The sequence below is a fragment of the Methylophaga sp. F-2 genome, from assembly GCF_056859315.1.
Map to the genome: position 1 here is coordinate 805133 of NZ_JBSXOF010000019.1, position 57671 is coordinate 862803.

Sequence of the window (57671 nt, forward strand, 5' to 3'; positions counted from 1 at the left end):
ATGAATCCAGCTATAACCTGATTTTTCCAGTTCTTTTGCCAGTTCTTTATCACCTGATTTAACGATACGTCCTTCAGATAACACATGAACAAAATCAGGAACAATATGATCTAATAAGCGTTGGTAGTGAGTAATCATCACGATAGAACGATCTTCAGCACGAAGCGCATTCACGCCTTCTGAAACGGTGCGTAATGCATCAATATCCAGTCCTGAATCGGTTTCATCAAGAATCGCTAATGCCGGCTCTAATACCGCCATTTGCAGAATTTCATTACGCTTTTTCTCACCACCAGAAAAACCTTCGTTAACGTTACGGTGAAGGAATTCTTCATTCATCTTAACCAGTTTCATTTTTTCACGAACCAGAGTTAAGAAATCCATCGCGTCGACTTCTTCCAGGCCCTGATATTTACGCACGGCATTCAAAGCCGCTTTCAGCAAATAAACATTGCTGACACCAGGAATTTCTACTGGATATTGGAATGCCAGGAAAACACCACGTTGTGCACGTTCTTCAGGCTCAAGATCTAATAAGTTTTCACCTTTATAGATGACTTCACCTTGGGTAATTTCGTAACCATCACGTCCGGCAAGAACATTCGACAGCGTACTTTTACCAGCACCATTAGGGCCCATGATCGCATGGATTTCACCAGGGTTCACTGTCAGGTCAATACCGCGAAGAATTTCTTTGCCATCAACGCTGGCGTGTAAATTTTTAATTGTTAACATCTTCACTCTCTAAAATTTCTGAATATTGTTTGGCAGTTCTCTTATGGTTTAACCCACGGAACCTTCTAATGACAAACCGAGTAGATTTTGTGCTTCTACCGCGAATTCCATTGGTAATTCACGTATGACTTGTTTACAAAAACCATTCACGATCATCGACACAGCATCTTCTGCATCTAATCCACGCTGTTTACAGTAAAACAGTTGGTCTTCACTGATTTTCGATGTGGATGCCTCATGTTCAACTTTTGCAGTCGGATTTTTCACTTCGATATAAGGGAAAGTATGCGCACCACAGGTATCACTCATTAATAAAGAGTCACACTCGGTATAGTTGCGAGCGTTTTCCGCGTTAGGTCCAATTCGTACCAGACCTCGATAAGCATTTTGTGAACGACCAGCCGAGATACCTTTGGAAATGATCGTTGAACTGGTGTTTTTACCCAGATGAATCATCTTGGTACCCGTATCGGCTTGCTGCATATTATTGGTGACGGCAACTGAATAGAATTCACCTACTGAATTATCACCTTGTAAAACAACGCTCGGATATTTCCAGGTAATAGCAGAACCGGTTTCTACCTGTGTCCAGGAGACTTTTGATGACTCGCCACGGCATGCAGCACGTTTTGTCACAAAGTTATAGATACCACCTTTGCCATTTTCATCACCGGGGTACCAGTTTTGAACTGTCGAATACTTGATTTCAGCACGGTCCATTGCCACCAATTCCACCACCGCTGCATGGAGCTGATTTTCATCACGCATTGGTGCGGTACAGCCTTCCAGATAACTGACATAAGCATCATCATCAGCAATGATTAATGTACGTTCAAATTGTCCAGTATTGGCGGCGTTGATACGGAAGTAGGTTGATAATTCCATTGGGCAACGCACACCTTTAGGAATATAAACAAACGAGCCATCAGTGAATACCGCCGAGTTCAGTGCGGCATAAAAGTTATCTTTATGTGGAACGACGCTACCAATATATTTTTTCACTAATTCAGGATGTTCCTGAATCGCTTCTGAAATAGGCATAAACAAGATGCCTTCTTCAGCTAATTTATCTTTGAATGTATTGGAAACAGAGACACTATCAAAAACGGCATCAACAGCCACACCAGCCAGACGCGCTCTCTCATCTAATGGGACACCGAGTTTTTCATAGGTTTTTAACAGTTCAGGATCGACTTCATCCAGACTTTTAGGACCATCAGTTTTTTTCTTTGGTGCAGAGTAATAACTGATTTCCTGATAGTTGATAGCCGGATAATGGACATGAGCCCACTCTGGCGTTTCCATAGTTAACCAGTGACGATACGCTTCTAAACGCCACTCGAGCATCCAGTCAGGTTCATTTTTGATGAGTGATATTTGTTTGATCACATCCTCATTCAAACCAGGCGGCAGGCTGTCTACTTCAATATCAGTGACAAACCCTGCTTTGTATTCTTTTTGTGTAATCGCTTCAAGTTGTTGACTTTGTTCAGTCATGGAACTCACCATCCTGTAAAGTTGTTTTATTCACCTCGTTATAAGATGAATAGAATCTGATCGGACTGATACCCAGTGAAGTCTGTGGTGTCAGCATATCCGATAGTTTTACTTCGTCTAATGCCTGAAAAACGGCATCATTAATTTTGGTCCAATTAGTCTGTACGGCACAGTGCGTTTCCTGATCACAGTGACTGTCACTGCTCACACACTCGGTCAAAGCAATCGGTCCTTCTATCGCTGTGATAATTTCTGCAATGGTAATCTCATCAGCTTGGCGACTCAGACTATAGCCGCCCATTACGCCGCGTTCAGACTTTAACAGCCCTGAATGAGACAATAACTTTAAAACTTTTCTTACCGTTGGCAGTGGTACTTTTACTGCTTCAGCAATAGCATGTGCACTATGTTGAAGTTGAAGATTTGAGGCAAAATAGCTCATCAGCACAATGCCATAATCTGTCAATTTTCCCATTCGCAACATTGGTGCACCTCCTAATTGGTACTATTATAGTATCAATTAAATCAATAACCAAGTGTTTTTCTCAGTTATTAGCTCATTGTAGTCGTGAAAATATTGTGGATTTAGCGTATGGTATTGAACTTTTAGCCTATGCTAATGAACTTTTAAGGCAGAGCATTGTACTAAATCGGGCACACACCTTATCTATACATTGAGAGCATTATATGAAATTAAAAACACTCGCGATTTTACCTTTACTATTATTTGGAGCAAACGTAATGGCAGCTGACAACGCCACAACATTAGATACAGATAAACAAAAAATTAGTTACATCTTTGGTATTCAAGTTGGTCAGAATATGATGCAAGAAGGTGTGGATCTTGATATTGAAGCATTTAAAGCGGGTGTAGCAGATATGCTGGCTGGCCAAAAACCACAACTTGATCAAACGACAGCAGAACAAGTTGTGCAAGCTTACCAAGCACAAAAAGCACAAGAATTAGCAAAAGTCATGAATGAAAAACAAGCTGAAGCTAAAGCTTACATGGAAAAAAATGCTAAGAAAGAAGGTGTTGTAACGACTGACAGTGGTCTGCAATATGAAATTCTGAAAGAAGGTGATGGCGCCACTCCGACAGAAAATGACAAAGTTATTGCTAACTACAAAGGTACTTTAATCGATGGTACCGTTTTCGATAGCTCATATGATCGTGGCGAACCAGCTACCTTCCCTGTTAATGGCGTTATTCAAGGCTGGCAGGAAGCATTAAAAATGATGAAAGAAGGTTCAAAATGGCGCATCGTTGTTCCTGCTAACCTGGCCTATGGTCCACGTGGCGCCGGTAACCTGATTGGTCCAAACGAAACCTTAATTTTTGAAATTGAGCTGATTGCAATCACTAAGTAATTGCCTGCTTCGATTCTTAAAAAAGCCGCCTTTAAGGCGGCTTTTTTATTTCTCTCTTTTTAGCATGGTTGTTAATTTTTGCCAGTCAAAATAAGGGCCAGGATCGGTTTTCCGTCCTGGAGCAATATGCTCATGTCCGGTTATTTTCTCGTATGTCAGCTTTGGATAGGCGTGGCATAATGCTTTTATTACTTGCACAAGTTCAGTGTATTGAACTTCAGCAAACGGTTTGTCGTCACACCCTTCCAGCTCTATTCCGATAGTAAAGTCATTACACTTTTCCCTTCCTTGCCACTGCGATACGCCTGCGTGCCAGGCTCGTTGATGAAATGGTACAAACTGGACAACTTCACCATTACGTCTAATCAAAATATGCGATGAGACTTTTAAGCCATCTAACTGCTCGAAGTAAGGATGAGCGGAGCAATCCAGCTTATTCAGAAACAGATCATCAATAAATGTGTCGCCAAACTCACCAGGTGGCAAGCTGATATTGTGTATCACAATACCGCTAAGATCATGTTGGTCAGGCCGCTTATCATAATTAGGTGACAGCGTAATTATTGCGTTTTCGATCAGACCCGATTGTTTATTTATTTTCACTAAGACGTCTCATTATGTAGATTAATCATGCCGCACACGTTAACCTGTTTTGATTTGCCATTACCTTATCGATATGACCATAGAAAATCCACTCCCCGACGCATTTATAGATTCACAAGTTAAACTTGCTTTGCTTGAAGACATTGGTCAGGCAGATCTGACCGCTAATCTGATTCCGATTGATGCAGTATCAAACGCCACATTAATCACACGTGAGGATGCAACAATTTGTGGCATGCAATGGTTTGAACGCGTTTTTAAACAACTTGATGCATCAATAAGCCTTAGCTGGAAAGCCCAAGATGGTGATCGAGTGAAGGCCAATACGGTTATTTGTGAGTTACACGGACCAGCCAGAGCCTTATTAACAGGTGAGCGTACGGCAATGAATTTTTTACAGACATTATCCGGCACCGCAACAATCTCTTCGATTTACAGCGATGCTGTAGCAGGGTTGCCTGTTAAAGTATTGGACACGCGTAAAACACTACCAGGCTGGCGTGTTGCTCAAAAATTCGCAGTAAAATGTGGTGGCTGCTTTAATCACAGAGTCGGTCTATATGACGGTATTCTTATTAAAGAAAATCATATTATGGCAGCGGGTTCCATCAGCAATGCTATAAATCAGGCGAAAGCCCTATCTGCTGGCGTACCAATAGAAGTTGAAGTTGAAAATTTCTCAGAACTCGAACAGGCGCTTGAGAGCGGAGTCGATATTATTATGTTAGATAATTTTGGTATTGATGATTTAAAACAGGCCGTTGCTATCAACCAAGGTCGAGCAGAACTTGAAGCTTCAGGTAATATTACTTTGAATAATATTCGTCTTGTTGCAGAAACAGGCGTAGATAGAATCTCAGTAGGCGCATTAACAAAAGATATTAAAGCCGTTGATCTTTCTTTGCGTTTTTCATAGATAAAAAAAACCGCAGTGCACTTAGCTAAAATATGCACTGCGGTTGAGAGTAAAACGAGAAAATTTATTCTAAACCGACTTGCCAGAGCTCAAGGTTTTTCTCAATAATCTTCCCAGAACTCGCATCGACCTCCACTTTCATTTCTTTTCCATCTTTTGTGGCAATATCAAATTCATAGGTGGCTTTACCACCTTCTTCAATTTCATATTCCACTTCAACCACTTCGCCAGGATAGAGCGTTAAGGCAATTTGTCTTGCCTCTAACTCGCTAATTTTGGCGTGTGCTTTAAATTTCGGATGGTTCGGATGATCGACTTCTTGTTCCACTTCTATAATTTCGCCCGTTTTTACTAAGCACTCAAGGTCCCAGTCAGCACCGTCAATACCACGGATATCAAATTCATAAACATCACGCTCGTCTTCGACTTTACGTTCAACCTTAATAACATGACCTGGTTTCAAGGTTTTAGCCGCTGTTAAACAACGCTCGAAATACTGAGGTGTTTCCTCAGCCCATAGCAAACAGGGAAATAATAATGTGAAACAAAGAAATAGAACTTTCATTTCTGTACCTTACAAATGAAAAGGGGCTGATTTCAGCCCCTTTCCGATGATGACTACATTGTTAACTTAAAGCCAACCCAGCCAGCTCTAGGTGCATTTGTACCGACGAAATGTTGATCTTCATATTGTTCAAGACCAGCCTCGCCAGGTTCACCATATAAACCGAAGGTGTTGTATTGACTATCGAATAAGTTATCGACTTTCGCGAAGAACTGCAGATGCTCATTTACTTTGTAACGGCTGTGTAGGTTCACAACACGATAACCCGCAATTTTCTTATCGTCATTCGCTTCATCACCACGGTAGTACTGACTTGAGTGATATGACGCGGTTAAACCAGCAGAAAATTGTTGCGTGAACGCATAGTCTAGACCAACTTTGACGTTATGTGCTGGAATACCCGGTAAGCGGTCACCTTTACTAACATTAAAGGTTGTCGCATTACCATCTACGTCTCTTGCATAAGAAAAATCATCTTCAAAAGTTGCTCTAACATAAGAATAATTAGCAAACCATTGTAGTTTATTAACTTCACCGAAGGCACCTAATTCAAGACCGGTACGAGCTGTTTTACTGATGTTATCAAAGATACCAACATTCAGGCGTGGATCGGCCGGATCGTCTTCTGTAGATGAGAAAAAGAATAAATCATCTTTTAGTTCAGTATAGAAGACACTAGCATTCCAATTTACAGGGCCATTTTTACCTCTAAGACCTGTCTCTATCGTCTTAGCAACGACATCGTCTAAAGGAGGATCTGCTAAAAATGAGTTTGGCAGAGCACATGGATTACCTTTGTCAGCACAAGTCAGCTCTGATGGAGATGGTGCACGATTAGATTCGTTATAACTGACATAAGTTGTCATATCATCTGTCAGTTTATACGTTAAGCCCAATGAAGGATTTAAACGTTTAAATGTATGAGAGTTGCCTGACTCATTCAGATCTTGCTCACCACCTTCACTGGTACCTGAAATATCCACTTCAATCCAGTTATAACGAGCACCTACTGTCATCGCTAAACGCTCAGTAAGTGAATGTGTATTGGTGAAAAAGAGGCTGTATGTGTTGGTATCGATGTTTCCATCTACTTGTGCATCCAATAAATTAATACCAGTACCATCAGTACCTCTAGAGTCAGTCAAATAAGCGATTTCTGAACTGGCACTATAATCAACTATTGAACGATCAAACGATGCACCTACAGTCAGTTGATTGTCTCGACCAAAAAGCTGTTTGAATGATGTTGTTTGAACACCAAAGCCCCAGCTATCTTGTTCCGTTTTACTGCGATTATTCAAGCCAAGTCCTTCGACCTCATCACCATCTACCTCCACGTCATAGCGCGGGTCAGCAAAGTCTGCGACGTTAATGGTGCCAGCGCTTGTGCGAATATCACCATCATCATCAACAAAATTACCACCACCATCTACCTCGAACTCACCACCATCACCGTTAAATGACTTACGATCACTCTTACGGTAATAAGTATTTGCCGCCAACATGGTTGTATCATTGAGCCAATGCGTACCGTTTAAAGTAAACATACGCAGTTTATTTTGCGTATTATCTGGATGGGTGAATACTGCTTCACGATCCGCAGCAACTAATTCAATAGGTGACGCACCGTTACCATTTAAGTCACTATCAACCGCAGTGATACCAAAATCTAATGTGGTGTCTTCATCAGCATAACTTAAGTTTGTGAAAAACTGCTCTACACGCGATGGAGAGTAATCACGCCAGCCATCTTCTTTGGTGATCGAACCTGTGACAAAGTAAGCCAAGTTACCATCACTACCACCACTTTCAATGGTGCCTGAGTCGCGACCAAATGAGCCTGTGTAAGCTTCTAAGCTATGTCCAGGATTTGTGAAACCTGTTTTGGTTTTAATCGATAAAGCACCACCCAGTGTATTCAAACCAAATAACGGATTTGAACCTGGAATCAGGTTCATGCTGGCAATCGCAGACTCTGGAATTAATTCAAAGTTAACCACGTCACCAAACGGCTCATTAACACGAATGCCATCAACATAGACAGACAAACCTTGAGAGTTACCGACTAAAGGTGAAGCCGTAAAGCCACGGAATTGCAGATCAGGCTGGAATGGGTTGTTTTGTGCCTGATTCAGACTGACACTACCCAATGTTTTATTCATGAAATCAGAAATATCTAACGCCTGAACACGTTCGATATCTTCATCAGTTGCTGTCTGCACATTCGCAGCAACTTGGTCCTTAGGTAAGCCTACTCCATGTAGAGGGGTTGTTCCCACGACTTCAATGTCACTTAATTTAACATCATCGTCAGCAGCAAAACTCGCACTGGAAAACAGCGCGGAAGCTAGCATGACGCAAATCAGCTTTCTCTTTTGCGGAAATTGCATTACCTATACTCTCCTGAGTTATTTTTATGGTTGTAAAACTCAGATAAGAGTGCACATATAGTGCCAACTTGCTTAGTGCTTTTTTTACAAACACTTACAAATCTTTAAGTGCGTTTGCACAAGATAAAACGGCTGTTATAAACCAAGTCAACTGGCTGATATCAACCAGATTTAAACCAGGCCAATTTGTCATGTAAACGGGTGACTTCACCAATGATAAGTAAAGTCGGTGCTATCGGTTTTTCACGTTCAGCAAGTGCGGGCAGTTCCGCTATCGAACTTAACCAGACTTTTTGATTTTCTGTAGTGCCTTGCTGGACCAATGCAGCAGGCATATCAGCTGGCATTCCATGCGCTTGTAACTTTTGACTTAGTTGAGCCAGACCGGCTAAGCCCATGTATACAACCACTGTTTGTCTGGGTTTGACTAATACTGACCAATTTAAATCTAATTCACCTTCTTTTAATTGGCCGGTTACGAAGACGCAGCTTTGTGCATAGTCTCTATGTGTCAGGGGAATACCGGCATAAGATGCGCAGCCTGATGCTGCTGTGATGCCCGGTACAACCTGAAACGGAATAGCATTTTCAGCCAGTGTATCGATCTCCTCACCACCACGGCCAAATATAAAGGGATCGCCCCCTTTTAAGCGTAATACCCGCTTACCCTGCTTCGCGTGTTCCAGTAATAAATTATTGATTTCTTCCTGTCTGACGGCATGCCATGCCCGCTGTTTACCAACATAGACTAATTCAGCTTCTTTACGAACCAGCGCTAGAATTTCTTTACTCACCAGACGATCATAAAAAACAATGTCGGCCTGTTGCATGAGTCTTAGTGCTTTAAATGTCAGTAATTCCGGATCACCAGGTCCAGCACCCACCAAAAAGACTTCGCCGGTTTCAACAGTTTTGATTTCATCAGCCAGTTGCTGCTGTAATATCTGTTCGGCAATCCCTTCCCGCCCAGCCATCACGTGATCAGCAATAGGACCAGACAAAACGCTATCCCAGAACTGTCTTCTCTGACGGAGTTCACCAAATTTTTGTTTGACTGTCTCGCGGTACTTACCCATTAATTCACCCAGCTTACTATACGCAGGCGGAATTAATGTTTCTAAACGGGCACGTAAGTTTCTGGCCAAAACTGGTGATTCACCACCACTGGATACCGCTACAATAATCGGCGATCGATCTAATACAGAAGCAAAAATAAAGTCGCTGTCATCAGGATTGTCTGTCAGATTAGTTAATATATGTTTTTGCTTAGCAATATCATGTACCAGATGATTAACTTGTTCATTATCTGTTGCCGCAATAATCAGGCGTTGATCCGTAATATGCTCAGCTTTAAATATCGATTGCACCCAGCGAAGCTGGCCTTGTTTAACCAGCGTCCCAAGTGCATCACTGATTTCAGGTGACACCACGCTGACCTCGGCCTGTGCTTTCAGTAATAACTTCACTTTTCGTGTAGCAACGCTACCACCACCGACAACCAGACAGTCTTGCTGTTTTAAATCTAAAAATATTGGTAAATAATCCATCTATCTATCTTTTAAAGGTAAGGCCAGCCCTTGTAAGACATAACCATTTTCCATATTTTGAACAATTGCCACTAATGACATATCAGCTAATTTCCACGACTTTTCGAGAGCAACTTCAGTCGTCATATCCGCTTTACCGTTGGCATCTAACTTAAACGGCCCTAACCACTTTCTCACGAGATGTTGATGATTAAATGTGGCGCCGGCGTTATCGCCCCCTCTCACCTCACTAATCACATTATTTTCAGTCAAAGCGAGATAAAACTGGCTATATTGCTTATTTTCATCGCCTTCAACGCTTACCCGACTATGAACAGAAAGGCTGTTTTTATGTTGCTTTGCCTTAAGGCTGATATCGGCTTCAGGCTTAAACTCACTGACAAAATTTATGGCCTCAAGCCCATGAGCCCGCCAATCATGTAACACTTCGCCACTAATAAAGAACTCGGGCGTATACACCGTTTGGAATAAATTTAATCTGGCCAGTTGCTTTTGTCTGTCAGTAAAAACCGGACTGGCAAATTTATCAACCCAGCCCTTCTTCTGATCAAGATAATCGACATGGAAATTTAATATCACCACATCTTTATCTGTAAGCCCTTTCTGAGGCAATTGTCTAACCCAGCGTTCTGCCGCCGGACATAAGCCACAGCCTTCAGCAGTAAATAGCTCTATTACCACGAGGTGCTTGTCAGTCGTCTTTGCCTGCCAATCAACGGCATAGGCTAGAGAGCTTATAAGCATGCTAGAGAAGGCAAATAGTAGACATGATCGTTTCAACATAGCGCCCTCCTGCTTCTTGTCATTACTTTACTGACTCTCTGCCAGTCTGAATAATTCTCTCACTGCTATCCTCAACAACAGCCAGTTCCCTCAACACGGCTGTCGCGAAACAGCCCGAAGGTAAAAAGAATGTGAGTTGTAAACGTGAGTTATGCCACTGCCAGTTAAATTCTGTCGGGACCAGACGTAAAGCCCGTCGCTCCTGTTTCAGGCCCTGCCTTGATAATCCCTGAACCCAAGAGTGCCATGCATTAAGCACTACTGTTTCCAACTGCTTGCATTCATCATGACTCTGAAGTTCTCCCTGCCCTGCAAGTGCCCCTGTCGGGTGAATATCAAAGGTTTTCAGGCGCTCAAATAACTGAGTATCATCTTTTTCTGATTGAAAACAACTGTGGCTGCCATGTAACTGCATCACATCACCCGGAATAAATTGATTCCAGTTTTGTGCTTTTACTCGCTCGCTGACAATAAGATTAAACAACCATGACCGTGCAGCAGAAAGATACAGACTTTTTTTATTACGGCTTTTAGGTTTTCTACCCTGCTCAAACCACTGCTCAACACCATGTAAATTGCCCATCTGATAACCAAAGCGCTGTTCACCGAAATAATTGGGTACGCCTTGCTCTTGTATCTGACTGAGTGCCGATTCCCAGCTATCTCTGTCGCCATCAATCACTTCCAGATTTAGCGTAAAGCTATTACCAGACAGAGCGCCTCGTTTTAACTTCTTGTTATGACGTGTAATAAGCTTAATTTTTATCAGATCCGACTCAAAGGCGGACCAATCAGGTTCAGCCACACCTTCGGTATTCACACTAAACCACTGTGTCGTCACCGCATGGCGATCTTTTAGTCCTGCATAACCTATGGCCACCTCTTCGACCCCAGCAAATTGTGCCAGCTGTTTCGCCAGCCAATCAGTATTGGTCTCCGTTTTGGTGATCTGTAACATCACATGTGGCCCAGACCCTGTCGGTTCGAAAGGCAGTTTTTCTTCCACCTTAAAATCTTCAGGCGTTTGGCGAATACGGCAACGGTGACTCAAGACGGCCGAATTGACTCGGGCTAATGACTCAAAATCAAATGCTGACAATGTCATTAGTCCGCTTGTCTAATCAAGGCAACAGCATGCGTGGCAATACCTTCTTTTCGACCAGCAAACCCTAATTTTTCGGTCGTGGTTGCTTTGATATTAATCGCCGTTACATCTACTTCCATGTCTGCAGCTAGTAACGCTCGCATTTGTGGAATAAAAGGTGCCATCTTAGGCGCCTGAGCAATAATCGTGGCATCGACATTACCAACACACCAACCGCGTTCTGATAGATCGTTGATAACACGTCGCAACAAAATACGACTATCTATTCCTTTAAACGCCTGATCATTGTCAGGGAAATGATGACCAATATCCCACAATCCAGCAGCACCTAATAAGGCATCACAGATCGCATGAATAAGCACATCACCATCTGAATGCGCTTCAAGACCATGTGTATGTGGAATGGTGACCCCACCGATGATTAATGGTGCATCCTCAATAAAGCGATGAACATCATAGCCATGCCCTATACGCATTAATGGCCTCCAGCCTGTTGACGTAAATAAAGTGCTGCAAGCGCTAAGTCCTGCGGTACGGTGATTTTGATATTGTCGCTGTGCCCTTCCACCATGCGCGGCTGATAACCAGCTAACTCTATCGCGCTGGCTTCATCCGTCACAGCTAATGACTTTTCTGCCGCTGAGATTAATGCCTCAGAAAGCGGCGCTAAGCGAAACATCTGCGGTGTGGCAGCTCGCCATAAACCTTGGCGGCAAACGGTTTCCTGGATAATGTTATTGGCATCCACACGTTTAACGGTATCGGAGACGGGGATCCCGAGAATTCCCCCTACAGCATCATCCGCAAGTGTATCTAACATGGCATCAATATCAGCATGTCGCAGACAGGGTCTGGCTGCATCATGCACTAATACCCATGGGTTATGCTCAACGTGCTGCTGTAATAGTCTTAAAGCATTAGACACCGAATCTGAGCGATCTTTACCGCCTGTAGCAATTAATAATTCACAGGATAAAGACAGTGATAAAGACGGCCACCATTGATCATTTTCTGCTAATGCAATCACAATCCCTTCAATGGCTGGGTGTGAAGCCAATCTCTCAAGCGTTAACTGTAAAACAGGCTTATCATCGATCAATAAATATTGTTTTGGGATCTCAGCCTGCATTCGACTACCAATACCGGCAGCAGGCACTACAGCCCAAACAGCCTGTTTACTGCTCATCTGGTTTATCAATAATTTGGAAAAAGGTTTCGCCAGGTTTCACCATACCGAGTTCGCTACGCGCTCTCTCTTCCAAGGCATCAAGACCACTTTTCAGATCTTGCACCTCAGCAGCTAACACTTGATTACGTTCTTTTAACTCAGTGTTATCAAGACGTTGCTTTTCTACAGCTTGGTGAAGGCGTAATAAAGAAGGAAGCCCGTCATGACTGAGCCACAATCGGTATTGAAGTAATACCAAAATTGCGGCTAACAAAATCATGACGGGTTTAGACATAAGACCTAGGCTTGTTGGACGTTAAACGCCTTCATCCCAGGGTAACTGGCGGCATCACCTAATTCAGCTTCGATGCGAATTAGTTGATTATATTTTGCTACACGGTCAGAGCGTGATAATGAGCCAGTTTTGATTTGGCCAGCATTTGTCGCTACCGCTAAGTCAGCAATCGTCGTGTCTTCAGTTTCACCACTACGATGAGAAACAACAGCCGTGTAACCATTGGCTTTCGCTAAGTTAATCGCATCCAGTGTTTCAGATAAAGTACCAATTTGATTTACTTTGATAAGAATCGAGTTAGCAACGCCTTTATCAATACCTTGTTGCAGGATTTTCGGGTTAGTCACAAACAAGTCATCACCGACCAACTGTACTTTGTCACCGATTTTATCAGTCAACAATTTCCAGCCTTCCCAATCGTTTTCATCCATACCATCTTCGATGCTGATGATAGGGTATTTATTTGCCCAATCAGCCAGTAAGTCAGCAAACTCTGCGGATGTTAATGAGCGGTTTTCAGAAGCCAGCACATACATGCCACCTTTGTAGAATTCTGAACTCGCAGCATCCAGTGCTAGCATAATGTCTTTACCAGCTTCATAACCGGCATTTTTGATCGCTTCCAGAATGACTTCGATCGCTGACTCATTAGACGGTAGATCCGGTGCAAAACCACCTTCATCACCCACCGCTGTATTCAGACCACGGCTATGCAGCACTTTTTTCAATTCATGGAAGACTTCAGCACCATAACGCACGGCTTCTGTCAGGCTTGATGCACCGACAGGCATAATCATAAATTCTTGTAAATCAACGCTGTTATCCGCATGTGAACCACCGTTGATGATATTCATCATCGGTACTGGCATCACCGCTTTTTCTTCAGTTGACAGATATTTGTACAGCGTTTTCTTTGAATCAGCAGCGGCTGCTCGCGCTGTCGCCATAGAAATAGCTAATAACGCATTGGCACCTAAACGGCTCTTGTTTTCCGTACCGTCAGTTGCAATCAATTTATTGTCTAAAGCACGTTGGTCATGAGCATCCATCCCCAACACCGCTTCTCTTAATTCGCCGTTAACCGCTTCAACCGCTTTAAGAACGCCTTTACCCAAGTAACGGCCTTTATCACCATCACGCAATTCAACTGCTTCACGCTCACCAGTTGAGGCACCTGATGGCACCGCTGCACGTCCAAATGCACCGCTTTCCAGAATAACGTCAGCTTCGACCGTTGGGTTACCACGTGAATCGATGATTTCTCTTGCTTTTACATCAATGATTTTGCTCAATGCTCTGCTCCCGTAATGTTTTTTTTGATATCGACTGTTATCGACCAGCTAACAGCTCATCTTCGATAAAGTCTTGTTGTTTTACTGTTGCATCTATTGCTTGCAGCATTTCTAACAATGCTGTCATTTTATGTAATGGCCAGGAATTAGGCCCATCACTTAAGGCTTTTTCAGGTTCTGGATGCGTTTCCATAAACACACCAGCAATACCCGTGGCTACCGCAGCACGCGCCAATACGGGTACAAATTCACGTTGACCACCTGAAGCACCACCTTGTCCACCGGGCTGCTGAACAGAATGTGTCGCATCATAAACCACCGGACAATCCATATTTCGCATGGTAGGTAGACCACGCATATCAGAAATTAAGGTGTTATAACCAAAGGATGTACCACGTTCACACAACATAATTTGTTGGTTACCGGTCGACTTGGCTTTGTCAGCGACGTGTTGCATATCCCAGGGCGCTAAAAACTGACCTTTTTTGATATTGACCGGCAAGCCCTGACTGGCCACATTGACGATGAAGTTCGTCTGACGGCATAAGAACGCTGGCGTCTGTAACACATCCACGACACTGGCGACTTCAGCTAACGGCGTGTCTTCATGCACATCCGTCAACACTGGCAGATTAAATTCTTTTTTTACTTTTTCCAGAATCGCTAAGCCTGCTTCCAGACCCGGTCCACGATAACTCTTTGTCGAGGTACGATTGGCTTTATCGAAAGACGATTTATAAATGAACGGAATGCCCAGCTTGTCAGTGATTTCTTTCAACTGACCTGCCACATCCATGGTCATTTGTTCACTTTCAATGACGCAGGTGCCCGCGATTAAAAATAAAGGCTGTCTACCGCCCACTTCATGACCACATAACTGCATGGTGTTACCCTCTATTTTTTTTGTTAGCTTTGGCCGCATTAATAAACCCTTCAAATAAAGGGTGGCCATGGCGCGGTGTCGATGTAAATTCTGGATGGAACTGGCAGGCAACAAACCATTGATGTTCTGGGATCTCAATCATTTCAGCCAGCGTTTCATCTTTCGACATGCCAGAGAAAACTAAACCTGCTTGCTCAAGTTTCTCTTTATAGTTGCTGTTGAACTCGTAGCGGTGACGATGACGTTCGACAATTTCTTGCTCACCATAAATTTTCTGGGCCAGACTGCCTGGTTTCAATACACAGGGATAACCACCTAAACGCATGGTGCCGCCAAGATCAGAATCGTGATCGCGCTGTTCTACACTGCCGTCTTCTTTTTGCCATTCCGTAATCAGGCCGATAACAGGATCAACGGTATTTAAGTCAAACTCTGTACTGTAGGCTTCTGGCATACCGGCTTTATGACGAGCGTACTCAATCACAGCAACCTGCATACCTAAACAAATGCCCAGATACGGAACATTATTTTCGCGGGCAAACTGGGCAGTTTGGATCATGCCTTCAACGCCACGTTCACCGAAGCCACCTGGCACCAGAATCGCATCCATATCTTTGATACAGTCTGGTCCTTGCTGTTCAATCAGCTCAGAATCAACATAATGCACATTGACTTTGGTTCTGGTGTGAATGCCCGCATGTATCAATGATTCAGACAGTGATTTATAAGCTTCTGTCAGTTCCATATACTTACCGACCATAGCAATATTGACTTCACCTTCCGGCTTCGTCAGGTTGTTATAAACCTGTTGCCATTGGCTTAAGTCAGCCGGTTTGGCATCTAAGCCTAATTGCTTGACGACGATGTCATCTAAGCCCTGGCGGTGTAATTCCATTGGAATTTTATAGATGCTGTCGACATCGACACATGACACAACATTATTAACAGTCACGTTGGTGAATAAAGCGATTTTCTTACGTTCAGATTCTGGCAGAGGGCGATCCATACGACATACCAGCACATCAGGCTGAATACCAATGGTTCTGAGCTCTTTAACAGAATGCTGGGTAGGTTTGGTTTTGATTTCACCCGCAGACGCGATATACGGCACCAGCGTTAAATGTAAGAACAGGGCACGTTCACGGCCTAACTCAGATCCCATCTGACGAATGGTTTCAAGGAACGGCAAGGATTCAATATCACCGACCGTACCACCAATTTCAATCAAGGCGACATCGGCATCACCAGCACCTTCAAAAATACAGCGTTTAATTTCATCTGTAATGTGCGGGATAACCTGAACGGTATTACCTAAATACTCACCACGACGTTCTTTACGAATCACGTTCTCATAAATCTGTCCGGTCGTGTAGTTATTGCTACGGGTCATATCCGCATCAATAAAACGCTCATAGTGACCGAGATCAAGATCAGTTTCTGCACCGTCTTCTGTGACAAAAACCTCACCGTGCTGAAGCGGGCTCATCGTGCCGGGATCAACGTTGATGTATGGGTCAAGTTTTACCAACGTGACTTTCAGTCCACGAGCTTCAAGAATAGCAGCCAGTGACGCCGCGGCAATCCCCTTACCCAGGGAAGACACAACACCACCAGTGACGAAAATAAATTTAGTCATAATATGGAGAGTTCAATAAAAAACGACGCGGCCAGAATGGCTGCGCTCAAAATAGCGTATAAATTATCAGAATTGCCCTTCTCGCTCAATCTAAATCTGGTCGAAAATCACCTGCCAGATAAGGCAGCCAGCCTTTTTCGCCACTCTCGGCTGCATAATGTTCGGCATAACCATAGCCAACGACAGCGACTAACTCGGTTCCAACAAAAAACAGCGGAATAATTGACCGCTTCCAAGGAGGAACAGACCACTCCTGAAAAAGTTGTTTTAATGATTTATGTTGCGAATGCCCCCTGAGTCGGATCTTTTCCCCACCCTGACGATAACGCATGATTACATCGCCATTGAGTACCGATGTTTTCAAGCCATCACCAGAAGTGAGCTGCCATTTGAGCATGCAGCCGTTGGACAAAACAAGTTCAGCAGGACCAGTGAAAGTGACTTCTGCTTGTGGGGGTTCTGAATGTTTGGATGTCTGAAGATATAAATCATCACGATAACGCCTGACTTCAACATTGGACCAGCGAACTATCGGCGTTTTGTCTTCAGCGGCACTGATCACATCCTCAATAATGCGCTGTAAAATCGCGGTAGACGGCAACTCATAACCAGCTGTTTCAATCATAAACCGCAACAGGTTCCGTTGTCGCTCTGCAGGCAGTTGCTTCACAGCAGCAATAGACAAATGTCCATCTTTTTGCAACTGACACTGTGCTCTGTCCTGTTCCGCCAATTGTGCTAATAACAGGCTAGTCTCCTGACAATGCGCGGCACTACGAGCGATTGTTTTTTCCAGCGAGGGCCAGCGCTCCTGTAATAAAGGCCAGAGGGTTTGCCGTAAATAATTGCGATTAATCTCAGTGTCCTGATTACTGGGATCATCAATCCAGTCAAGCTGATGAAGTTCAGCGTAATGAACAATCTCGTGTTTAGACACATCCAACAGTGGTCGGATAATGGTCATACCATGCGACTGACTTTCCGGCCACATAGCAGAAAGTCCTAATGGGCCGGCACCACGAAATAATTGTAATAAAAGTGTCTCGGCCTGATCATGCTGATGTTGTGCCGTCACCAACACTTCATCAGGCAACAATTCATTACTCAAAGCCTGATAGCGGGCTTTTCTTGCTGCCGCTTCCATCCCTAATTCATCAATGTCCTGAACATCGACATCAATATTTTTAAATGGTATATCAAGCTTGTTGGCAACCTCAGCGCAGTGTTGAGCCCACTGCGCTGCTGCTTTATTTAAACCGTGATTGATATGTACTGCTCGAACCTGAGCGAGCTGTGGATGGTGTGTTGTTGCTAGCAGGTGTAACAAGACGTGAGAGTCAACACCACCACTATAGGCAAGACAAACAGAACGTCCTGCCGCCAGTGTTGTAATGTCAGTGATGATTTTCTGGGGATTTAATGCCACCCCGTTATTTATCCCTCAAACGCGCCGTAATTCAGTAGTTTTTCCTGACGGCGTTTGATTAATTTATCTGTGGGGATTTTCTCTAATTCTTTCAGTTTGTTTTCAATAGCCTGTTTGACACGTTTTGCCATCTCAGGAACATTGCGATGCGCGCCACCTAAAGGTTCAGCAACCACTTCATCGATTAATTTCAGTTCTTTCAATCGTGATGAGGTCACACCTAATGTGGCCGCTGCATCCGAGGCTTTTTCTGCACTTTTCCACAAAATAGAGGCACAGCCTTCTGGTGAAATCACTGAATAAATACCATATTCAAGCATCATGAGATGATCAGCCACACCTACTGCTAAGGCACCACCAGAACCACCCTCACCGATAACCGTGCTGATAATCGGCGTTTTTAATTGCGCCATTTCAAACAGATTCCGGGCGATCGCTTCACTTTGACCACGTTCTTCTGCACCGATGCCAGGGTATGCACCAGGCGTATCAATAAAGGTGATCACAGGCATGCCAAAACGTTCCGCCATTTTCATCACACGTAATGCTTTACGATATCCTTCTGGTCGTGGCATGCCGAAGTTTCTGGCGACTTTTTCTTTAGTATCACGGCCTTTTTGATGACCGATAGCCACTACCGGGCGACCATTCAAACGGCCAATACCTGTTACCAGAGCAGCATCATCGGCATAAGTGCGATCGCCATGTAACTCTTCGAAGTCAGTCAGTAATAATTTGATGTAATCAAGTGTATATGGACGTTGAGGATGACGCGCCATTTGGGTGATTTGCCAGGGCGTTAATGAGGCGAAAATCGATTTTGTCAGACTTTCACTTTTTTCCTTTAACTTTTGAATCTCTTCAGTGATGTTTAAATCACTGTCATTACTCATATAACGCAACTCATCAATTTTCGCTTCCAGCTCAGCGATGGGTTGTTCGTAGTCAAGGAAATTTAACTGCATCAGGATTACCTTAGATATTCAAAAATGGGTGAATTATACACATTAAGCCAGTAATACACTTAGCTGAGAATTAATTCATCTGGTGCGTCTGAACCGGCACTGTCATCACCAAGACGAATGGCCAGGCTCAAATCGTTACGTGAATCAGCATTCATCAATGCGTCTTCTTCTGTGATCTTACCACTGCGATACAGGCCAAGCAGCGCCTGATCAAATGTGATGGTGCCTTTTTCATTACTATCACGCATGGCATCTTTGATACTGCCAATTTCTCCTTTATTAATCAAATCGGAGATATAAGGCGAGTTGATCATTACTTCGACTGCCGGCACACGACCCGCGTCTTTCGTGGGTAATAAGCGTTGAGAAATAATGGCACGTAAGTTCAAAGATAAATCCATCAGTAACTGACGGTGCAAAATTTCAGGGAAAAAGTTAATAATCCTGTCCAGCGCCTGATTCGCGTTATTGGCATGCAGTGTCGCTAAACATAAATGACCGGTTTCAGCGTAATTAATCGCGTGTTTCATCGTTTCCATATCACGGATTTCACCGATAAGAATCACGTCAGGTGCTTCACGTAAGGCATTCTTTAGGGCATTTTCGTAAGATAAGGTATCGATACCCACTTCACGCTGTTGCACAATTGAACGTTCGTGTTTGTGCACAAACTCCAGCGGATCTTCAATGGTAAGAATATGCGAACTGGAATTACGGTTACGATGACCGATCATTGATGCCAAGGTCGTTGATTTACCTGAGCCAGTTGCACCCACCACCAGAATCAGTCCGCGTTTTTCCATGACCACATCACCGAGCACATCAGGCAGGCCAATTTGTTCAAAGGTGGGGATCGTCGTTCTGATATAGCGAATGACAATCGAACACTCACCACGCTGACGGAAAATATTCACCCGGAAACGCCTCACACCTTTAAGCGGCACCGCAAAGTTCATCTCAAGCGTGTTTTCAAACTCTTTTGCTTGCTCATCCGTCATCATCGAATAAGCCATTTCTTTCACATCACCCGGGGCTAATTTCTGGGTGCCGACCGGTCTGATAACGCCCTGAATTTTGATATGGGGTTCAGTGCCCGTACAGAAAAACATATCTGAGGCATCCTTGTCTGCCATCAGTCTGAAATAAGGTGTCATATCCACTTTGCGATTCCTCTTGCAACAATGCTCAGATAGTGTGTTTATCGTACAACAATGCGAGTTTCCATACTATTATGCCTGTCACGCTTTATACGCGTTCAGTTTGCCACCGTGGCACGGTATCTGATCGTGACTTTTTGACTTTCCGGCAACATAGCTAACTGACTCATCAATGTATCACTCGGGGTAACCTGCCAGTCATCACCTAACATAATCACGGTACTCGCCTGTTCATTCTGATATAACAATTCCAGTGATAAAGCGCCGCCTTTGAACGGCGTGAGCATATTTTTTATTTGCTCTACCCATTGGCTGGCCATCTCTTTATTATCGATATTAATCTGCAAGGAATGACCAAATGCTTCGCGTGCACCCGTGATGTCAAATACTTTTTCTGCGGTCGCCGCCAAGCCACCGGTAAAATTATCCTGGCCGATTTTGCCTTGAATCACCACCAATTTATCTGGCTGAATAAAGCTCTGATATTGGTCATAGACATCAGCAAACACACGCACTTCCAGACGACCACTCTGATCATCCAGCGTGATGAAGGCCATACGGCCACCATTTTTTGACTTCATGGTGCGAATCGCCACCACCAATCCAGCGGTTAACACAGGCTTCTCATTACGCTGGTAACCTTTTGACTCAGGTGCATCCAGTTCATTAATACGTTTAGGAATAAATTCAGCCAATTCTTGCTGATAACGATCAATCGGATGACCACTTAAATATAAACCTAAAGTGTCTTTTTCAGCCTGTAATAAATGCTCTTCCGCCCATTCCGCTGCCGGTTCCAGAGGCTCATCCTGACCGTTGCCAACTTCCGGACTGAGACCAAATAAATCATTCTGACCACTATCTTTATTGCGACGATGTTGATCGGCAATCTGCATGGCTTTGGTGAGGCTGGCTTCAATACTGGCACGATGACCACCTAATGAATCCATCGCCCCCGCTTTCACCAGTGACTCCATCACGCGTCGATTAATCTTACGCATATCGACCCGGCGGCAGAAATCATACAGCGAGCTAAAAGCATCGCCTTGTTCTCGCTCAGAGACAATACCAGCCAAGGCTGACTCGCCTACCCCTTTAATCGCGCCTAAGCCATAGCGAATCGTTCTTTCATCTTCAACGGTAAACTTGATTTTGCTGTGGTTAACATCCGGTGGTAACACCTTCAGTTTCATATCACGACATTCATCAATCAGGCCAACGACTTTATCGGTATTATCCATATCCGCTGATAACACGGCCGCCATAAACGCCGCTGGATAATGCGCTTTTAGCCACGCCGTCTGATAGGCCACCAAGGCATAGGCTGCTGAGTGAGATTTATTAAAACCATACTCCGCGAATTTTTCCATCAGATCGAAAATAGGACCGGCTTCTTTTTCTTCAATGCCCCGTTTAGCTGCGCCTTCCAGGAACAATAAACGTTGCTTGGCCATTTCTTCCGGTTTTTTCTTACCCATGGCTCGACGCAACATATCGGCGCCACCCAGACTGTAGTTCGCCAGGATCTGAGCGATCTGCATAACCTGTTCCTGGTAAACAATAACCCCATAGGTCGGCTTCAATACAGGTTCAAGATCAGGGTGCGGATAATCGACTTTTGCCCGACCATGTTTACGGTTAACAAAGTCATCCACCATGCCTGATTGCAATGGACCTGGACGGAATAAAGCCACCAGTGCCACGATATCCTCAAAGGTATCTGGCTGCAGACGTTTGACCAACTCTTTCATACCGCGCGATTCAAGCTGGAATACCGCTGTGGTTTCACAGCGTTTTAATAAGGCGTAGGTCGGTTTATCGTCCAACGGTAAGTTGGCGATATCGATTTTATCGGCTTCTTCCTTAGGTAACAGGCTGCGAACATTTTTCATCGCCCAGTCAATGACGGTCAGTGTTTTCAGCCCCAGGAAGTCAAACTTCACCAGCCCGACACTTTCCACATCATCTTTATCAAACTGAGAAACCAGCCCCGCCCCGTTGTGCTCACTATAAATGGGCGTGTATTCCGTTAATACTTTCGGGGCGATGACCACACCACCGGCATGTTTACCGACATTTCTTGTCAACCCTTCCAGCTGTAAGGCCAGATCAATCAGGGTTTTAACTTCTTCCTCATTGTCATAACGCTCTTTCAGCAATGGCTCCTGTTCCATTGCTTTACTGAGCGTCATTTTTAATTCAAACGGGACTAATTTCGCTAACTGATCAACAAAGCCATAGGGATGACCTAATACACGCCCCACGTCACGCAGTACCGCTTTGGCGGCCATGGTCCCGAAAGTGATGATCTGTGATACGTGATCCCGGCCATAATGTTGTGATACATATTCAATGACCCGGTCACGACCATCCATACAAAAGTCGACGTCAAAGTCAGGTAAGGAAACACGTTCAGGGTTAAGGAAACGTTCAAACAGCAAGTCATACTGCAAGGGATCAAGATCGGTGATTTTTAAGGCATAAGCCACTAATGAACCCGCACCAGACCCCCGTCCAGGGCCAACGGGAACATCATTATTTTTGGCCCACTGAATGAAGTCAGCAACGATCAGGAAGTAACCTGGGAAACCCATTTGGTTGATCACATCCAGCTCAACCTGCAAACGTTCTTCATATCGGGGTTTATTCGCTTCTCTGTCTGCTTCGTCGGGAAACAAGACTTCTAAGCGTTCAGCCAGACCTTTGAAAGACTCTTCACTAAAGAACTGTTCAATGGTCATGCCTTCCGGTACCGGGAAGTCAGGCAGATAATGTTCGCCCAGCGTGAGTTGCAGATTACAGCGTTTGGCAATTTCAACGGTGTTTTCTATCGCTTCCGGAATATCCTTAAACAAGGCGGTCATTTCTTCAGCGCTTCGTAAATATTGATGTTCAGAGTAATTACGTGGCCGACGTGGATCATCGAGTTGCCGACCTTCGTGAATACAGACTTTAGCCTCATGTGCTTCGAATTGATCAGGCGTTAAAAAGCGCACATCGTTGGTCGCAACTACTGGCAAATCTTTTTCAGCCGCTAACGCGATAGCTGCACGGATAAACCGTTCTTCATCTTCACGTCCGGTGCGGATAAGCTCCATGTACAAACGCTCAGGAAATAATGGCTGCCAAAAGGCTAATTGCTGCTCAATTTCATCTTTTTGATGATTCAGTAAGGCTTTACCCAAAATACCTTCACGACCGCCCGATAAACAAATCAGTCCATCAGTTTGGTCCTGCAACCAGTCAGCTTCCAGCATCGGAACCCCCAGGTGCTGACCTTCCATATAGGCTTTTGATAACAGACGTGACAGATTATGAAACCCTTCCAGATTCATACATAACAACACAAAACGTGTACTTTGTTTTGCATCACTAGGATCGCGCAAACGCAGATCAGCACCTAATATCGGTTTCACACCGGCTTGCATGGCGGCATTAAATAATTTCACTGCCGCGAATAAATTATGATGATCGGTGATCGCAATAGCAGGCATACCGGCATCGGCCACTTGCTTGACCAAGGGTTTGACTCTGACTAAACCATCAACTAACGAGTAGTCAGTATGCAAATGAAGATGGACAAACGATTTTGGCATTAATGTATTAAACCTATTTTCTGTAATTAATTTAGCGAGGGAACTCAACTGGACCAGGAATTCTATCGCCTAGCGTCTGACTAACAATAGACTCAGCTTCTGCATGGCCTTTAGCAAAGGCCTCTTCCTGACTCATTGCTGGAGAATAAGGTGACGCTTTGGGAACACCATTTTGACCCCGTTTGAGATAAAGTGTCTGGGTCGGGAAAGCAAACTCGATTTCCATCTGGCGCGCCAACCTGAGTACATCTAATAGAAAGCGATGCCGCTCCCGTAGCTCTGTATTCCAGTCCGGAGTAGCCCAGAACACATATAACAAAATATCTAATGAGTCCGCACCATAATCGTTAAAATAGACTTGGTAGTTATCTTTACGCATGTAGGGATGTAACTGAATAATACGGCGGATACCTTCACAAAAACCTTCGATTTTTTCTGGCGGCGTATCGTAAGTCACGGCCAGTTTTGTCAGCATACGACGATAGCGACGCGCGCCCATATTATCAATCTTGGTGGTCGTTAAAATGGAATTAGGCATGGTGACTAGAGAGTTATAAAACGTGCGGATGCGTGTACTACGAAAACCGACCTCTTCCACCATACCTTCGATATCACCAATGACAACCCAGTCACCGATATGAAAAGGACGATCCATCAATACGGTGAGTGAACCAAAGAAATTGCCCAATAAATCTTTAGCGGCTAAGGCAAAAGCTAAACCACCGAGACCAAGCCCCGCTAATAAACTGGTGACATCAATATTCAGATTATCGGCAGCAAAGACGATTCCCATCACCACCACAAACACCTTCATGCTCTTAGTGATCATAGGCACTAATAAGTCATCGTATTTGGTCTGTGTTTTGCTGACTCGGGCGGTCCAATAGGCATTAAAAATATCCACCAGACGGAAAGCACTCCAAATGCCTGAGATAGAAACCAATAACTTCACCGCAACCAGCAAAATCAGCAACGCCGTATCAGGTAAACCCAGTAAATTCAGACCTGACCACCACATCAAAGCCATAGCCATTAAACCTAATGGACGAAGCACATCATCATCTAGTTCGGTATACAGAGCATGATTATGTTTGCGACGTTTGATATGGAGTTTTAATAAAAAGGCGAGTGTTTTATCGGCGATTGAACCAATAACAATAATCAGAAATAAACCTACCCATTGCCAGTATTCTAATAAAAATCCAGATTTCAAAAATTCGGGTATGTCTGATCGTAATCTGACGCTGATAGGCAATGACACTTTTTCTGCAGACTTTTTAACCAGATCTTTGTTATCACTCAGTTCATTGAAAATATCAGGAATAGCTTCAACTGATTCTGGGCTGAATAACCAGTCCCCTTGCTCATCAGCCTGTAGCACGATATCACCACTATCGGTTTGCAAGTAGGTGTATTGTTTTATTTTAGGATTTTGTGGAATCTCACTGAGTTTCGGCATCTTGGCGATTTGCATAATGGTATACAACAACCGGGCAGTTTCGCGGCCGCGCTCTGTTCGTATCAGTGGACTAACGGCAGATAAATCAAATGTCGAAACAGCTTGTTCAATGGCACTATTGTCACCATTGGCCACCTTATCCATTGCTTTGATAAAGTGTTTTACCGTGATTCTGGGCTGTGTCAGATTAAGTTTTTCAACTGGGGGCTCGACTGATTTTTCCTGAGTGCTTGCACTCTGCATCCCAACAATAGCCGCAGGATTGATTCCCCCACCCGCTTGCACTGACAAGCTTAATATCATCAAAAAGAAAAACAGTAACCTCGTTGTCATGTGAGATTTAACTCCATCTCTGGGTCAGGCGCGTAATCCATGACTGTTTGAACCGCTTGTTTCCATTCAGCACTTTGTTGTAACTCATGACGCGGTGTAGCGTGTCGACCATGCAAACGCATCAAACGTGCATTTCTCAATGGATCGGTACTGACTTTTAAACCATCAATCACCTGTTCGACACTGCCTGGATTATTACATACCAGCACCATGTCACAGCCGGCGGATAAAGCGGCTTCAGCTCGCTCTAGTGGGCCGCCCATAATAGCCGCCCCTTCCATGCTCAGATCGTCGCTCAAAATGGCACCTTGAAATTGCAACTTACCGCGCAACATTTCCTGTAACCAAAACGGTGAAAAACAAGCTGGTAGTTTGTCATTATTTTCGTAAACAATGTGGGCTGGCATAATGCCCGCCAGCTCTGTCTGGCACAAACGCGTGAACGGCAACATATCGGCTTGAAGCATATCTTCCAGATGACGGCTATCCACAGGTAACCCCAGATGTGAGTCAACTTCTACTGCGCCATGGCCTGGAAAATGTTTTCCTACTGCTGACATCCAGGCTCGTTTCATGCCCTGAATATAAGCACGAGCGATGTCTGTGACGGCTAACGGATCGCGATGAAATGAGCGATCACCAATCACCTGACTGACACCATAATCCAAGTCCAATACTGGCGCGAAACTAAAATCGACACCGACGGCTCTTAATTCCGCCGCCATTAACCAACCGCTTTGTTCTGCTCTTTCCAACGTCAATTTTGGATGCTGATGATATTCCTTACCAATCGCTGCGACAGGCGGTAAACGACTAAAGCCTTTTCTAAACCGCTGTACTCGGCCACCTTCGTGATCCACGGAAATCAACAGATGCGGCTGCCTCAATTGATGAATCTCGTTACATAAACGGGTAATTTGCTCTACCGACTCGAAATTACGACTGAATAAAATCACCCCACCGACCAAGGGATGTTTGAGAATCTCTTTTTCTGTCTCGCTCAGCTCGGTAGCGAGCAAATCGACCATCAATGGGCCTAATGCCATAGTGATTTAACCTTATTCGTGAATCCAGACTTTAAGACCGGCATCTACCCGATCAAACAACGTCACTACATCCTGATTACGCATACGCACACAACCATGAGAGAGCGCTTCACCCATAGGCAGTTCATCAGGACAACCATGGATATAAATATATCGGCGCATTGTATCAACATTTCCCAGTCGGTTTTTGCCGACTTCCAGCCCGCTAAGCCAAAGAATTCGGGTCAGAATCCAGTCACGATTAGGAAATTGCACTTTTAGTGCATCACTAAAAATCTCAGCGGTGGGGCGGCGTCCAACAAAAACGCTATTGATAGGCTGATTATTGCCAATTTTTGCACGAATTTTATGCCAGCCTCGTGGTGTACAACCGCTACCATTCTGCTCACCAGGCCCATTAAGCGCTGTAGACACTGGTGCATCAAACAAAACATCATCAGCCTGGCGCAGCCAGCAATGTTGCTGTGTCAGTGAAATATCTAGCCAGACTTCATTATTATCAATCACGTCGATTTTATTCATTGGCTGATGTTTGCTGTTCACTGTGAGGCAATAAGTGAGCCTCATCTTCTTCCTCTATGGCTTCAACAATCATAGTCAGCGGTTCAGTCTCATAATCACGTTCAATCGTTTCTAATTGTGGCAACGATTTACTGACCTTCGTGGATAACTGACCAAAACGATCGACTTTGCCATAAAGCCCTTGTTTGCCCGCGACACCTTTGATGACCTGATTATATTGATTACTGACAGTGCCCAAGGTATTACCTAGTTTTTGCAAACGCTCGGCAACAATCGCAACCTGATTATAAATATCACCTGCTTTTTCACTGATTTCGCGTGCTTCAGCATTACTTCGCTCCATCATCCACAGATTCGATACCGTTCTAAGAATCGGTATCAATGTGGTGTGAGACACCAGAACAATGCCTTTTTTATAGCCATACTCAAACAGATCTTTGTTATTTTTTAATGCCTCGATATAGGCCGGTTCAATCGGCATAAACATCAATACAAAGCTGGGACTACGCATGCCGACCACATTGGTGTAATCCTTTGAAGCCAAATCATCAATATGCTTACGCACCGCTCTGACATGGTCAGCCATCGCCACCGTGTAGGCCTCTGGTGTTTCTGCTGACACAGCCCGGTCATAGGCATTCAAGGACACTTTGCTATCAATAATGATGTGTTTATTGTCAGGCAGTTTAATCAGATAGTCGGTTTGTTTCTGTTTACCTTCGTTATCTTTAAACGCCGTCTGCACTTCAAAATGGGCATCTTCAATCAGGCCACTCATTTCCAGTGTACGTCTGAGTTGTGCTTCACCCCAGACACCGCGTTGCTGGGAGTCACCTTTTAAAGCAGAAGTCAGGTTGTGCGCGTCTTCACTCATTTTCAGGCCGATATCCAATACCTTTTTGATCTCGGCATTCAGATTGGTATTGCCTTTAATCGAGGCGTCATGGACTTCGTTGATACGTTTTTGAAACCCTTCAATTTGCTCACGAAACGGTTTCAGTAATACATCAATACTGGACTTGCTGGTATCGGTAAATGTTTTGCCTTTTTCTTCAAAAATCTTATTGGCAAGATTCTCAAATTCTTTGGTCATGGCCTGTTTGGTTTCAGCCAATTGCGCCATTTGTTCTTTGAAATGCTCTTCCCTTCTCTCCAGTGTCGTTTTTAACTCGGTATGTTGATTGGACAGTGAATGATAGGCTTGTTGTAACTCTTGAAACGCGTCCAACTGCTGCTGCAGCTCTGTCTTTTTATCGGTGAATTGTTGTTGTAAAGACTGGTTATTAGCCTGAGCAGTTTCAAAGTGTTTTTCTGCCTGATGTAACTGTTGTTTTGTCTGCTCAAGACTTTGATTTAACTGCTGAACCTGCTGTTTATATTCAGCTACTGTCTCAGTCAAGCGTGACTCGGTCGAGAACGCCGTTTGTAACTGTTGCTCCTGTCGGCTGTGACTAAGTTGTAACTCATATAATTGCGATTGCAAGGCGGTTAATTTGCGACTATGACGCAAGGCAAATAACAAATACGCCAGTGCAGCAGAAACACAGCCAACAATCACTAATAAACCAATAAGTTGATCGGGTGACAGACTTTCTAGCATTGTGATTCCTGCTGGTTAGAGGGTGATTTATCAACCTTCCATATGACGGCTGAATAAGCCTTACAAGATAACAAAGCCAGCGTAGAAATGCGATATTAGCTAGTGTTTATGTGCAGCCCTTTTGACGCCCCATACGGTGATAACTCGACTCAGCATAAGTGGAAACAAGCTCAGCAAAGCAAGCCATAAAAATACATCATGATGATGCTGTTTAGGCACACGTTCTTCCACAATCAATGGTTGTGATTGCTGTTTATGAATTTCATCGATGGCTTGTGCAAATTCATCTAAAGAACCAGCTTCAAAAGCCTGATACGGCACGCCCAGAGTTTTGAATGTCTTATGCAATTTCCGCTCAGGCATATCAATCCACAGCAGGCTATCATTATTGCTTGGTTCCAAAGTCATTCCTCGCATCGAACGCAGATAAATCCAATATAAGTTCAGGCGCATTTTCTTAAAAACCTTCTGCAGATACTGTTTCTGTTCCGTCGATAAAATCTGGCCACCATCGGAAATGAGCAGAATATTTCGTGAACCCCGGTAAGGTTGGTCTTTATACATATTCACGGCCAGACTCAGTGCTTTAAAAATATCGGTTTGAGATAATCCTCTTCCAAGCCCACCGGCATTGATAGTCGCCAGCACAGCATCTTTGTTATAGGTGAGCTTCAATATTTCCGTTGATTTGGTGCTAAAAAATACATAGCCAAAACGATCATCCGGACGGCGTTTCACAAATTCAGCCAAATAATCGCGCGATACTTCGCGTTTGCTTTTTTTAACGCCGGTATAGCGTTGTAAGGTATTGCGTGGCGGACGGGCAAATTGGTCGTCCATGCTGCGGCTGCGGTCTAATAAAATGACAAACTCGGCTCCCTGACGGCTACGCTCAACGGTCTGTTCAGGAATATACGGATCTGCCAGCGTTAAAAGCAGACAAATCATCACGATAGAAGTGGCTAACTTGCTGAGTATGAAAAGAATGCCTGACAAGTTGTCTTTCGGTATAAAACCTTGCCAGGCTATTTTTTTTGTTGTGTTTTGAGAAAGCCACGGCAACAAAGCCAATGGCATTCCGTAGAAAAAAATGGGATGAGCCCAACTCAGCTCAAACACTATGCACTCCGATACACTCAGGTATGGATATCCTCAGATAGCAAAGACAATCCATGTCAGACACTTTTTCATTTCCGTTATCTGTTAGTCGTCTATTCGTACAAACCACCTGTAAGGTAAAAATACCAATAAAATTAGCAATAATGCTGCCCCGGAAAACCAGGCATATAAATCGTAATCAATGGTTTGCTCACGGGTATTAGACTCATCACGAATAGTGTCTACCAAATCAACCGGATCATTAGGGGAAGACACAAAAGCAAAGCCGACACGATTCGCCAATGTGGCTAAATGTGATTTTTTCTGTGATGATAAATGCTCAGTTCTGGGTTTATTCACCTGCACATCTTTATCTGCCCGCATGGAAGCATAAACATCTTCATGCATGACTTCATTCACACCCCAGACACCTTCAATCACGCCCTTATCATTGGTTTTAGGTATAGGCAGTAATTCATCTCCCCCCACACCAACAAGAATCCCGTGAACTTCACCTGGCGTACCAGCAAATTTAGGGAATAAGGTCGGGTTAATCGGCGGTGACTCATGGCCATCCGTTAGCATGACAATCGTCGGTTTTGGTTCAATCTGTTTGGCCTGACGAATCGCCGTATAGACCGCTTTTGACACTTCACTAGAACGTGCCCATGCCATATAGGGGTCGACTTGCTCCAACATCTGGGTCAGATCATGATAAGAAGAACACACTTCTACCGGGTTCATCAGAATCAAACTTCTGGCTTCACTGAAAATGGCGAGCCCGGCATGAGCGCCACATGGCATTTCTAACAATGTCCTGCGAGTAAACTCTTTGGCCCAAGCCAGGCGACTGACTTTTTCACCATCAATTTCAGCGTCTTTGACGTTCATACTGTCAGTGATATCAAGGACAAAAATAGCATCCATGATTTTGACATCACGCTTGACCAGTGGGAACCATAAAGCCGCCATCACTAAAATTAATGCTGTCACCATGATAATCGCGGTCAGCAAAATACGTTTTTGGTAACTCAATCTCATGGAAGATCTACCTTGAACGCTTTACTCTCAATAGAACGCTGACTACTGATGATGTTTTTCTCAAAATCAGGATTCACATCTGGATCTTCAGGTACAGCCCGTAAAGCCACTTCCAGATTATAGCGGGCATCCCACATATCAGGATTGATAGCCAGAGCACTACGAAAATCCTGCTTCGCCAATTCAATTAATGGTAATTGACGGGCATCTGCCTGAGTCATTTCCAGTGCTGTACGGAGGTTGATATTGCCGCGATTGTAATAAGCGAGCGTCATTAGTTCTTTAGGCGCATCACCTAAAGCAATGGTTAACTGATCCAGTGCCAACTCATGTTTTTCCTGCTTTTCAAAGTCAGCTGCTTTGGCAAAATGCGCGCGAGGATCATCAGGTACGTCTTCACTACTGGACGGTGAAGCAATGTATCGTTCAATTTGTATTTCCTGCCACAATTTAAAGCCAAGATAACTCGCCGAAGCAGCACTACAAATAATCAATAAAATCAGCACAAAACGTAATGTTTGTAATTTTTTATTCATGGGCTTTTTTCACTCCCCACCATGTGTATAAATGTGAACTTGCCAGTAACAACATTGCTAACATCGCCAACCAGAGAAAAACATCTTCCTTGGGTTCATGAGGCAGTGTTTCTTCCACAATCAGAGTTTGATAGTGGCGTCTGTCGATTTCGGCTAAGGCGTCAGCAAAGCTCTGTAAAGAACCGGCTTCGAACGCACGATATGGCACACCTATAGATTTAAAGAATGTATGTAATTTCCGTTCCGGAATATCCACCCATAACAAGTTGTCATTATCACTTGCTTCGAGTGTCATCTCCTGTCTGGACTTGAGATATATCCAGTAGATAGTCAGATTCATTTCACGGTAAATTTTGGCAATTTTCTCTTTTGCCTCATCCGTTAATATCTGACCACCATCAGACACCAATAAAACAATCCGCGAACCACGATAAGGCTGGCCTTCAAACATCTTGGCACTACTGAGCAGCGCCTCGGCCATATTGGTATCGGATAAACCTTTACCCAAGGCATTGGCATTAATGGTTGCCAATACAGCCTCTTTGTCATAAGTCAGCGGTAAAAGATTGATAGCTTTGGTACTGAAAAACACAAAACCAAAACGATCATCCGGACGATTTTTGACAAACTCGGTTAAATAATCACGGGCGACATTACGCTTGGAGTTATCGCCTCCCACACTCACCGAAGCCGCCTGTGTTTTAACGGCAAAAGGATCATCCATACTACGGCTGCGATCCAACAACAGAACAATCTCAGCCCCTTCACCGACACGCTCCCTTTTTTGTTCTGGCAGGCTTGGTGCAGCCAGAGCAATAATCAGACAGGCAATGGCTAGTGAAGACAGTGTTTTTAGTGTGAGATTGATGACTCGTGATAATGGGTCAACTGGCACAAGATTCACCCACGCCACCGTTTTGTCGAGGTTATGATTGAACCAGGGTAATAATGCCAATGGCAGTAAAAGTAATAGCCATGCATGACCCCATTCAAAGCCAGCTAGCATCATGCCATTTTCTCCTTAGCACGACATTTTTTAGCCAGCTCGAGTGATTCTGAAAAACTTTTTTGTTCCATCGGTTCGCGACTAAAAAAGTGACTTGCCGATTGCTGATAAAAGCTTTCAATGTCTGCAGCTAAGGGTTCCAGCCAAGGACATTCTGCCCAAAGAAGTGGCAGATCATTTTTGACAAGCACACGTCCGGCACAACGATTAAATGCATGGTGTAAGTGACGACTGGCTTCATCGGCATTTTTGCGACCGAGAAAACGCATCTTATTAAGCTCAAACACCGCCGTTGCAAAAGGCAGACGATGGCGAGGACGTAAACCAAAGTGCCAGGCCAGCCAGATCAGAATGGATAACAGCAAGACAGCGATGGCAATCCACAAGTTTGTCAGCAGCTGCTGATGACTCTGTGCAGGTAACACCGCATCGGCTCGCGGCTGATGTTTGCTACCTTCCGCATTGGGTAGAAACGAGCCCAACTCGATTGTCGCTGCAGGAATCGTTAAAAACTGCCCATCCTGTGTACGCAATTCCAGTTCAGGTGTTTTTACATCGCGGGTATGAGCAGGCACGTTAATGATCTGAAACGTCAATGACATAACAGAACCTTCTGACTCACGCTTTAATAATTGAACCCAAGGTCCATAACGTTTATCAACTTGAGGCAGAGAGTGTTCCTCAAGTTGACTGCTATCAACAGGTAAATTGACCGTTGCATGAATTTGGTCACCGACCAGTAATCCCCAGCTACGATCAAAACGAATAGTGACATCCTCCGCATACACGTTAGTTGTCACCAGAGTGAATAAAAACAGAGCAAATAATCGCATTGTCTGCATTCCTATGAGTTTTTCATGGCGTAAAAATATTCGGTCAACTGCTGTGGTGTGATATCACCCTCAACATAAAGCGGTCTGATGCGATAACGCATAAAACAGGCTGAAAGTTGAGAAAAATGATCCTCCATCTGCTGTTGCCAACGCTTCTTAATACTGGGTCGCATCCACACGCTGTGCCGTTGTCCCGTCTCTGCATCTCGCGTTTCAGCCCAACCTGCTTGAGACGGAAAATGATCAACATCATCATGTCGCCATACAATCGGTATCACCGTGTATTGAGATAATTTGCGCAGACTTTGTTCTAACAAACTGAGATCAAAACAGAAATCAGAGGCGAGAAAGATCATGGCCCGTTTACTGTTAATCAGATCTGTTGCCTGTGTCAGTCCAGCCGCACCCGCTGCTTTTGGTTTAGCAGCGCCCATCAACCGTTCAGCTGCAAACGCGGGCATACTGCGTTGCCTGGTGGGCATAATGGTCATGTCCTGACGCCATTCACTATCAAAGGCGGTCATGGCAAAACGATCACCAATACCAATCGCACTATGGGCAATCATATGGGCCAACTTAGCCAATCGTTCATGATTAACACTGGATACGGTCATAGATTGACTGATATCTGACATTAACCACAGCGTGACGGAAGCACGTTGTTGATAACGTTTTACCAACCAGCGCTGCTGACTCTGCTGTGTGACATCCGCTGCCTGCTGACGCAAGCTGGCACGAATGTCCAGGCGCCGTGGGTCAGGGTAATCAAACAAGTCAGCAAACCCAGCAAAACGATCACCACTACCTAATGCTGTGCCGCTGTGAGCACCAGGCACATGGCTGAACACTTTATCTGGAAAACGATAAACAAACTCCTGCTGAGGCAGGTTTCTGGTAGCCATACGACTTAAGGTGTCGCAATATGATCGCGGAGTGCTCGAACAAATTGCGGCATAATTTGTTCACGTCGACCTTCATATACTGGTGAAAGGAAAACGCGGTGCGTCATCGATGGTAATAAAACAGTATGAATATCATCCGGTAAAACATGATCTCTGCCATCAAGCCAGGCCGCTACTTTCGCCGCTCTGACCATGGCTGACATACCCCGTACGCTGGCGCCAGCCACCACCAGATCTTCCACGTAAATATCAGGCATCTCGATACCTAACTCATGCGGTGTCCAGCTGGCATCCCATAATCGCACCACATAATTCTCAATTTCCGGTGATACAAAAATAGCGCGTTGAATATCATGATCCAGTGCATTTAATTGCTGGTAATCCAGTAATGGTTCACCAATGGTACTCAATAGCTGATCAACATCATGGAAGGCGGGATCAAAAATAAGCTGGCGACGAATCGCATCGTCTGTTGGGCGGCTGATATTAATTTCGAATAAGAAACGATCTCGTGCTGCTGCACTGAGTTCAAAGGTTTCTTCTTTTTCAACGGCATTACGATCAGCAAAAACCACCATATGCGGGAAACGATATTCTTTACCAAAGGCTTCAACACTGCGTTCTGCCATCGCACGCAGTAACAAAGACTGCACCTGAGGACGGGCACGGTTAATTTCATTAAAGAAAAAGACGGCTGTATCTTCACCGTGATTAATCAGCGGACCAGGATCAATCACGGGTTTGCCATCGGCATTAACCCAGGCACTATAGAGCAGGTCATTAGGCATCAAGTCCACACTACCCTCGATACGGCCAAAGGCACCGCCCAATGCTTTTGAAAAGGTACGCAGTAAAGTGGTTTTACCGACCCCAACACCACCTTCCAGTAACACGTGGCCACGAGCATGTAAGGCAATCAAAATCAGTCGAACTGCTTCTTTTTGACCAACGACTACCTTGTTAACAACATCTTCTAATTCCAGCGCATGTTGTCTCGCTGTTTGTAAAAGCTGAGATTCAGCCATTTTCTCTCCCCTTATTGGTTTTTTGTTTTGTTACTTTAGCAAGTCCATTTACAAAAAGTCATTGTGAATCAAAAATTAATCTATTTAATTTCTCATTCAGACCGCTTCGTTATACATATAAAAACGAATGCGTTTAGATACGAACCATGTTCAATCAATGAATGCTATTAGAACTGTATCCTAATCTGTGTTCAGCCGAAATATGCCTAGTATCATCGGGCAAATTTCCCGATGCCTGAAACAGCACTTTGCAGATGTCAGGATTACTCCTAGACTAGTTCTATCTTTATATTAGTGAAAAACAGATGAATCTACAGCTCCAACTCTTTGTGCGAATTTTGATTATCGCGATCATCTGTATTATTGGCAGTACCTGGTATGTCTTATATCAAACTAATCAGCAGGCATTGAGTGAGGCCGAGTCGACTGCAACCCGGATAGAGCATCAAATCAGACAGCAACTGTTACAAATGTTTCAACGTTATGACTTTTCTCAGTCTTTTCCTGATATTGGTTTGTGGCAAAAAATTGAAAGTGTGCCCGGTTCATGTACTCAGTTTTTATCACGTACGCAAAGCCGTCAGCGTAGTTTATGCAACGCCACACAAACATCGAATAAAAATTATCCCATTTGGTTCGGGCATTTTTATGCACAGTTTTTTAACCCCGGTGTGGAAGTGAAACGTTCTGTCAGCTTTAACGCAATAAAGTACGGCACGATACTGGTGACCCTAAATGTCGATATTGAAACAGCCCGTGCCTGGCATAATTTACAAGCCGCACTCGGCGTTCTGGTAGTGACCATCCTGGCTTTATGTTGTCTGGTGTTTATCACCATCAATCGTATGTTAAAACCGGCAAAAGATATCGTTAGCGGCTTGGAAAAAATGCGGGCCGGTGATTTATCTGTGCGCTTACCAGATTTTGATATCGCTGAATGGAAACGCACCAGCCATGCTATCAATGCGTTGGTCAGTACTCAGCAAAATATTCTGGCAGAAAACAAACAGCTGTCTATTAAGATTATGAACACGCAGGAAGAAGAGCATCGTTATATTTCGCGTGAGTTACATGATGAGTTTGGCCAGTGTCTTGCCGGCATCAATGCGGTCACCACATCCGTATCACAAACAGCAAAATCATCCTGTCCAGAATTGGTTGATGAAATACAGTCCATTCGGCACATTACTGCACATATGATGAGTGCACTACGTGATTTGTTAACGCGTTTACGGCCAGCCGAACTGGATGAACTTGGGCTAGAAACCAGTTTGAAACAACTCATAAAAAGCTGGAATCAACGTAGTTCAGGGAAAACCAACTACGTACTATCACTCAGTGGCAGCATTAATGACTTACCAGAGACTTTGGCCGTGCATGTTTATAGAATCGTGCAGGAATGCCTGACGAATATTGCCAAACATGCCAGTGCTGAACATGCTGACGTTGTCTTGGATATTCAAAATGGCACACTTTTGTCATTGATCATTAAAGATGATGGTATCGCTGATTTAAGTGCCTTTTCCACTAGTAATGGTCTGGGCTTACTCGGTATCCATGAACGTGTAGCCGCGTTGGGTGGTGATCTCAGCCTGGATACACAAACCAATGGTGGCCTTGTGGTTACCATTATCTTGCCTATGAATCCTAAAACGGAAGCCAAACTATGAGCAACTCTATCCGAATCATGTTAGTTGACGATCACGCTATCGTCAGGGAAGGCTATCGTGCTCTATTACAAAAACAGGCCAATTTTGAAGTGATTGCTGAAGCGTGTGACGGTGCCGAGGCCTATTCTCTGTATAAAGAACATCGTCCTGATGTAGTGGTGATGGATATTTCCCTGCCCGGTCAAAGTGGTCTGAAAGCCATTGAACGGATTCGACAGTTTGATAATCAGGCGAAAGTCCTGGTATTTAGCATGCACCAAAATCCCAGCTTTGCCCTGCAAGCCACTCGAGCTGGTGCGCTAGGTTATATTACTAAAAGCAGTGATCCGGAAGTTTTGATTCGTGCCATCGTGCAGATAAGCAATAATAAACATACTTTAAGTGCCGATATCGCTCAGGCGCTGGCAATGGAAAAATTAGGACAAGATCAATCAGCCATTGATGAACTGACCGTTAGAGAGTTTGAAATATTACGACTTCTGCTCGAGGCTAAATCAAGTCAGGAAATAGCTGACTTATTGAACATCAGCCCAAAAACGGTAGCCAACTCACACTACATCATTAAAAAGAAATTAGGGGTCAACAGCGATATTGAACTGACTCGCCTCGCCATAAAAATGAACCTCGTCAACCTGCTTGAGCTGGTTGACGAGGCAACATAATCAGATGATTATCTAATCAATAAGCTATTAACGTGTGTATTGGTAGATAAAAGGTTCACTTCCATCCATGAAATACAGACATTGAAAGCTGTCTTCTTTGATATTGATCATTTCACACACCAGTGTTTCTTTAGTCGCTTCCTGCTGCCACTCATCCTGGCAAGAATCACGGTATTGTGGTGCAGAGATATCAGTTAGCGTAAGTGTTCTGCCATTTTTTTCCCATTGGTAGTTAGATTTGTAAAGATCACAGCTTGCTGCATCATTGCTTTCCTTATAACTACCCGTGCCGTCCTCATTCCATTGCTCAGCACCATCTGATACCCAGTGACAGGTATCATCCAGATAAGCGGTTTTCCACTGGCCAGTGATATCGATATCGCTTGTTTTCAACTGTGGTTTGTTGAGGATCATGCTACCGTCAAGGCTCAAACCACGCTGCTCGACTGCAGTTTGATAACTTAATTGCATTTCCGTACCACGCAATGTGTCCAGTGTAGAGTATATTTCCATACACCCTTCCATACTGGTTCCTGGCAATGCACTAAAGTCAGTCTTTTCAATAAGCTCAACCAATTTTGTGTAGTTCATGCTTGAACCGAAGCCTAGCGCATTTGGGCTTAGGTCTTCAGAACTGATTGCTGCGACAGCTTGTTTCCCTTTCTCGCCACTATAAACAACCACATGTGAGCCTTTAATAGCCGCATAAACCGGGAAGTCCACGGGTAATGGCAGATCTAAAGTCACCTCACTACCATCATCTGGAATACGGATACTGGCCAATTCAGGCACCATTTGTAATAACGATAAAATCCCGGTTGGATTGCTCGTTTCAACACTAAATAAAAAATCGAGTCTCAGAGGAAGCTCACTTTCAGCATCCAGTTCTAAATCAAATAATGATAGACCCACGCCTTTGATACCCTGGGCCATCCCAGTAAATGCACCTAAGACCATCGGACTCATTTGTTTAGACTTAAGTTGGGCTTCTTGCAAATCTGGACAACTAAAATCAGCGTTGGTAAATGCCGTCCATAACTTGGTAACGCCAGGCGTTAAGTTATCCATATCGAGAGCCAGTCCCAGACTGGTAATCTTATCGCCTGGATTGCCCACATGATTTGGGATATGTCCTTGTAGACTTTCCAGAACATTGATAACCATCTCATTGTTTATCTCTAATAGAGCATTTACTTTAGCAATGAGTTGATTACCCTTCACTTCCATATCGTTATAGCCCATCAGTACCCGTGGTGCCTGACTAACCAGTTTTAATGTGTCGGCCTGGCATAGTTGAGCATCTGGATCATTTAGTGATTTTTTGGCTAATGGCGTATCAGAAAAATAGCGTTTGAAATCTTGTGAAGCCCTTGAGTTGTCGGCAGTGAACAGGCCTTTTAGTAATTTTTCAATATCAAACATAAACACCAAATCGTCGGTGTAATCCTGCTGCTCACGAATATCCGCTAAGGTTTCCTCAAAAGAAACAGGTACGGGTTTCTGGGCGAGACGCTCATCAATGTCTGTTTCCGTATCTTTGGCTGTAATCATGGTCACAATAGCGGAAGAATCAGTTGTGGCTAGAATTAATTGCAGATCATTTTTATCAATCACCCAACTTAAAACCGATTGCTGAGCTAAGGTTTTTTCTTGATAATTCACGCCCGCTTTTTCTGAGATGGTTTTAAACAGATTAACGATTTTTTGTTTATCCGCTATGGGCATATTAATGACAGGGACCAAACCGTGTAAGTAAACCGCATAGTCACCTTCATAAGCTAAACCAAAATAGTCACTAAACGCACCATAAGTGCCATCTGTCTTTTCAGTGTAGTCGGTCAATAAAGCGTTTAGAAATTTTGCGGCAGGTGTATCAGCCGTGAGGAGTTCTGACTGAATTTCATTTAAAGCACGTTTTTCTGATGGAGAAAAACCTAAAATTGGCGAGTCTACAAAAAAATCAGCTAACGACTTGCTCGTCGTCCCACCCATATAAAATGCTGTGTCATCAGGTACATACTGCACAATCGCTGATGTCGAAGAATGCTGTTGTTTGTATTTCCAAACACCTAATCCAGCAATAATAATAAGGGCTAACACAAAAAATACTTTTTTCATTACACCTCCCTGTCCTATTCAAAAAAGCTAACATGGTGCAACAAAACAACATCAAACAAAAACCGTTTTTGCAAAAACGTTAAGTACTTTGCAAAAAAAAGCCTGCTGACATTCATCAGCAGGCTTTTATTCTTGAAACAGACAGGATTAAGTCCTAGGCTGCTTCACTTTTGTCGTCAAAGTCATTACGAATCAGGTAATCGAATGCCCCTAGTGCAGCTCGAGCACCATCCCCCATTGCCATAATGATCTGCTTGTATGGAATGGTCGTCACATCACCTGCGGCAAACACGCCGGGTAATGAGGTTTGGCCATGGTTATCAATTTCAATCTCACCAAATTTACTGAGTTCGATAGTGCCTTTTAACCAATCAGTATTCGGTATCAAACCAATCTGAACAAACACGGCATTTAATTGAACCGTATGTTTCTGCTCAGTGGCTCTATCGATATAAACCAATCCATTCACCTTGCCATCATCACCAGTAATTTCTGTTGTTTGGGCACCGGTAATAACTTCAACATTATCAAGCGAGAACAACTTTTTCTGTAGCACGGCATCAGCACGTAACTCACCATTAAACTCAAGCAATGTCACATGACCAACAATACCCGCCAAATCAATCGCCGCTTCCACACCTGAGTTACCACCACCAATCACAGCAACAGGTTTACCTTTAAATAAAGGACCATCGCAGTGAGGACAGTAAGCCACACCATGACCACGGTATTCCTTCTCACCGGGTACGCCCAGTTCACGCCAACGAGCACCTGTCGCTAAGATAACGGCTTTACTAGACAGTATCGCTCCACTTTCCAGCTCAACATCAATCATCTTGCCATTCTTTTTCAGACCTTTTGCCCGCTGAAGATTCATCACGTCCACTTCATATTCTTTGACGTGTTCTTCTAAAGCCGCTACTAACTTAGGTCCTTCCGTTTCTTTGACAGAAATGAAGTTCTCAATCGCCATAGTATCCATTACCTGGCCACCAAAACGTTCAGCCACGATACCTGTGCGGATCCCTTTACGTGCAGCATAAATAGAGGCTGATGCACCGGCAGGGCCACCACCGACAATCAGTACATCAAAGTCTTGTTTCGCACTGATTTTTTCTGCCTCGCGTTTAACCGCACCCTTGTCTAATTTGGCAATAATTTCAGGCAGACTCATACGGCCTGAACCAAAATTTTCACCATTTAAATAGACAGTAGGCACCGCCATAATTTTTCGCTGATCCACTTCTTCCTGGTATAACGCACCGTCAATCATGGTGTGCGAAATATCTGGGTTATGAACTGCCATCACATTTAATGCCTGCACCACTTCCGGGCAGTTTTGGCATGAAAGCGAAATATACGTTTCAAAGTGATATTCCCCTTCCAGCCCTTTAATCTGGTCGATCACTTCCTGATCGAGTTTTGTTGGATGCCCACCGACATGTAGCAGAGCCAACACCAGCGATGTAAATTCGTGGCCCATAGGAATACCGGCAAAACGAATTTTTTCCTGTCCATCGGGTTGTTTAATCTGAAACGACGGTTTACGTGAATCGCTATCAGCATCATCAATAAAGCTGATGTCTGCTGACATATCGGCGATTTCTTGCAATAGATCGCGCATTTCAGTCGCTTTAGCACTGTCATCTAATGCCGCAATTAATTCAATTGGGCGTTTGATGTTTTGCAGATAACCTTTCAGTTGTCCGGCGATATTTGCATCCAACATAATAATTTACCTTAATCTATAAGTAGTTTAGTGACGCTGCCCGGGCAAAGCCCGGACAGGTCGATATAGCCTGATTAGATTTTGCCAACCAAGTCTAATGATGGAGACAGAGTCTCTTCACCTGGCTGCCAAGAAGCAGGGCAAACTTCGCCATCGTGAGTTGCAACATATTGTGCAGCTTGTACACGGCGAACTAAGTCTTTGGCATTACGGCCGATACCCAGGTCGTTAATTTCAGCGGCTTTAATAACACCTTCAGGGTTAACAATGAATGTACCGCGAAGTGCCAGACCTTCTTCTTCAATCATCACTTCAAAGTTACGGCTGATAACACCTGTTGGGTCACCAATCATTGGGAACTTAATTTTTTTGATGGTTTCTGATGCATCGTGCCATGCTTTGTGAGTGAAGTGTGTGTCAGTTGAAACTGAGTAAACTTCTACACCCATTTCTTGCAGTTGAGCATAGTGATCAGCAACATCACCTAATTCTGTAGGACAGACGAAAGTGAAGTCAGCTGGGTAAAAAACGAAAACTGACCATTTACCTTTCAGGTCTTCACTTGAAACTTCGATGAATTCGCCATTGTGATAAGCATTCGCTTTAAATGGTTTGATTTCTGTATTAATCAGTGTAGACATTATTTGCTCCTTAAATTTTGCATTAGTGTCGTAAGTGACAGTTCGCATTGTAGTCGAGGTAGATAAATAGGTACAACGACTTAATTCTATTAGTATGATTGATAAAACCGATTAACCAATCGGAAAAATAAAAAAAGCCCTTGAAGTCAAACTCCAAGGGCTTTTTTATTATTATTTATCAATCTTAACGATTGCAAATATACATAGTAACTTCAAAGCCGAAACGCATATCTGAGTATTCTGGTTTAGTCCACATAATCAATTCCTCTTTTTAGGGTGCGTTGTTTCTAGGGGTAACAACGTGAGTACATAATAGTAAACCGCCTAAAAAGTCACATCAGCGTATTGCTTGATTCAACTCAGGATTATGCTTATCAAACGATAAAGCAGCTAAGGCTGACACGCTGCTGTCTGCAGAATATGGCTCAATAATCAGTTGGAACTCAGTTTATTCAAAATATTGCCTATAGCATCACATAACAAATGAAGATCAGATTCATCGATAATGTAAGGCGGCATAATATAAATCATGGTTCTGAATGGTCTGATCCAGACGCCCTGATCAATAATAAATCCGGGCAGCCAATCCATCGCTTCATCAAGAGGCTCATTCAATTCAACCACCCCTATCGCGCCCTTAACTCTGACATCTTTGACTAATTCATGATCACGATATTTTGTCAGCTCAGTGTTAAGCCTTTTCTCAATAGTTGATACCTGGGTCTGCCAATCACTCTCCAACAGCAAATCAATACTGGCAGCTGCCACACGGCAAGCCAGCGGATTCGCCATGAAGGTGGGCCCATGCATCAACACACCGGAACCATCTGCCGCAATACCATCAGCCACCTGCTGATTACACATCACCGCCGCCAGCGTCATATAACCACCGGTCAGAGCTTTACCCATACAAATAATATCCGGAACGATACCAGCCTGTTCGTAAGCAAACATGGAGCCCGTTCGACCAAAGCCAGTCGCAATCTCATCAAAAATCAACAGGATATTAAATTCATCACATAAAGCACGGATCTGACGAAGATACTCGGCACAATACACACGCATACCGCCCGCTCCTTGAACCAAAGGCTCGACGATAACAGCGGCTAATTCATGGTGATGTTTTTCCACCAATTGTTTGAAATCTTCGATATAGCTGTCCTGCCAATCAGCATCATCCCGACACTCTGGTGCAGCAGCAAACAAATGCTTCGGCAGCACTTTCTCAAACATCTTATGCATGCCATTAACCGGATCACAGACCGACATCGCGCCAAAGGTATCACCGTGATAGCCATTTCTAAACGTCAGCAGTCGATGTTTTTCGGCTTTGCCCTGAGCGAACCAGTATTGAATGGCCATCTTAATCGCCACTTCAACAGAGACAGAACCTGAGTCGGCTAAAAATACATACTGCAAACTGTCATCAGTAATCTCCACCAGCTTTCTGGCAAGATTGACTGCCGGTGCATGTGTCAGTCCCCCAAACATGACATGAGACATCGAGTCTATTTGCTGATGAGCGGCTTCATTAAGCTTCGGATGATTGTAGCCATGAATGGTTGACCACCAGGATGACATGCCATCAACCACTTCACGACCATCAGCCAGTCTTAATCTCACGCCTTTTGCTGACACAACCTCGTGTAATAGAGGCGGATTGGTCACGCTGGTATAAGGGTGCCAGATGTGAGCGGCATCAAATTCAAGGTTACTTAGTTCTGTCATGTTATTCACTAGATATTAACTGGCTCATACTGAGCTTTATTTAAATTCATGGTGCTAAAAACAATAATGCCCGCATTTAGCGGGCACTAGTGAGAATAAATATTATCGCTTATTTGGTGACACTGAAACTTTCACCACAGCCACACTCGGAAACCACATTAGGATTTCGGAATTTGAAGCTCTGGTTTAACCCTTCGCGAACAAAGTCGAGTTCCATACCATCGAGTATCGGCATGGCCTCTTCATTAATAACGACTTTGACATCACCCTGTTCAACAACGACATCGTCAGCAGACACGTCGTCTGCATAGTCAAGTGCGTAGCTGTAACCTGAACAACCACTTTTGACGACACCGATTCTTAAACCGACACCTGAAGCACGTTTGGTCATCATATCTCTGACACGGTTAATGGCAGATTCTGTCAATGTAATCATATTTTCACCTATATCACTCAGTGATTAAGACGCTAGCTTATTAAGGATGTTCAATCTGAATGAGAACAAAAGCACTCATCAATTGACATTGAATAATTGGATTGGAAAAGTCTACTACTTAACAGCAGATGCAGTCAGTCGCCGAATAAGCTAAATCATATCAAATGCGATGACTTTCTCGCCGTTTCGACTCTTCTCAAAGTTAGACACAACTTGAGCCAGAGTAATGCCATCAAGATACACACGAATCTGATCACTTAGGCTTTGCCATAACTCATGACTTAAACACTGCTCATGGCCATGACAATTTTGTCGGCCTTCGCACTGGGTACTATCCACTTTTTCATCAACAGCAGAGATAACATCTAAAACAGTAATGGTGTCTGCCGCCCGACTTAATCGATATCCACCACCCGGACCACGAGAACTGCTAACAAGACCTTGTTTTCGCAGTCTGGCAAATAACTGTTCCAGATAAGATAAAGAGATACCTTGTCTTTCTGAAATATCTGCCAGTGTTATCGCGCCTACGCCATAATTGAGGCTGAGATCGAGCATCGCAGTCACCGCGTAGCGACCTTTTGTGGTTAAACGCATTCTTACCAATCCAGAATAAACTTTATCCAGTAAAGTTTACATGCCTGACTATTTTAGTCAACTTTTATTCTCTTCATTATCTTTATAGATATCACAGCCTTCCAGATCCGGCATTTCCACGTCTGGTAACTCGCCTCCGAGCCTGTGAATTGTTTTGCACATGGCATCAACGCGCTTATCCATCGCATGAACATGCTGAATTAAACCATGAATAGCGGAAGCTACCGGGTCCATGGTTTTACTCGATGTGCCATAGGCATCAAAGCCCACAGATTGAGCCAGTTTCTGGCGCTGTTTTTCATCTTCACTCAGATTCGTTTTAACGACTCTGCCCGGCACACCAACAACAGTGTCGCCTGAGGCCACATCTTTAACCACCACGGCATTAGAACCAATACGAGCACCATCATGAAGTGTAATCGGTCCAAGCACTTTCGCTCCGGCACCGACTACAATATTATTGCCCAGCGTTGGATGACGTTTGCCTTCTTTCCATGATGTACCACCTAATGTCACACCATGATAAAGCGTCACATCATCACCAATTTCAGCAGTTTCCCCAATCACCACACCCATGCCATGGTCGATAAAAAAGCGACGACCAATCTTCGCGCCCGGATGAATTTCAATCCCCGTCAACCAACGAGCAATCGACGAAATAAACTTCGCTAACCACTTCCAGTTTGAACGCCACAGCCAATGGCTCAACCGATGACATTGCAGTGCATGCACACCAGGATAAGTTGTGACAATTTCAAAGACATTACGCGCTGCTGGATCACGATCAAATACACAAGAAATATCTTCTTTGATACGTTCCCAACGGCTTATATTTTCTGTCATTCTTTCCTCGCTTTGGTTTCTGCTGCACGCAAAATACCATGCATAATTTGTAGTTCATTACGATCCAGATCAGCCCGGTTGAATAAGCGACGAATCCGCCGTAATAAATACCGTGGATTCTCTGGGTCCAGAAAACCAATCGTCGTTAATGAACGCTCAAAGTGATCATATAAGTGAGCTAAATCGTCGGCTGTTATCGCTTCACGCTCTTCACCAATTCGGCCATGATCAATATTGGGCTGAAAGCTCATTCTGAGTTCATAGGCCACAACTTGTACAGCGGCCGCCAGATTTAAAGAACTATAGTCCGGGTTGGCAGGAATATTAACTAAGTACTGACAACGATCGATCTCTTCATTAGATAGACCAGAGTGCTCACGACCAAACACAATAGCTATATGCGTGTCATCATCGAATTTTTCAAGTTGCGTGACAGCTTCACGTGGATTCATCACTGGCACATGCAAGTGACGCAAGCGTGCACTCATCGCAAAAGCATAATGACATCCAACCAGAGCCTCATCGAGACTATCATGAACCACGGCACGGTGTAATACATCATCAGCACCCGATGCCCGCGTAGTCGCTTCAGCACTTGGGTAAATTTTTGGCGAGACAAGATGTAAATTCGTTATCCCCATCGTTTTCATTGCTCTGGCAGCGGCACCAATATTACCCGGGTGCGTTGTCCCTACCAGCACAAAACGAACATTATCCAACGACTTCATTATTATTCCTTGTTATAAACATGGCATCACCGTAACTGAAAAACCGATAACGCTGCTGGATAGCATGCTGATATGCATCCATGATGTGCTGTTTACCTGCGAAAGCAGAGACGAGCATTAATAATGTTGACTCAGACAGATGAAAATTCGTCACCATGGCATCAACACTTTTAAATTGGTAACCGGGATAAATAAAAATATCCGTTTCACCTTGATAAGCTGAAATCTCGCCATTAACAGAAGCCGACTCTAAAGCACGAACACTGGTAGTGCCCACTGCAATTACACGACCACCGCGTGCCCTTGTTGCTTTGACTTGTTCTGCCACCTGTTCGCTGACATCGATCACTTCTTTATGCATTTGATGCGACCGAACATCATCCACTCTGACAGGTTGGAATGTACCAGCGCCCACATGCAAAGTTAACTCTGCTGTTTCAATACCCGCTTCACGGATTCTATTTAATAACGCTTCATCAAAATGCAGACCTGCTGTTGGTGCTGCTACCGCACCGACATTTCGGGCATAAACGGTTTGATAACGGTCTAAATCTTCCTTATCAACTTCCCTTTCAATATAAGGTGGTAACGGCAGTCGTCCATACGCTTCTAATGCATCAATAACAGACTCAATACCGTGAAATTTAAGTTCAAATAAGGCATCGTGACGGCCCAACACTTCTACATCAAGGGCGCCCTCCAGTTGTAAATGACGGCCTGCAGCAGGCGATTTACTACTTCTTATATGGGCTAACACCCGACTTTCATCAAGTACACGTTCAATTAATACTTCCACTTTGCCACCACTATCCTTCACGCCAAACAGTCGTGCAGGGATGACTTTGGTGTTATTAAACACCAATAAATCAGTCGGGTTCAGCAGAAATAAAAGATCGGTAAATTGTAAATCCTGACGCTGTCCATTATTCCCATCCAAAAACAATAATCGACTGGACGTTCGGTTTTCAGAAGGATATTGGGCGATCAGCTCTTCGGGCAAATCAAATTGGAAGTCACTCGTTTTCATGGCGCGATCATAGCAAAATGTCTATGAAAACAGCATTTAATTAATACAAATCACCATGATTTGTGTGGAATAAATGTACCTTTAGCTATTACTATCAACCAGTTAGATTTTAGTGTGGATAACAAATGAAAATCGGTCTTCCCATCCACAGGGGTAGACGTTATAATTTCGCGCTTAGGTTGCCGGGGTGGCGGAACTGGTAGACGCGCCGGATTCAAAATCCGGTTGGGGAAACTCAGTGTGGGTTCGATTCCCACCCTCGGTACCAACCTAATATCTAGCTCTCATAAATCTATATATTTCTCAATAGCTTAACAAGAACATGATTATATAGTCATGTCTGTCGGCTTTCGATTATTTTAGAAATTCATGCCAGCACTAACATCCAAGAAACTTTTTCTGGATTGTTTTAACAAACTTTACTGTTTGTTAATTGATAATACATTTATCCGTTTTGCAATCATGGTAAAAACCTTGCTCTGTGTAGCTTAATCGCTGGATAAAACTTGGGGCGGCAAACGCCCACTTTGGATGACATCAGGGGTGTAATGTTTTGTTAAGTGGGGCTTGCCATAGAAAAAAAGCGGGCATCTAAAAAGCAACAATTTGAAGCCGAGGAGAGTAAGAGAGAGGTGTAACTGATACCCGCGATTTAGAAAATATAGCATTCAATTATGACTGTTTTATGAATCGACCAATTATCTTTGTTTGAGCTCTGCAAATAACAAAAGATAAGTTCTAACGGCTTACCCTGAATAGCAGATAACTTGCTCAGCTTCACCAAAGGCATAGATAAAACAGCCTCTCCCCTACCACTTTAAATTCACAGCTAGCCGTTTATCCTGTCTGTTTTTCAAGTAATCGTTTTATCAATGCAAAAGATACCGGCTTTTCTTCTAAAATCACATTGTCTGGCAGGGTCAGCTTTTTCATTAAAGCCGCTTTATCGTGTTGGGTCATGATAATAATTTTGGCATGCTGGGTTTCGTTGTTCTTTCTGATAGCACGAGCCATATTTATCACATCGATATCATCCATATCCCAATCAACCATAATGAGGTTTGGTTTATGAAGACCAGACATAATCAACGCATCTAAGCCACAATCTGTTATGTGGATATTGGTCGGTAAGCCTTCCTGCCACTGCAGCAACTGAGATTCATATAATTTAGATAAGTCACGGTCTTTATCAACAAGTAAAACTGTCAGCTCAGCGTTCAGATTGATCGTCGAGTTTTTAGATATTTTTAGCTCTTCAGGAATCGGTTTCCCTAATTTCTCAGCAAGTCGAATCACTTCATCTTCAGAGATTCGTCTATGGCCGCCCAGTGTTTTTACAACATTAATTAAGCCGTTATTTGCCCATAGCTGTATGGTTCTGGCGGTAACACCAAGTAAGCTGGCAAGTTGAGTAGTGGTAAACAATCTTTTTTCCATAACAATCACACCATATTAAGTTGTGTGCAATAGTTTACACTAATTTAAGCTTTTTTTTGATTTTACGCTTAGATTGGGGCAATAAGTAAAATTAGTTATAAATTTGAAAGCCAGGCACTAGCTATTGTACTAATATGAAAGACAATTAAGACTTTTGAAAACAAGAGGTATTACCATGGATACAAGTTTGCATTCACTGGAAAATTTATTTCTTCAGTTGGGTTTGGATAATAGTTCTGCAGCTATGGATGAGTTCATAAAACAGCATAAGCTAGAGCCGGAACAGCCTATCGAACAAGCTGAGTTCTGGACAGCCTCACAAAAAGCGTTCATTCAGGAGTGTTTATCAGAAGATTCAGACTGGGCAGAAGTGGTCGATCAACTCAATGTGCTGCTTCATGAATAACTAGCGAATAGATCGATACGTTTCTAAACGGTCACGCTTGGTCAAAACAATTTGCCAAAGCTGTCCCTGGCGTGACTTGAAGAATCCGGCGCAGCTCATCAGGTAATATTTCCACATACGGTAGAAACGCTGGCTGTATTTTTGTGACAGCTCTGGCCAGGCTTCCTCAAACCTGTCCCACCAGGCGAGGAGTGTCAGCGCATAGTCTTGTCCAAAGTTATGCCAATCCTCTATCACCATACGTTTGTTTAAAACCCCTGCTATCTGCTCGGCTGATGGCAGTTTTCCATTTCTGAAAATATATTTATCAATCCAGGGATCAACACGATGGATAGTTTTATATATCCCGATTGTATGCAGAAGAAATAAACCGTCGTCTTTCAGTAAACGATTTACGGTGTCGAAATAAATGGGGTAATTTTTTTCACCCACATGCTCAAACATCCCCACTGAAACAATCTTGTCAAACTGGCCTTCTAAGTCGCGATAGTCGGTCAGACGAATTTCAACAGGTAAGCCTTGGCAACGTTGTTGAGCTAATTTTTGCTGCTCTTGAGAGATGGTGATACCTAACACTTCAACACCATAGTTTTTTGCTGCATGTCTGGCTAAGCCTCCCCAACCACAGCCTATTTCAAGTAGTTTCTCGCCGGCTTTGAGCTGCAGTTTTTTACAGATCATGTCCAGCTTATCCAGCTGGGCTTGTTCCAGTGTATCGGCGTTTTGCCAGAAACCACATGAATAACTCATCGTCGGATCCAGCATAGCTTCAAACACATTATTGCCAATATCATAATGCTGCTCACCGACCTGATAAGCCCGCTTTACGGTTTGCAGATTAAAAAAACGATGACGGAGACTTTGAAAAATTAATGCAAATTTGCCCACACCGACCAGGTGTTCTTCAATATTGGCTCGCATGATTCGATAGAAAAGCTCATCCAGGCGTTCACTGTCCCAAAGGCCATCCATATAACTTTCACCAAAGCCTAATGAGCCTTTGGTCAATATCTGGGAGTAAACATCACGATGATGAACCTGAATGTCCCAAGGTTCATTGCCATTAAAGCGTACATCACACTGTTTGGCTAAATCACGTAGAACAGCAGGTGGAGTTATAGAAGCCCGGCTTGGAGGGGAAGAGATGATGGCATCATCACTTTTATCATACTGCTTAAACCTAGTCATGCTTTTCCCGACCTCCAGAGAATGAGCGTGAATAAATTGAAGAATCTACAATAATCCGTAAGTTACCTAGTTACAGGATAAATTACAATCCGTGTAATTACGTATCTAATATAAAAAAACCCGAACAGACTTTGTCTTGTTCGGGTTTATGTAATTGGTAATGTGTTGTCTATTATTCTGCTTCTTTAACAATTTGTGCTTGATGGTAGTTTTGTAGACCCATTTTTTCAATCAGACCAAGCTGTGTTTCTAACCAGTCAACATGCTCTTCTTCTGAATTTAAAATATCCTGGAATAAATCACGGGTAACGTAGTCACCCACTGACTCACAATATTTAATCGCTTCCTGTAGATCCGGAATAGCGTCTAATTCTAGAGCTAAATCACTTTCCAGCATTTCTTTTGTGTTTTCACCGATACGCAGTGCACCAAGATCCTGCAGGTTAGGTAGACCTTCCAAAAATAAAACACGCTCGGTTAATTTGTCAGCGTGTTTCATTTCATCTATCGACTCATGATATTCATGTTCGTATAGATTATGTAAGCCCCAATCTTTATACATTTTGGCATGAAGAAAATATTGGTTAATGGCTACCAGTTCATTTCCTAATACTTTATTTAAATATTCGATAACTTTTTTATCGCCTTTCATAACAACCCCTCATTTTTGTATAAAGTTGCCATGATTATCGTTTGTCTTTTTCAAATGTCAAAGCTAAACGACTGTTTTAAAAATAAAATCGGAATTATTATCATCTAGATTGAAATATATCCATCGCAGTAGACGAAATCCGTTAAGTGAGATTTTTCGGGATAAAAATCAAAAACACCTTAGTGTTTATCAACTTAGCTTAGATGAGTAGAAAGAACTTGGCCTTGCTGGAAACAGCTAACTGTTACAGATTGGACTGATGGTAATAATGAGAATCGCTAAGGATTAAAATGAGTTAAAAACAGATTGCGGGAAGATTAGCCTTCGCCTGAACAAGCTGAAGCCATAACATCAGTCTGTTCGAAGTCATTCAACATACGGTTGACTTTAAATTGGCATTTACCACAACATGCAGATGCGCCCGTCTGTTCACGAATATGATGCAGCGTGTTTGCACCGGACTCCATCGCCTCGGTAATGGTGTCTGAGTTCACATTGTTACAGATACATACAATCATTGTAGTGCCTATTCTTTAAGTCTTGGATGTTAATGATAATGATTGTTATTTAATGAGTCAATTGTATTTTTAGATTATTCCTAAACAAAATAATGACTTTTTCACAAACCGCATACATCAATACGTTATGCTTACGCTGCACCCGATAAATAGTAAGGACGAAGAGATGAAGATTAACCCAGCCACCGTACTCATTGTCGAAGATCATCAGGATCTTGCGGCGAATGTCGGGGACTTTTTAGAGGAAGGCGGCATGACGGTCGATTTTGCCGCTGATGGTTTGACCGCATTAAAGCTATGCAGCCAGAACCACTATGATGCTGTTGTGTTGGATGTGATGATGCCGGGCATCGATGGATTTGAAGTCTGTGAACGTATACGCGGTGAGCTACAGTTGGACATGCCCATAGTCATGCTGACAGCCAGAGATACACTAGATGATAAGTTGAGTGGCTTTGAATACGGCGCTGATGACTATTTAATCAAACCATTTGAGATGAAAGAGCTGGAAGCAAGATTGATCTCGCATATCCGCCGCCATCGGGGTGAGATGGATACAAAATCATTACAGATTGCTGATATGGTGTTTGATCCGAAAACCATGCGCGTCACTCGTGAAGGTGAAACAATTCGGCTCTCGCCGATCATGCTGCAGATTCTAAAAATTCTGATGCGTGAGTCACCCAAGCTGGTCACCCGCGAAAAGCTGGAAACCGAAATCTGGGGTGAAGACACACCGGATAGCGATACATTACGTAGCCACCTCTATAATCTCAGAAAACTGATTGATAAACCGTATCAGCAGCATTTGCTGCACACCATTCCTGGTGTGGGTTATAAGCTATGTGAAGAAAAAGACTTGTAAAGACTAGATTTCTATCTGTGATTTAGGGAAATGCACACTCACTTCCGTGCCTTTGCCTAATTCACTGGTAACGCGAAGATGCCAGTCATAGCGATTACACAAGCGTTTTACGATGGTCATGCCCAAACCATAGCCCTTCTCGTTATTATTCCCCTCTCCCCGATAAAAAGGCTCAAACACATTTTTGACTTGTTGTTCACTCATGCCGACACCACTATCGGTGATCGAAAAACCTTGCTCCCAGATTTTTATCACTATATTTCCTTGGGGAGTGTAATTAAAGGCATTACGCAGTAAGTTACTCATTAAAATAGAAACAACCGATTCAGGTGCCTTCACGACTAATTTCGCTTGTTCATCAACGCTGACACTCACCGCTTTATCTTTGAATAAAGACTCAAGCGTATCCAGCTGTTTCAATGCCATCGAGTTAATATCAACATCCTGAACCGGCAGTACCGCCTTTTCTTCTCTGGCCAGGATTAGTAAGGTTTCAATCAACGATTCCATATCATACAAAGTACGATATACCCGTCGCATCGTTTTATCATTAGCGACATCATAGCGACGTTCGAGTAATTCCATCGCACTTCGGATAACAGCAATCGGAGTCCTCAATTCATGACTGGCATCACGGGTAAAATGACGTTCCCTATCAATAAACAGTTCAAGGCGCTGAGTAAATTGATCCAGCGCTCCCACTAAACTCGACACTTCATCATCAGGAATATCACGCAATTCCTGCAAATCAAAATCAGGGAGACTGCCATATCTGATTTCGGCTTGTCTCACTGACTTAGCTAACTTCACTATTGGGGATACGGCTTTATGGGATTGACGATAAGCTATCCATGCCAGGATATATAACACGACTAAAACCCCCGCCAGTGGCAATATGCCAAACAATAAGGCCAGACGAGAGACTTTCACTTCATCAAAAATAAGATAAAGTCGCTGATTACCTTTATCTTCTATATAAACAATTGGTGTTTCCTGATTCACTTTTGTGCGCTGATAACCTGGTGACAGGTGAATCAAATCTTTAGGTAAAGAGGAATAATCGCCATTCGTGCTCAGGTAAGCCTTTAAATTCATGGTATCGGGTGGAGAGAAATTGGGGTTTTGCTCTCGCATTTCCCAAAAGTGCTGAGCTTCGCCCTCTAAGGCTTTGCGAACCAACATCCCTTCCACCATCACTTTGGCAGCATAGATGCCGCCGACGGTCACCAGACTGATTAATGCAACCTGTATCAGGAAGACTTTGATTAACTTGGCATGAAGGGTGGTTTTATTTTTCGCCATCAGTTACTCATTTTTTCACAAAAAGATAATGCCCCACTAACCACTGATTACCATTATCAAAGCCAAATAATTCGGCACATGCCATAAAAAACAAACGCCAGCGCTGTAACCAGGTATCAGCCTCATCCCCATAGACTTGCTGGAATAAACGTAACACATTGGCCTCATTTTTATCGGTATTTTCCAGCCAGGCCTCGGCTGTTTTCTGATAGTGGCTGCCATTGATCAACCACTGCTGCTCTATGGACAGTTCAGACTGGAAATACAATAAGGTATCAGCAGATGGCATTAAACCACCGGTAAAAAAATAGCGTCCCATCCAATTATCGTCCCCTTCCGTTTCAAAGGGATAAACCACTTCTCGATGACAGAAAATATGAACAAATAACTTACCTTGCGGTTTTAGCCAATGAGCAATCTTATCGAATAAGCGCTGATAATTACGCATGTGTTCGAACATCTCCACCGACACTACTCGATCGTATTGCTGGTCCAGTTCCAGCTCATTGACATCACAGGTGATTACCTGAACATTACTTAGTCCCCGCTCGTGTAATTGTTTTTCGATATATTTTCTTTGTGAGTGAGAATTAGACACAGCAGTAATTTTGGCAAACGGCAGCTTTTCTGCCATATAAATTGTTAACGATCCCCAGCCACAGCCCAGTTCAAGGATCTGCTGTCCATTCTTGAGCTCGGCTCGCTGCAGGTAAATATCCAGCATCGCTTCTTCGGCATCATCGAGCGTCAGACAACTGTTGGTCCAATAGCAACCGCTGTACTTAAAGCGTTTACCCAGCACTTCTTTATAAAACTCGGCCGGCACTTCGTAGTGTTGTTCATTGGCCGCCTGTGTTTCTATCGCTATTGGACTTCGTTTTAATTGTTCAATACAGTGTTGTTTACGCTGACTGAGTTTATCCGGTTCAAAGGCAGATTCATCTTTTAAGCGCTGTTTCAATAATTGCCGTATCCCTATGCGAATCAGGCTATCCGGAAACCACTTTTTTTCTGCCAAATCAATCATGCCCATTTTTCTTTCTCCAAGGGATAAATGCACTGGTTGTTTGTTGATACTGACGGTAAGCCTCACCGCGACTTCTGATAGCTTGTTGTTCGGTATAGGGAATGCCGGTAATGAAATACAAAAAGGCAAACATCACCACGGGCATCAGCCATAACCACTCACCACCAGCCATGCCGATGGCTATAACCGGGTAACTGAACCAGTGACACCATTCAAAAAAATAATTGGGATGACGAGAATAAAACCACAAACCTTGTTGGCAAACCTTGCCTTTATTAGCCGGGTTTTGTCTGAACTCGGCCAGTTGTTTATCAGCGATATATACGCCTACCCAGGCACCAATGGCCAAAATAAAGGCAAGCACAAGCCAAATGATTTGAAACGTCTCAACCTGTGCCAGCCACCAAATCGGTAAGGTAAATCCCCATGCTAATACGGCCTGAAACTGGAAAAAGAAAAAATGATTGCGGTGGGTTTTATCCCCCCAATAGTCGCGAAGATAGCGATAACGACCATCTTCAGGTTCTGAAAAAACACGTGCTGAAAGATGAACAAATAAGCGCAAATACCAAAGGCTCATTAATGCTGCACTGGCAATTCTTAATACAATGTCACCGTCCATCTGCCAGGCATACATAATGGGCAAACATACCATCAGTGCCGACCAGAGCACATCCACTACACCGGCATTATTAGTTTTCCCTTCATAAATCCAGCCTATCAGCATGGTGATGCTGGCGATTAAAAGACTCAGCTCAAGCATGTTCTGCCTCCTCTCTTTCTCGCCAATGGTTTGCAAAACGCATTAGAACAGGAATCCAGATAGCCCAGCTTATCGATACCACAGCTAATGCCAGAAATGGCGTATTGAGCGTGACGGCACCAGCTTCACTGCCAGCATAGTAAGATAAAGGAGCTGCGACAATGCACAATAATGTTAATAAAGCAGGCTTGTGTTGCAGCCAGCTCAGCGAATGATTCAAGGTCAACATAAAGTTGATCCATAAACAGCCAATCCACCAGGGAGCAAGATAAACAAAGGTTTTATCGGCATAGTTCATTAGCATCGTATTCAGCCAGATACTGTCTAACAGCATCCCTGCTATCAACCCCAATAAAATCAGCTTGATATCCGTTTTTTTCCATGGACTCAGCCAGAGCTGGATAATAATAAATAGGGCGGTTGCTATCAGCGCATAACGGCTGCTCTCAGCAGCGGCAGAGAAGATACTGATAAACCAGACCAACTGAAAAGCAATAAAGTTAAAGATATTAGCCACGTCCGGGAATCCACGATGGCTGTCGGTTTCCTGGTTTACTGAAAACTAAATGAACATCACTGATGCTGCGTTCAATAAAACCACCTTCGCAGTAACAAAGATAAAACTCCCACATTCTTATAAAGCGATCGTCGTACCCCATCACCTTGACGTCATCGAGTTTATCGAAGAAACGTTCACGCCATATCTGCAGAGTTTTGGCATAACTTGTACCGATATCTTCCAAATTGCTGAGTTTCATTTCCGCTTTTGCTGCTGAATTCACCAAGACACTGACACAAGGAATAAAACTACCGGGGAAGATAAATCGCTTAATAAAATCGACCGACTTAACAGCCTGCTGATAACGGTGGTCTTCCAGTGTAATTGCCTGTATAACGGCGATACCGTCGGCTTTTAACAAATCACTACAACGCTGAAAAAATTCATCAATAAAATGATGGCCTACAGCCTCAACCATTTCTATCGAGATAAGCTTGTCGTACTGCCCCTCTAAGTCCCGATAGTCTTCCAGTAATACGGTGACTTTGTCTTGCAGGTTATATTCACGCACACGACGAATCGCGTAGTCGTATTGTTGCTGAGAAATAGTTGTGGTGGTTACCCGACAACCATAATGAAGGGCGGCATAAACAGCACATCCGCCCCAGCCTGTGCCAATTTCCAATAAATGATCGTCAGGTTGTAAATCCAGCTTATCGCACAAGCGCGCGAGTTTATTACTTTGTGCCTGCTCTAAACTCTCAGCTGAATCGTAATAAAGTGCAGACGAATACATCATATGCTCACGATCCAGGAATAACTCAAACAGGTCGTTACCCAGATCGTAATGGGCGGCAATATTTTTGCGGCTGCCAGCACGAGTATTTTTTCTCAGCCAGTGCACGCCTTGCATTAATAAACCTGCCAGTCTGGCTATTCCCTGCTCCATGCCATCCACCAGATGTCGGTTTCTGACAAATAAGCGTATTAGTCGGGTTAAATCATCCGTTTGCCATTCGGCATCCATGTAAGATTCAGCTACACCGACTGAGCCGCCTAATACCGCTGCTTCAAAAAAATGCGGATGTTTAACAAAAATATGACTTTTTAATTCAGCCGTTGGGTCACCAAACTCAAGTCTTAGGTCAGCCATTTCAATCACTAAAAATCCTTCTTCAAAACGTGCTAGCTGCTTACAAAGAAGATGCATACAGAGACGATGAAATGGGCTGATTCTCAAAGAATTTTGTCGGTTTGCATGAATTGGTGGTGTCATGATTTATCCTTCAAAGAGGCTTTATCTCGATCGCGATGATTTTCTGATGATGTGTGTGGATGACTATAAAAAGGTACTCTGCGTAACCAGAGTTTTAGCGCATGCCAGTAGATTCGCCAGACTATTTTGACGGTCTGCATCGGAAAATCTAATGGTAAGCGTGACATGGCCTTTTGGCTGAGAGCCTCGGCTTTTAGGGTCATGTCGGCTGTGAACTGTTTTTCATTG

The 57671-nt window shown here is 43.6% G+C and carries 56 protein-coding genes and 1 tRNA gene (2 of these 57 running past the window's edge); 7 read left to right on the forward strand and 50 right to left on the reverse strand.

Features of this window, described 5'->3' with window-relative positions; translation table 11 throughout:
- The 3 genes in view from sufC to AC13DA_RS13155 are tightly spaced (at most 48 nt apart) and all read right to left on the reverse strand, a layout consistent with a single transcriptional unit that may run on beyond the window.
- A protein-coding gene (gene sufC / locus AC13DA_RS13145) for a Fe-S cluster assembly ATPase SufC (protein WP_284452074.1) crosses the window boundary here: on the reverse strand, positions 1 to 735 show its 5' portion. It extends 27 nt beyond the left edge of the window; the window shows 735 of its 762 coding nt (coding positions 1–735); it begins with the start codon at positions 733 to 735; its stop codon lies off the left edge, out of view.
- A 48-nt stretch (positions 736 to 783) separates the two neighbouring features.
- Complete coding sequence (sufB, locus tag AC13DA_RS13150) at positions 784 to 2232, reverse strand: Fe-S cluster assembly protein SufB (protein WP_007145506.1); 1449 nt, start codon at positions 2230 to 2232, stop codon at positions 784 to 786.
- Positions 2225 to 2716, reverse strand: a complete 492-nt coding sequence (locus AC13DA_RS13155; RefSeq protein WP_284452075.1) for an SUF system Fe-S cluster assembly regulator — start codon at positions 2714 to 2716, stop codon at positions 2225 to 2227. Before AC13DA_RS13155 ends, sufB begins: the two co-directional genes overlap by 8 nt.
- 203 nt (positions 2717 to 2919) lie before the next feature.
- Here AC13DA_RS13155 and bamJ point away from each other — a divergent pair, with 203 nt between their 5' ends.
- Complete coding sequence (bamJ, locus tag AC13DA_RS13160; RefSeq protein ID WP_007145508.1) at positions 2920 to 3603, forward strand: BamJ family beta-barrel-assembly machinery protein; 684 nt, start codon at positions 2920 to 2922, stop codon at positions 3601 to 3603.
- Positions 3604 to 3648: 45 nt separating this feature from the next.
- Here the strand turns inward: bamJ and ampD are convergent, their stop codons facing one another.
- On the reverse strand, positions 3649 to 4206 hold the full coding sequence (ampD, locus tag AC13DA_RS13165; protein ID WP_284452077.1) for a 1,6-anhydro-N-acetylmuramyl-L-alanine amidase AmpD: 558 nt from the start codon (positions 4204 to 4206) through the stop codon (positions 3649 to 3651).
- Between the two features lie 73 nt (positions 4207 to 4279).
- On the opposite strand from ampD, the gene nadC reads away from it, so the two are divergent.
- On the forward strand, positions 4280 to 5122 hold the full coding sequence (gene nadC / locus AC13DA_RS13170; RefSeq protein WP_284452078.1) for a carboxylating nicotinate-nucleotide diphosphorylase: 843 nt from the start codon (positions 4280 to 4282) through the stop codon (positions 5120 to 5122).
- Positions 5123 to 5186: 64 nt separating this feature from the next.
- Here nadC and AC13DA_RS13175 read toward each other — a convergent pair whose 3' ends face one another.
- The 26 genes from AC13DA_RS13175 to AC13DA_RS13300 form a co-directional block, all read right to left on the reverse strand.
- The gene (locus tag AC13DA_RS13175; RefSeq protein ID WP_284452079.1) at positions 5187 to 5687 is read right to left on the reverse strand and encodes a PepSY domain-containing protein; all 501 of its coding nucleotides are present in this window, start codon (positions 5685 to 5687) and stop codon (positions 5187 to 5189) included.
- Positions 5688 to 5740: 53 nt separating this feature from the next.
- The gene (locus tag AC13DA_RS13180) at positions 5741 to 8077 is read right to left on the reverse strand and encodes a TonB-dependent receptor (RefSeq protein ID WP_284452080.1); all 2337 of its coding nucleotides are present in this window, start codon (positions 8075 to 8077) and stop codon (positions 5741 to 5743) included.
- Positions 8078 to 8238: 161 nt separating this feature from the next.
- Positions 8239 to 9624 (reverse strand): siroheme synthase CysG, encoded by a 1386-nt coding sequence (cysG, locus tag AC13DA_RS13185; RefSeq protein WP_284452081.1) that lies wholly within the window; start codon positions 9622 to 9624, stop codon positions 8239 to 8241.
- Complete coding sequence (locus AC13DA_RS13190; protein ID WP_284452082.1) at positions 9625 to 10407, reverse strand: DUF1223 domain-containing protein; 783 nt, start codon at positions 10405 to 10407, stop codon at positions 9625 to 9627. It lies immediately after the preceding gene.
- A gap of 22 nt (positions 10408 to 10429) precedes the next feature.
- Positions 10430 to 11512, reverse strand: a complete 1083-nt coding sequence (gene truD, locus AC13DA_RS13195) for a tRNA pseudouridine(13) synthase TruD (protein WP_284452083.1) — start codon at positions 11510 to 11512, stop codon at positions 10430 to 10432.
- Positions 11512 to 11988, reverse strand: a complete 477-nt coding sequence (gene ispF, locus AC13DA_RS13200) for a 2-C-methyl-D-erythritol 2,4-cyclodiphosphate synthase (RefSeq protein ID WP_284452084.1) — start codon at positions 11986 to 11988, stop codon at positions 11512 to 11514. The genes truD and ispF overlap by 1 nt, the downstream gene beginning before the upstream one ends.
- The gene (gene ispD, locus AC13DA_RS13205) at positions 11988 to 12698 is read right to left on the reverse strand and encodes a 2-C-methyl-D-erythritol 4-phosphate cytidylyltransferase (RefSeq protein ID WP_284452085.1); all 711 of its coding nucleotides are present in this window, start codon (positions 12696 to 12698) and stop codon (positions 11988 to 11990) included. The genes ispF and ispD overlap by 1 nt, the downstream gene beginning before the upstream one ends.
- Complete coding sequence (gene ftsB, locus AC13DA_RS13210) at positions 12688 to 12975, reverse strand: cell division protein FtsB (protein ID WP_007145518.1); 288 nt, start codon at positions 12973 to 12975, stop codon at positions 12688 to 12690. Before ftsB ends, ispD begins: the two co-directional genes overlap by 11 nt.
- A 5-nt stretch (positions 12976 to 12980) precedes the next feature.
- On the reverse strand, positions 12981 to 14267 hold the full coding sequence (gene eno, locus AC13DA_RS13215; protein ID WP_284452086.1) for a phosphopyruvate hydratase: 1287 nt from the start codon (positions 14265 to 14267) through the stop codon (positions 12981 to 12983).
- Positions 14268 to 14304: 37 nt separating this feature from the next.
- A complete protein-coding gene (kdsA, locus tag AC13DA_RS13220; RefSeq protein WP_091711720.1) occupies positions 14305 to 15150 on the reverse strand; it encodes a 3-deoxy-8-phosphooctulonate synthase in 846 nt (281 codons plus the stop codon).
- 4 nt (positions 15151 to 15154) lie between these two features.
- Positions 15155 to 16786, reverse strand: a complete 1632-nt coding sequence (locus tag AC13DA_RS13225) for a CTP synthase (protein WP_007145521.1) — start codon at positions 16784 to 16786, stop codon at positions 15155 to 15157.
- Positions 16787 to 16871: 85 nt separating this feature from the next.
- Positions 16872 to 18212, reverse strand: a complete 1341-nt coding sequence (tilS, locus tag AC13DA_RS13230; RefSeq protein WP_482945984.1) for a tRNA lysidine(34) synthetase TilS — start codon at positions 18210 to 18212, stop codon at positions 16872 to 16874.
- 8 nt (positions 18213 to 18220) lie between these two features.
- Positions 18221 to 19177 (reverse strand): acetyl-CoA carboxylase carboxyltransferase subunit alpha, encoded by a 957-nt coding sequence (locus AC13DA_RS13235; RefSeq protein WP_007145523.1) that lies wholly within the window; start codon positions 19175 to 19177, stop codon positions 18221 to 18223.
- Positions 19178 to 19236: 59 nt separating this feature from the next.
- A complete protein-coding gene (locus AC13DA_RS13240; RefSeq protein WP_482945985.1) occupies positions 19237 to 20337 on the reverse strand; it encodes a PilT/PilU family type 4a pilus ATPase in 1101 nt (366 codons plus the stop codon).
- 95 nt (positions 20338 to 20432) lie between these two features.
- Positions 20433 to 23930, reverse strand: coding sequence for a DNA polymerase III subunit alpha (dnaE, locus tag AC13DA_RS13245; RefSeq protein WP_284452088.1), 3498 nt, complete (start codon positions 23928 to 23930; stop codon positions 20433 to 20435).
- Positions 23931 to 23961: 31 nt separating this feature from the next.
- The gene (locus tag AC13DA_RS13250; protein WP_284452089.1) at positions 23962 to 25722 is read right to left on the reverse strand and encodes a mechanosensitive ion channel family protein; all 1761 of its coding nucleotides are present in this window, start codon (positions 25720 to 25722) and stop codon (positions 23962 to 23964) included.
- Positions 25719 to 26768, reverse strand: a complete 1050-nt coding sequence (nagZ, locus tag AC13DA_RS13255) for a beta-N-acetylhexosaminidase (RefSeq protein WP_284452090.1) — start codon at positions 26766 to 26768, stop codon at positions 25719 to 25721. Before nagZ ends, AC13DA_RS13250 begins: the two co-directional genes overlap by 4 nt.
- Positions 26769 to 26780: 12 nt before the next feature.
- Positions 26781 to 27290, reverse strand: a complete 510-nt coding sequence (locus AC13DA_RS13260; RefSeq protein ID WP_284452091.1) for a L,D-transpeptidase — start codon at positions 27288 to 27290, stop codon at positions 26781 to 26783.
- Positions 27283 to 28890, reverse strand: a complete 1608-nt coding sequence (locus tag AC13DA_RS13265; protein WP_284452092.1) for a DNA recombination protein RmuC — start codon at positions 28888 to 28890, stop codon at positions 27283 to 27285. Before AC13DA_RS13265 ends, AC13DA_RS13260 begins: the two co-directional genes overlap by 8 nt.
- Before the next feature lie 99 nt (positions 28891 to 28989).
- Complete coding sequence (locus AC13DA_RS13270; protein ID WP_007145530.1) at positions 28990 to 30009, reverse strand: vWA domain-containing protein; 1020 nt, start codon at positions 30007 to 30009, stop codon at positions 28990 to 28992.
- 84 nt (positions 30010 to 30093) lie between these two features.
- Positions 30094 to 31029: a VWA domain-containing protein gene (locus AC13DA_RS13275; RefSeq protein ID WP_007145531.1), complete on the reverse strand. Its 936-nt coding sequence runs from the start codon at positions 31027 to 31029 to the stop codon at positions 30094 to 30096.
- Entirely contained in the window at positions 31026 to 31565 is a 540-nt protein-coding gene (locus AC13DA_RS13280) for a hypothetical protein (RefSeq protein WP_007145532.1), read from the reverse strand. Before AC13DA_RS13280 ends, AC13DA_RS13275 begins: the two co-directional genes overlap by 4 nt.
- Positions 31558 to 32574, reverse strand: a complete 1017-nt coding sequence (locus tag AC13DA_RS13285) for a vWA domain-containing protein (protein WP_007145533.1) — start codon at positions 32572 to 32574, stop codon at positions 31558 to 31560. The genes AC13DA_RS13280 and AC13DA_RS13285 overlap by 8 nt, the downstream gene beginning before the upstream one ends.
- The gene (locus AC13DA_RS13290) at positions 32571 to 33404 is read right to left on the reverse strand and encodes a hypothetical protein (protein WP_284452093.1); all 834 of its coding nucleotides are present in this window, start codon (positions 33402 to 33404) and stop codon (positions 32571 to 32573) included. Before AC13DA_RS13290 ends, AC13DA_RS13285 begins: the two co-directional genes overlap by 4 nt.
- An 11-nt stretch (positions 33405 to 33415) precedes the next feature.
- Complete coding sequence (locus tag AC13DA_RS13295) at positions 33416 to 34306, reverse strand: DUF58 domain-containing protein (RefSeq protein WP_284452094.1); 891 nt, start codon at positions 34304 to 34306, stop codon at positions 33416 to 33418.
- Positions 34307 to 34311: 5 nt separating this feature from the next.
- Positions 34312 to 35331, reverse strand: coding sequence for an AAA family ATPase (locus AC13DA_RS13300; protein ID WP_284452095.1), 1020 nt, complete (start codon positions 35329 to 35331; stop codon positions 34312 to 34314).
- A 305-nt stretch (positions 35332 to 35636) separates the two neighbouring features.
- Here AC13DA_RS13300 and AC13DA_RS13305 point away from each other — a divergent pair, with 305 nt between their 5' ends.
- Together AC13DA_RS13305 and AC13DA_RS13310 are read left to right on the forward strand one after the other, a co-directional pair.
- Positions 35637 to 37001 carry a sensor histidine kinase gene (locus AC13DA_RS13305; protein WP_284452096.1) on the forward strand — a complete coding sequence of 455 codons (1365 nt, stop codon included), beginning with the start codon at positions 35637 to 35639 and terminating at the stop codon, positions 36999 to 37001.
- On the forward strand, positions 36998 to 37663 hold the full coding sequence (locus AC13DA_RS13310; RefSeq protein WP_284452097.1) for a response regulator: 666 nt from the start codon (positions 36998 to 37000) through the stop codon (positions 37661 to 37663). The genes AC13DA_RS13305 and AC13DA_RS13310 overlap by 4 nt, the downstream gene beginning before the upstream one ends.
- Positions 37664 to 37690: 27 nt before the next feature.
- Here the strand turns inward: AC13DA_RS13310 and AC13DA_RS13315 are convergent, their stop codons facing one another.
- The 10 genes from AC13DA_RS13315 to queA form a co-directional block, all read right to left on the reverse strand.
- Complete coding sequence (locus AC13DA_RS13315) at positions 37691 to 39781, reverse strand: hypothetical protein (RefSeq protein ID WP_284452098.1); 2091 nt, start codon at positions 39779 to 39781, stop codon at positions 37691 to 37693.
- Positions 39782 to 39935: 154 nt separating this feature from the next.
- Positions 39936 to 41510: an alkyl hydroperoxide reductase subunit F gene (ahpF, locus tag AC13DA_RS13320; protein WP_284452099.1), complete on the reverse strand. Its 1575-nt coding sequence runs from the start codon at positions 41508 to 41510 to the stop codon at positions 39936 to 39938.
- A 74-nt stretch (positions 41511 to 41584) separates the two neighbouring features.
- On the reverse strand, positions 41585 to 42151 hold the full coding sequence (gene ahpC, locus AC13DA_RS13325; protein ID WP_007145541.1) for an alkyl hydroperoxide reductase subunit C: 567 nt from the start codon (positions 42149 to 42151) through the stop codon (positions 41585 to 41587).
- A 184-nt stretch (positions 42152 to 42335) separates the two neighbouring features.
- Positions 42336 to 42407 (reverse strand): pyrroloquinoline quinone precursor peptide PqqA, encoded by a 72-nt coding sequence (pqqA, locus tag AC13DA_RS13330; RefSeq protein WP_081443609.1) that lies wholly within the window; start codon positions 42405 to 42407, stop codon positions 42336 to 42338.
- A gap of 176 nt (positions 42408 to 42583) precedes the next feature.
- Positions 42584 to 43879 carry an adenosylmethionine--8-amino-7-oxononanoate transaminase gene (gene bioA, locus AC13DA_RS13335; protein ID WP_284452100.1) on the reverse strand — a complete coding sequence of 432 codons (1296 nt, stop codon included), beginning with the start codon at positions 43877 to 43879 and terminating at the stop codon, positions 42584 to 42586.
- Positions 43880 to 43988: 109 nt separating this feature from the next.
- Entirely contained in the window at positions 43989 to 44315 is a 327-nt protein-coding gene (locus tag AC13DA_RS13340; protein ID WP_284452101.1) for a HesB/IscA family protein, read from the reverse strand.
- A gap of 150 nt (positions 44316 to 44465) precedes the next feature.
- A complete protein-coding gene (locus AC13DA_RS13345) occupies positions 44466 to 44912 on the reverse strand; it encodes an Rrf2 family transcriptional regulator (protein WP_007145544.1) in 447 nt (148 codons plus the stop codon).
- 57 nt (positions 44913 to 44969) lie between these two features.
- Complete coding sequence (cysE, locus tag AC13DA_RS13350) at positions 44970 to 45755, reverse strand: serine O-acetyltransferase (RefSeq protein WP_273181960.1); 786 nt, start codon at positions 45753 to 45755, stop codon at positions 44970 to 44972.
- Complete coding sequence (locus AC13DA_RS13355; protein WP_007145546.1) at positions 45752 to 46483, reverse strand: RNA methyltransferase; 732 nt, start codon at positions 46481 to 46483, stop codon at positions 45752 to 45754. Before AC13DA_RS13355 ends, cysE begins: the two co-directional genes overlap by 4 nt.
- Positions 46467 to 47510 carry a tRNA preQ1(34) S-adenosylmethionine ribosyltransferase-isomerase QueA gene (gene queA / locus AC13DA_RS13360; protein WP_284452102.1) on the reverse strand — a complete coding sequence of 348 codons (1044 nt, stop codon included), beginning with the start codon at positions 47508 to 47510 and terminating at the stop codon, positions 46467 to 46469. Before queA ends, AC13DA_RS13355 begins: the two co-directional genes overlap by 17 nt.
- A gap of 181 nt (positions 47511 to 47691) precedes the next feature.
- Here queA and AC13DA_RS13365 point away from each other — a divergent pair.
- Positions 47692 to 47778, forward strand: a tRNA-Leu gene (locus AC13DA_RS13365).
- A 569-nt stretch (positions 47779 to 48347) separates the two neighbouring features.
- Here AC13DA_RS13365 and AC13DA_RS13370 read toward each other — a convergent pair.
- On the reverse strand, positions 48348 to 48947 hold the full coding sequence (locus AC13DA_RS13370) for a helix-turn-helix domain-containing protein (RefSeq protein ID WP_007145549.1): 600 nt from the start codon (positions 48945 to 48947) through the stop codon (positions 48348 to 48350).
- A 175-nt stretch (positions 48948 to 49122) separates the two neighbouring features.
- On the opposite strand from AC13DA_RS13370, the gene AC13DA_RS13375 reads away from it, so the two are divergent.
- Positions 49123 to 49353 (forward strand): DUF2789 domain-containing protein, encoded by a 231-nt coding sequence (locus tag AC13DA_RS13375; protein WP_007145550.1) that lies wholly within the window; start codon positions 49123 to 49125, stop codon positions 49351 to 49353.
- Here the strand turns inward: AC13DA_RS13375 and cfa are convergent, their stop codons facing one another.
- From cfa to AC13DA_RS13390, 3 genes are all read right to left on the reverse strand, one after another.
- Positions 49354 to 50541: a cyclopropane fatty acyl phospholipid synthase gene (gene cfa, locus AC13DA_RS13380; protein ID WP_284452103.1), complete on the reverse strand. Its 1188-nt coding sequence runs from the start codon at positions 50539 to 50541 to the stop codon at positions 49354 to 49356.
- Positions 50542 to 50713: 172 nt separating this feature from the next.
- Positions 50714 to 51193 carry a bacterioferritin gene (bfr, locus tag AC13DA_RS13385; protein WP_007145552.1) on the reverse strand — a complete coding sequence of 160 codons (480 nt, stop codon included), beginning with the start codon at positions 51191 to 51193 and terminating at the stop codon, positions 50714 to 50716.
- Between the two features lie 317 nt (positions 51194 to 51510).
- A complete protein-coding gene (locus AC13DA_RS13390) occupies positions 51511 to 51711 on the reverse strand; it encodes a (2Fe-2S)-binding protein (RefSeq protein ID WP_007145553.1) in 201 nt (66 codons plus the stop codon).
- Positions 51712 to 51877: 166 nt separating this feature from the next.
- Here AC13DA_RS13390 and AC13DA_RS13395 point away from each other — a divergent pair, with 166 nt between their 5' ends.
- Positions 51878 to 52576, forward strand: a complete 699-nt coding sequence (locus AC13DA_RS13395; protein ID WP_007145554.1) for a response regulator transcription factor — start codon at positions 51878 to 51880, stop codon at positions 52574 to 52576.
- Positions 52577 to 52579: 3 nt separating this feature from the next.
- On the opposite strand, the gene AC13DA_RS13400 is transcribed toward AC13DA_RS13395, so the two are convergent.
- The 6 genes in view from AC13DA_RS13400 to AC13DA_RS13425 are tightly spaced (at most 7 nt apart) and all read right to left on the reverse strand, a layout consistent with a single transcriptional unit that may run on beyond the window.
- Positions 52580 to 53878 (reverse strand): sensor histidine kinase, encoded by a 1299-nt coding sequence (locus tag AC13DA_RS13400; RefSeq protein WP_007145555.1) that lies wholly within the window; start codon positions 53876 to 53878, stop codon positions 52580 to 52582.
- Between the two features lie 7 nt (positions 53879 to 53885).
- Positions 53886 to 54911, reverse strand: a complete 1026-nt coding sequence (locus AC13DA_RS13405; protein WP_284452104.1) for an SAM-dependent methyltransferase — start codon at positions 54909 to 54911, stop codon at positions 53886 to 53888.
- Positions 54898 to 55668, reverse strand: a complete 771-nt coding sequence (locus tag AC13DA_RS13410; protein WP_007145557.1) for a DUF1295 domain-containing protein — start codon at positions 55666 to 55668, stop codon at positions 54898 to 54900. Before AC13DA_RS13410 ends, AC13DA_RS13405 begins: the two co-directional genes overlap by 14 nt.
- Entirely contained in the window at positions 55661 to 56185 is a 525-nt protein-coding gene (locus AC13DA_RS13415) for a DUF2878 domain-containing protein (RefSeq protein ID WP_273181976.1), read from the reverse strand. Before AC13DA_RS13415 ends, AC13DA_RS13410 begins: the two co-directional genes overlap by 8 nt.
- Entirely contained in the window at positions 56178 to 57443 is a 1266-nt protein-coding gene (locus AC13DA_RS13420; protein ID WP_284452105.1) for an SAM-dependent methyltransferase, read from the reverse strand. Before AC13DA_RS13420 ends, AC13DA_RS13415 begins: the two co-directional genes overlap by 8 nt.
- On the reverse strand, positions 57440 to 57671 hold the 3' end of the coding sequence (locus AC13DA_RS13425) for a DUF1365 domain-containing protein (protein ID WP_284452106.1). The gene runs 566 nt beyond the window's last position; the window shows 232 of its 798 coding nt (coding positions 567–798); its start codon lies beyond the right edge, outside the window; the stop codon is at positions 57440 to 57442. Before AC13DA_RS13425 ends, AC13DA_RS13420 begins: the two co-directional genes overlap by 4 nt.

Bases quoted from the DNA above. Each gene is read 5' to 3' on its own strand.
- sufB (WP_007145506.1), bottom strand. From the start codon at position 2,232: ATGACTGAACAAAGTCAACAACTTGAAGCGATTACACAAAAAGAATAC.
- AC13DA_RS13155 (WP_284452075.1), bottom strand. From the start codon at position 2,716: ATGTTGCGAATGGGAAAATTGACAGATTATGGCATTGTGCTGATGAGC.
- bamJ (WP_007145508.1), top strand. From the start codon at position 2,920: ATGAAATTAAAAACACTCGCGATTTTACCTTTACTATTATTTGGAGCA.
- nadC (WP_284452078.1), top strand. From the start codon at position 4,280: ATGACCATAGAAAATCCACTCCCCGACGCATTTATAGATTCACAAGTT.
- AC13DA_RS13175 (WP_284452079.1), bottom strand. From the start codon at position 5,687: ATGAAAGTTCTATTTCTTTGTTTCACATTATTATTTCCCTGTTTGCTA.
- AC13DA_RS13180 (WP_284452080.1), bottom strand. From the start codon at position 8,077: ATGCAATTTCCGCAAAAGAGAAAGCTGATTTGCGTCATGCTAGCTTCC.
- cysG (WP_284452081.1), bottom strand. From the start codon at position 9,624: ATGGATTATTTACCAATATTTTTAGATTTAAAACAGCAAGACTGTCTG.
- AC13DA_RS13190 (WP_284452082.1), bottom strand. From the start codon at position 10,407: ATGTTGAAACGATCATGTCTACTATTTGCCTTCTCTAGCATGCTTATA.
- truD (WP_284452083.1), bottom strand. From the start codon at position 11,512: ATGACATTGTCAGCATTTGATTTTGAGTCATTAGCCCGAGTCAATTCG.
- ispF (WP_284452084.1), bottom strand. From the start codon at position 11,988: ATGCGTATAGGGCATGGCTATGATGTTCATCGCTTTATTGAGGATGCA.
- ispD (WP_284452085.1), bottom strand. From the start codon at position 12,698: ATGAGCAGTAAACAGGCTGTTTGGGCTGTAGTGCCTGCTGCCGGTATT.
- ftsB (WP_007145518.1), bottom strand. From the start codon at position 12,975: ATGTCTAAACCCGTCATGATTTTGTTAGCCGCAATTTTGGTATTACTT.
- kdsA (WP_091711720.1), bottom strand. From the start codon at position 15,150: ATGCAGTTATGTGGTCATGAAGTGGGCGGTAGACAGCCTTTATTTTTA.
- AC13DA_RS13225 (WP_007145521.1), bottom strand. From the start codon at position 16,786: ATGACTAAATTTATTTTCGTCACTGGTGGTGTTGTGTCTTCCCTGGGT.
- AC13DA_RS13235 (WP_007145523.1), bottom strand. From the start codon at position 19,177: ATGCAGTTAAATTTCCTTGACTACGAACAACCCATCGCTGAGCTGGAA.
- dnaE (WP_284452088.1), bottom strand. From the start codon at position 23,930: ATGCCAAAATCGTTTGTCCATCTTCATTTGCATACTGACTACTCGTTA.
- AC13DA_RS13250 (WP_284452089.1), bottom strand. From the start codon at position 25,722: ATGACAACGAGGTTACTGTTTTTCTTTTTGATGATATTAAGCTTGTCA.
- nagZ (WP_284452090.1), bottom strand. From the start codon at position 26,768: ATGGCATTAGGCCCATTGATGGTCGATTTGCTCGCTACCGAGCTGAGC.
- AC13DA_RS13260 (WP_284452091.1), bottom strand. From the start codon at position 27,290: ATGAATAAAATCGACGTGATTGATAATAATGAAGTCTGGCTAGATATT.
- AC13DA_RS13265 (WP_284452092.1), bottom strand. From the start codon at position 28,890: ATGCTAGAAAGTCTGTCACCCGATCAACTTATTGGTTTATTAGTGATT.
- AC13DA_RS13275 (WP_007145531.1), bottom strand. From the start codon at position 31,029: ATGAGATTGAGTTACCAAAAACGTATTTTGCTGACCGCGATTATCATG.
- AC13DA_RS13280 (WP_007145532.1), bottom strand. From the start codon at position 31,565: ATGAATAAAAAATTACAAACATTACGTTTTGTGCTGATTTTATTGATT.
- AC13DA_RS13285 (WP_007145533.1), bottom strand. From the start codon at position 32,574: ATGATGCTAGCTGGCTTTGAATGGGGTCATGCATGGCTATTACTTTTA.
- AC13DA_RS13290 (WP_284452093.1), bottom strand. From the start codon at position 33,404: ATGCGATTATTTGCTCTGTTTTTATTCACTCTGGTGACAACTAACGTG.
- AC13DA_RS13295 (WP_284452094.1), bottom strand. From the start codon at position 34,306: ATGGCTACCAGAAACCTGCCTCAGCAGGAGTTTGTTTATCGTTTTCCA.
- AC13DA_RS13300 (WP_284452095.1), bottom strand. From the start codon at position 35,331: ATGGCTGAATCTCAGCTTTTACAAACAGCGAGACAACATGCGCTGGAA.
- AC13DA_RS13305 (WP_284452096.1), top strand. From the start codon at position 35,637: ATGAATCTACAGCTCCAACTCTTTGTGCGAATTTTGATTATCGCGATC.
- AC13DA_RS13310 (WP_284452097.1), top strand. From the start codon at position 36,998: ATGAGCAACTCTATCCGAATCATGTTAGTTGACGATCACGCTATCGTC.
- AC13DA_RS13315 (WP_284452098.1), bottom strand. From the start codon at position 39,781: ATGAAAAAAGTATTTTTTGTGTTAGCCCTTATTATTATTGCTGGATTA.
- ahpF (WP_284452099.1), bottom strand. From the start codon at position 41,510: ATGTTGGATGCAAATATCGCCGGACAACTGAAAGGTTATCTGCAAAAC.
- ahpC (WP_007145541.1), bottom strand. From the start codon at position 42,151: ATGTCTACACTGATTAATACAGAAATCAAACCATTTAAAGCGAATGCT.
- bioA (WP_284452100.1), bottom strand. From the start codon at position 43,879: ATGACAGAACTAAGTAACCTTGAATTTGATGCCGCTCACATCTGGCAC.
- AC13DA_RS13340 (WP_284452101.1), bottom strand. From the start codon at position 44,315: ATGATTACATTGACAGAATCTGCCATTAACCGTGTCAGAGATATGATG.
- AC13DA_RS13345 (WP_007145544.1), bottom strand. From the start codon at position 44,912: ATGCGTTTAACCACAAAAGGTCGCTACGCGGTGACTGCGATGCTCGAT.
- cysE (WP_273181960.1), bottom strand. From the start codon at position 45,755: ATGACAGAAAATATAAGCCGTTGGGAACGTATCAAAGAAGATATTTCT.
- AC13DA_RS13355 (WP_007145546.1), bottom strand. From the start codon at position 46,483: ATGAAGTCGTTGGATAATGTTCGTTTTGTGCTGGTAGGGACAACGCAC.
- queA (WP_284452102.1), bottom strand. From the start codon at position 47,510: ATGAAAACGAGTGACTTCCAATTTGATTTGCCCGAAGAGCTGATCGCC.
- AC13DA_RS13370 (WP_007145549.1), bottom strand. From the start codon at position 48,947: ATGGAAAAAAGATTGTTTACCACTACTCAACTTGCCAGCTTACTTGGT.
- AC13DA_RS13375 (WP_007145550.1), top strand. From the start codon at position 49,123: ATGGATACAAGTTTGCATTCACTGGAAAATTTATTTCTTCAGTTGGGT.
- cfa (WP_284452103.1), bottom strand. From the start codon at position 50,541: ATGACTAGGTTTAAGCAGTATGATAAAAGTGATGATGCCATCATCTCT.
- bfr (WP_007145552.1), bottom strand. From the start codon at position 51,193: ATGAAAGGCGATAAAAAAGTTATCGAATATTTAAATAAAGTATTAGGA.
- AC13DA_RS13390 (WP_007145553.1), bottom strand. From the start codon at position 51,711: ATGATTGTATGTATCTGTAACAATGTGAACTCAGACACCATTACCGAG.
- AC13DA_RS13395 (WP_007145554.1), top strand. From the start codon at position 51,878: ATGAAGATTAACCCAGCCACCGTACTCATTGTCGAAGATCATCAGGAT.
- AC13DA_RS13400 (WP_007145555.1), bottom strand. From the start codon at position 53,878: ATGGCGAAAAATAAAACCACCCTTCATGCCAAGTTAATCAAAGTCTTC.
- AC13DA_RS13405 (WP_284452104.1), bottom strand. From the start codon at position 54,911: ATGGGCATGATTGATTTGGCAGAAAAAAAGTGGTTTCCGGATAGCCTG.
- AC13DA_RS13410 (WP_007145557.1), bottom strand. From the start codon at position 55,668: ATGCTTGAGCTGAGTCTTTTAATCGCCAGCATCACCATGCTGATAGGC.
- AC13DA_RS13420 (WP_284452105.1), bottom strand. From the start codon at position 57,443: ATGACACCACCAATTCATGCAAACCGACAAAATTCTTTGAGAATCAGC.